Consider the following 57,671-nt stretch of genomic DNA (forward strand, 5'->3'; position numbering starts at 1 on the left):
ATACTGGCCAGCATGGGGTTGTGCCCCAAATCTCCTTGCTGACCAAGCCCCGGGAACATAAACGGATTACTGTTATTCGATTGAGTCATAGCGCCTCCGCACCAACGTTAGCAAGCAACAAAGTCATTTTACGCAGTTTGCATCAGGCGTGACCGTAAACTGTCTAAAATAACCAGCGATGCCTCCAGGGTGAACTGTTCTTCCGTAAGCAACTGCCATAGCTGTGCAGGCGTCACCGCCATAATTTCACTGACTTCGCCGTCGATATTACGCGGCGCCACAGAGTCGGCCAGCACGCACTCGCTGACCAGGACATCTTCCACCTGGTAGCCTTCCGGCAAACGACGATGCATCCGCACAATGGTACGTACCGAATCGCGCGGCGCGATATCCGTTTCAGCCAAACCCGCCTCTTCGTAACTTTCGCGCACCAATGCCGTGTCCATATCTTCGCCCACGCCGGCCAATCCACCCACCAGGGTATCCAGCATGTCGGGGTCGGTATTTTTTGTGGCGGAACGCCGCGCCACATATAAGCGCCCGTCCGGAGTCCAGGCGTTCAAGTGCACGGCGCGCGTCAGCAAACCCATAGGTCGGACCGCGGCGCGTTCAATCGCACCCAGGCGACAACCTTCACCCACGACATCCAATAGCTCATCGCGCCAGCCGCGCGCGCAACCGGCTTCTTTAAGCGCCACGGCCACATTGGCCAAAAGCGCGTTCAACGCCGCAGAAGGGTTCACAAAGCGCGCGCCCACATGCACCGCCTCGCGCTCAACCCGGACCCCTTCAAGCGCCTGCACCGCCTCGGTTGCCCGTGCAGTGATCCAGCCACACACCCGACCCGCAATCGTAAGGGGCCGGGAGCCCAGCGGAGGCAATTGTTGCAGACGCGGATGAAGCGCTTCAAGACGTGCCTGAACCTGGCTTAGCGTAAGGGATTCAATGTGTGCATTCATGCGCAAATTGTAGTGTAAGACGGCCCCTTTGCCCCACGACCGCCGCAGGTTCGTTATAATTCTGCGGTTTAGACGTAATTCAATGGGGCATAGTCCGGGTGGGTCTGTTGTCTACAGGTCGTTTGTACTCGTCCTTGCCATCTGATAATTGTGCTCGCGCCGCAGGCCGGCTTACCCAGGTCTGACGGTCAACGCCGGAAACGGCAGGGCATACTGTATTTCGAGGTCAGCATGAAGAAGTTGAGAGGGGTACTGGGCACCAGCGCATTGCTATTTGCAAGTGTGGCCGGTGCGCAGGTGAAAGATATGCCGGGGGGTCCAAGGGTCAACCAGCTGAATCTGCCGGAAGGGGTTACCCAGATTGCCAACGATATTGTTTGGTTGCACTGGATGATGCTTATCATCTGTACGGTCATCTTCATTGGCGTATTCGGGGTCATGTTTTACTCCATTGTCCGCCACCGCAAGGCCGCCGGCTTCAAGCCTTCCAAGTTCCACGAGCACGTGGGTGTGGAAGTGGCCTGGACGGTCATCCCTTTCCTTATTGTGGTGGCCATGGCGCTGCCCGCCACCAAAACCGTGGTGGCCATGAAGGACACCTCCAGTGCCGACCTCACTGTTAAAGTTACCGGCTATCAATGGAAATGGGGTTACGAATACGTCGACGGCGCGGCTGAAGGGGTCAGCTTCCTTTCCAACCTAAGCACTCCCATGGCGCAGCGCCTGGGCAAAGAGCCCCCCGGTGAGTTCTATCTTATGGAAGTCGACCAGCCGCTGGTTGTGCCGGTCGACAAAAAAGTACGTATTGTGCTAACTGCCGGCGACGTCATCCACTCCTGGATGGTGCCCGAGTTAGGTGTGAAGCAAGACGCCATTCCCGGCTTCCTGCGCGACACCTGGTTCCGTGCCGAAAAAATTGGTACCTATCGCGGTCAGTGCGCAGAACTCTGTGGTAAAGACCACGCCTACATGCCCATTGTTGTCGATGTAGTCTCACAAGACGACTTCAACGCCTGGGCCCAAGAGCAGCAGAAAGCCTTGGCCAACGCAGCCGACGACCCAACCAAAGAGTGGACCAAAGAAGAACTCATGACACGTGGCGAGCAGGTTTACGCTGCCAACTGCGTTGCATGCCACCAAGCCAACGGCAAGGGCACACCGGGCGCATTCCCTGCGCTCGACGGCTCACAAGTGGTTCTGGGCCCAATGAAAACACAGCTTGAAACCGTGTTGAATGGGGTTCAGGGCACGGCCATGGCGGCCTTCCGCGACCAGCTTAACGATGTGGAAATTGCTGCTGTCAGCACCTACATCCGCAACGCGTGGAGCAATGAAGGCAAAGGTGAAGACCCGGTTGTTCAACCCGCCGAAGTCACCGCCTTGCGCTAGGCACAACGTTGTTAACGTAGTTTATTCGCTAGTTTTTTCTACCGGGGTCGCGCTGGAACACACGGCCCCGGCAAAGTAGGAAGGAGTCCACCATGAGCAGTATCACTGCCGATCACACCCACGGGCACGACGATCACGCCCATGGCGCCCCCAAGGGGTGGCGCCGTTGGTTGTTCGCCACCAACCACAAAGACATCGGGACGATGTACCTCATCTTCTCGTTCCTTATGCTGCTGGAAGGCGGCACCCTGGCTTTGCTGTTGCGTACCGAACTATTCGAACCCGGCCTGCAGTTTTTCCAGCCTGAATTGTTCAATCAGTTCACCACCATGCACGGCATTATCATGGTGTTCGGCGCCATCATGCCGGCCTTCGTGGGCTTCGCCAACTGGATGATTCCGCTGCAAATCGGCGCCTCCGACATGGCCTTTGCCCGCATGAACAACTTCAGCTTCTGGCTGTTGCCGGTCGGTGCCATTCTGTTCACGGCATCCTTCTTCGTCCCGGGCGGTGCCATGGCGGCGGGCTGGACCATGTACGCGCCGCTTACGCTGCAAATGGGCGCCGGCATGGACCTGGCCATTTTTGGTGTGCACATTCTGGGTGCTTCATCCATTATGGGCGCCATCAACATTATCGTCACCATTCTGAACATGCGCGCACCCGGCATGACGCTCATGAAAATGCCGCTGTTCTGCTGGACATGGCTCATTACGGCGTATCTGCTTATTGCCGTAATGCCCGTACTGGCCGCCGCCGTAACCATGCTGCTCACCGACCGCCACTTCGGTACCGCGTTCTTCAACGCTGCTGCTGGTGGTGACCCTGTTCTGTATCAGCACGTATTCTGGTTCTTCGGTCACCCCGAGGTCTACATTATGATTCTGCCGGCCTTTGGCATCGTATCCGCCATCGTGCCTGCATTCTCGCGCAAGCGTTTGTTCGGCTATGCCTCCATGGTGTATGCAACGGCCGCTATTGCCATTCTCTCCTTCTTGGTATGGGCGCACCATATGTTCACCACCGGCATGCCGGTAACCGGACAGTTGTACTTCATGTACGCCACCATGCTTATTTCGGTGCCGACCGGCGTGAAGATCTTCAACTGGGTCGCCACCATGTGGCGCGGCTCCATGAGCTTTGAAACCCCCATGTTGTTCTCGATCGGCTTTATCTTCGTGTTCACCATCGGCGGCTTTACCGGCCTGATCCTGGCTGTGGCCCCCATTGATATCGCCGTGCACGATACCTACTATGTGGTGGCGCACTTCCATTACGTGTTGGTGGCCGGCTCGTTGTTCGCCCTGTTCGGCGGTGCGTACTACTGGCTGCCCAAATGGACAGGCCGCATGTACGACGAGCGCCTGGCCAAGTGGCACTTCTGGTCAACCATGATTTCCTTTAACGTCACTTTCTTCCCCATGCACTTCCTGGGTCTGGCCGGCATGCCGCGTCGCTATGCCGACTACGCAGCACAGTTCACCGATTTCCACCAGGTGGCCACAATTGGCGCGTTCTGGTTCGGTCTGTCGCAGCTGATCTTCATTTATGTTGTGCTGAAGGCTTACTCAGGTCGCGGCGAACCCGCTCCCGCCAAGCCATGGGAAGGCGCTGAAGGCCTCGAGTGGACGGTGCCCTCACCTGCACCCTTCCACACATTCGAAACGCCACCAGAAGTGAAGTAACGTTTATGACACCCGAACAACGCCGCCGCAATCGCATCACCGGCCTTATCCTGGCAGTTATCGTATTTGCCATTATGGGGTGGGTGTTCTACCGCGGCGGTATCGGCTAAAGTAGGTTTATGAGCAACGATCTGAAGGAACTGTCCAAGCGCAAGCTCAATTTCTTCCAAACAGTGAAAGCCGTTTTGTGGGGATTTTTTGGGGTACGCAAGGGCAAAGGCTACAACGAGGACATTGAACGCCTTAATCCGGTTCATTTAATCATTGCGGCCGTTATCGCCACCGTTATCTTCGTGGTAGGGCTGGTGCTAATAGCGCAATGGTTCGTTGCCCAAGCGGTTTAATGTATTTGTAAAATTTAAATAATTCGTAGGAGAACACCATGAGTGCAGGTCACTCGGCCAACGGCAATCAGGCACCTTACTACTACGTGCCCGCCGACTCCGTGCATCCGGTGCGCGCCAGTATTGCTTTGTTATTCGTTTTGCTGGGCGCAGCCCTTTGGGTTAACAGTATTGCCGCCGGCCCCTGGTTGGTTCTGGTTGGCTTGCTGTTCCTGTTTTTCGTATTATGGGGCTGGTTTGGCGATGCCATCCGGGAATCTGAAACCGGTATGAACAGTGCCCGGGTCGACGTCTCCTATCGCTGGAGTATGGCCTGGTTCATTTTCTCGGAAGTGATGTTCTTCGCCGCGTTCTTCGGTTCGCTGTGGTATGTACGTGAAATCACCACTCCATGGTTGTCCGACATCGACCACCGCAACTTGTTGTGGCCGAACTTCTCGGGCACCTGGCCAAACCTCGGGCCGGCAGGCGTAGTGGAGGCGTTCCAAACGGTTGGTCCGTTCTGGCTGCCCACCATTAATACGGCCTTGCTGCTTACTTCGGGTTTGACACTGACCATTTCGCACCACGCACTGCGTGAAAACCACCGGGGCAAAACAGCGTTCTGGTTGGCAGCCACCATTATTCTGGGTTTTGTCTTCGTAGGCGTTCAAGCCTACGAATACATGCATGCTTATTCAGATTTGAACCTACGATTTGACTCGGGCGCCTATGGTTCGCTGTTCTACATGCTTACCGGCTTCCACGGCTTCCACGTTATTCTGGGCGCCACGATGCTTACCGTGATTTTGTTCCGTTTACTTAAAGGGCACTTCACGGCAAACCACCATTTCGGCTTTGAAGGTGCCGCCTGGTACTGGCACTTCGTCGATGTCGTGTGGCTGGGCCTGTACCTGTTTGTGTACTGGTTCTAAAAGTTGCCCAAGCGCCCGGCCATGCGCCGGGCACGTTAAAGCCGGTCGATATGACCGGCTTTTTTTATGGCTGAACAGGCCGGAACGTAATACCGGTACTTTCAATCCAGCCTTGATGATGAGCCAGCAACACAAACAAGAACAACAGAATTGAAAGCCCAATTCTGACGGTTAAAGCGTTAACGGTTCGATTCGAGCCACCTTTGTCACGCATGAGGTAAATAAATGCCGACGCCAAGCTGGCCAAAATACCCAGAAACGCCAGAATCACAATTACGCGCATGATCAGCTCCCCGAGAAACTATAATTATCGCAGACATGACGCAAGCAAATCTTCCTCTTCGCACCCTATCGGCACTTATTACCCTGGCCATTGTGGCCGCCGTGTGCTTTTCTCTTGGGCAATGGCAACTCGACCGCGCCGCCGAGCGCGAGGCGATTCTGGAACGAATAAATGCGGGTCGCGCCATGGCGCCACTAACGCTGCGCGTACAAACCCCCGCGGCACAGCTTACGCCGTGGCGTCGTGTTCAGGCAACCGGCCAATGGCTTGATCAGTTCACCGTATTATTGGCCAACCGCAACCACGAAGGGCGACCAGGGTACTGGGTAGCGACGCCTTTGGAACTGGAACCGAACCAAGCCGTTATCGTTTTACGAGGCTGGATTCCTCGCCCCATCGGGGCTGGACAAACTTTGCCGGAACTAAGCGGCGCAGCAGGCACACAAACCATTGAAGGTGAGTTGCTAAGCCATATTCCACGGCTCTTTGAGCTCTGGTCTTTTGGCGCGGCCGACACCGAATCGCCTCTAGAACAAGCCAACTGGCAGGAACAGCATTCACCACCGGAATTGCAAAATTTATCGCTGCAAGACGCGCAGCGGGCAACCGGGCTAAAATTGCTTCCTGCCGTTGTGCAACAAACATCCGCCGACCGGCTTCCAAATGGAACACCGCTCGTTCAAGACTGGGCCGCCCCACAAACCGACGCCGATAAAAATCGCGGTTACGCGCTGCAATGGTTTATTTTTGCGCTTATTGCCCTGGGCGCATGGCTGGTCGTTGCATGGCGCGCATGGCAACGCAGGCGCAACGTCGCATCACCTTCCCACTTCAAGGAATAACTGTGGTCAGCAACACCTCTTCTCCGTCTCCGAATCCGCAGAAAAAACGTTCGATCCAACCTCTGATCTGGATCTTCGTACTCTGCATCGCACCGGTTGTCGCCGCGCTACTGGCCTATTACGTGCCGGCTCTGGGGCTGCGCCCCGATGAGGTCACCAACTACGGGAAGCTGGTTCAGCCCCAGCGGCCCACGCCGCCCGCCAATGAGTTGAACCTCACCACCTTAGACGGCGAGTCGTTCGACTTGCAAAGTCTGCAAGGGCAATGGGTCTTGCTCACAGCCGACCAAGGCGCCTGCCCGGAATCCTGCGTGGAAAAACTGTTTATTTTGCGAAACTCGCATGCCAGCCAGGGTAAAAATGTTGATCGTGTCGTGCGTGTTTGGCTGATTACCGACGACACACCCGTGCCAAGCAAAGTCATGGAAGCGTATGGGTCAACCATCATGCTGCGCGCCCAGCCGGAACAACTCGCCCGGTTCCTGACCACCAATACAGTCGACAATGCAGACACGCTTAGTCAGGCGCAAGCGCTAACCCAGCCCATGTGGATCATCGACCCGCTTGGCAACTTAATGCTTGAATTCCCGCCCGACAACGCGCCCCCCGAAGTGCGAGGCCCCGAAGTGCGCCAAGACCTCAGCAAGCTACTCTATAACTCCAGAATTGGTTAGGCCGATGTTGGAACGTATCAGAACACGCTATCGAAAGCTGGTTTTTTTTACCTGGTTCTTAACGCTCGACCTCATTATGTTCGGCGCCTTCGTGCGCTTAACCGATTCGGGCCTGGGCTGCCCCGACTGGCCGGGGTGCTACGGCAAAATCACCCCCATCGGCGCGGCCGATCATATCCGCCAAGCCTACGAGGCCATGCCGTATGGCCCGGTCAGCTTTCCCAAAGCCTGGATCGAGATGATCCACCGCTATGTCGGCGCTTTCCTGGGGCTGTTGATTATTTTCATCGTCATCATGGCCTGGCGGCATCGCAAAACACTGGGGCACACACCGAAACTGGCCATCGCCACCTTGATTGCAGTATGTCTGCAGGGCGCGTTCGGCGCCTGGACAGTCACCCACAAGCTCATGCCGATTATCGTCACCGCACACTTGTTGGGCGGTATGCTGCTGTTGGCAATGATGACCTGGCTGGCCGCCCGTGAAAAACAGCATGAACGCATTTCCGTTGCCGCACTACGATGGCAACCTTGGATGCTGGCCGGCTTTGTGTTGCTATTCATCCAAATTGCTCTGGGCGGCTGGGTCAGCACCAATTACGCCGCACTGGCCTGCATGGACTTCCCCACCTGCAACGGTCAATGGGTGCCCGCCATGGATCTGCAAAACGGCTTTTCATTGATCCGGGGCCTGGGCGAATTGCCCACCGGCGAAATGATTTCCCAGGAAGCCTTGGTGGGCATCCACTGGATTCACCGTAACTTCGCCTGGGTCGTATTCGCTTACATGGGGACGCTGGCCTGGCAAATGCGGGCCGAACCCGGCTTGCGCACGCCCGCCACATGGGTACTGGTTTTGCTATGCGCGCAATTGTTCACCGGCCTGACCACCATCTTCTTCGAATGGCCGCTGCTGATCGCCGTGCTGCATAACGGCGGGGCCGCAGGGCTTGTTTTAATGAGTACAACCTTACTGGTCCGCATCGCCGGTGCGCGACCGACTACAATACAGGTATGAGTACCGCATCAATTCACTCTTCGAACCTGTGGCGCCAGTATTGGGTGCTAACCAAACCGCGTGTCACCCAGTTGGCGGTGTTCTGTGCCGTGATCGGCATGTTTCTGGCCAGCCCTGGTCTGCCGCCCTGGCAACCTGTGATTGCCGGTATTGTGGGCATCTGGCTTTTGGCAGCGGCCGCTTTCGCCATTAACTGCCTCATCGAGCAGGAGGTCGACGCCAAAATGCTGCGCACCGCGCGGCGCGCCACCGCGCAAGGCACCATCACCAACACCCAGGTTTTAGTGCTGTCGGGCTTACTGGGCGGTGCCGGGATGCTGGTGCTGTACCACTGGGTTAACCCCCTGACCATGTGGCTCACCTTCGCCACATTTGTCGGGTACGCCATTATCTACACCATTATTCTTAAGCCGCTCACACCCCAGAATATTGTGATTGGGGGGCTTTCAGGTGCCATGCCTCCAGCCCTGGGTTGGGCGGCGGTCGCCAACTCGGTTCCCGCCGAAGCCTGGATTCTGGTGCTGATTATCTTTATCTGGACACCACCGCATTTCTGGGCACTGGCCTTATACCGTAATACCGATTACGCCCAATCGGGCCTGCCTATGCTGCCCGTTACCCACGGCCAGCAATTTACCCGTTTGCATATTTTTCTGTATAGCCTGGTGCTGTTCGCCTCAACGCTACTGCCCTTCATGGTGCGCATGAGCGGCCTGCTGTACCTGGCGTGTGCCTTTGTACTGAGCGGTCTTTTCGTGTGGTACGCCTGGAAACTGTATAAAAATTATTCCGACGCTCTGGCACGCAAACTGTTCCGCTTTTCCATTTTGTATCTATCGCTCTTGTTCCTGGCCCTGCTGATCGATCACTGGGTTCTGCTTATTTAACGTGAAGCATCCCGTAGCCTGAAGTCCCATTCAACTTATGTTCCTTCAACCATCAAAACGCCGCTTTCTGAAAGCCTGTGCCGCAGGAAGTATTGCATTGGCCCTGGCGGCGTGCGGCGAACAGAATACGACCACTTCATTTCACGGCTCCGACATCAGCGGCAGCGGCCTGGGCGCCGACCTGAACATGACCGACCACACCGGCCAAACCCGCACAATGGCCGACTTTAACGGCAAAGCCCTGCTGGTATTTTTCGGGTTCACCCATTGCCCCGACGTTTGTCCCACCGCTATGGCGCAACTGGCGCAAACCATGCAGGTGCTGGGCGAAGACGCGAAAAACGTTCAAGTGGCTATGATCAGCGTCGACCCCGAGCGCGACACACCCGAACGCCTTGCCCAATACGTTAAAGCGTTCCACCCCGACTTCATCGGGCTCACCGGTACACCTGAACAGCTCAAGCAAACGGCCGGCTCTTTCCGTGCCTTCTACGGCAAGGTGGAACAAGGCGACGGCAACTACAGCATGGATCACAGCGCATCGTTCTACTTATTCGACAAAGAAGGCAACGCGCGTGTGCTAATTCGCCCCGATACCGGCCCGCAACAAATAGCAGACGACATTCAGGCGCTTCTTTAAGGCAAAAAAAAGGCACCATGACTGGCGCCTTTAAAACCCGCTTCATTTAGGGAGGGGATTGAGAGAAGCAGAAGCGGAAAAGGGGTTACCTGACAAAACGAGGTAAATGTCGGAGAACACCCCATGCCTGTTTAGTACAAAGGGCAACGGATAAGTTCGACCCGTTGCCCTTTAAAGTTGTATGAAATTGTAAATAGCGCGAAACGCTTAATGTGCCAGCGCCACCTTCAGCTTTTTGAATGCCGCCGCCTCGATCTGGCGTACACGTTCTGCGGAAATACCGTACTCGTCAGCCAGTTCATGCAAGGTTGCACCGCCTTCATCGCGCAACCAGCGCGACTCAACAATATGGCGTGAACGGGCATCAAGGCCTTCCAGCGCCTCGGCCAGTGCAGGACCTTGCAAAGTGTCATGCGCCCGGCGTTCAAGCACTTGGGAAGGCTCTTGCCGGCCGTCGTCGGACAGGTACGAAACCGGCGCGTAGGCGTCTTCATCGTCGGCCGGCGCTTCCAGCGCCATTTCACGCCCTGAAAGCCGAACCTCCATTTCACTGACATCTTCCGGCCTCACATTCAGTTCCTGTGCAATGTCAGCCACCTGGGAAGGGTCAAGCGTTTGGCCGTCGGGCCGCATTCTACGCAAATTGAAAAACAACTTGCGTTGCGCCTTAGTGGTAGCCACTTTCACCATGCGCCAATTGCGCACAATGTACTCATGAATTTCAGCTTTAATCCAGTGAACGGCAAACGAAACAAGGCGAACACCACGCTCAGGGTCGAACCGTTTAACCGCTTTCATGAGCCCAATATTGCCTTCCTGAATGAGATCGGCATGGGCCAGGCCATAACCCAGATACTGGCGCGAGATGGAAACCACCAAACGCAGATGCGACAAAATAAGCTGGCGCGCCGCGTCGAGATCTTCGTGATCGCGCAGGCGTTTGCCAAGCTCGGTTTCCTGTACCTGCGTAAGCACCGGCAGGCGGTTCACCGCGGCGATATAGGCTTCTATGGTACCTAGCGCGCCGGGATTTGAAATGGCCGCCATTAACGTGTTTTGCGTAGGCGCCAAAGCTTGCGATTGTGTCGTCATGTGTCTTGCAATCCTGGTTGGGAAAGTAATAAAACCGTTATACAGCCTTAAGTTAAGCTACTTTCTACTACATATATTAGCACTCATTGAGCTAGAGTGCTAATACTCTGACCGACCCAAAAAACAAAAAGTTCCCGCGCGAAAAAAAGCGCTTACCCAGTGGAAAAACCACCAGGCAAGCGCGATCACTCTCTCGTGTGGCCATCAGGCCAGAGGCGCGATGCATTCCGACCCAGTCGTGCGGAAAACACGTTGCCCCACTTTGAATTAAGCAATTTTTATGCCAATAAGGTCGCCTCGGTTGGCATGACTCACATACCCCTAATATTTCAGGCACTTATGGCTTTAACGCCTTTTTTCTAACGCTGTCCTTGATTCCGCGCCCCCTTTTCCCGCACAGGTTTTGTGCAAAAAAGCACCGCATTTCGCACCGGATTGGCACAGAAACTGACCGAAACAATTATATTGCAAACAATGATGATAACTATTCTTATTTAATATAAAATATCGAAATTACATACTACTTACAATAACAGTCGCATTCATTTTGCATGGCCGCATCATTCCTCTCCCGCCCCCGCGCCTTCTGGCTTAAGCAACTACACCAATGGCACTGGATCAGTTCTGCTTTATGTCTGGCCGGCTTACTTTTATTCTCTATAACGGGTATCACCCTAAACAACGCGTCATGGTTCGGCGGGCAAATTGAAACGCGGCAGGAACAGCTCACCGTCCCAGCCGACATCACGCAGAGCCTGAATAACCTGGTGAGACAATCGACCGAGGCATTACCCTACGTTGCCCCGTTACCCAAGCAAGTCGAACAATGGCTCGATCAGGCCCTCCACATTCGTATCGGCTCCCGCCCGGCAGAGTTTTCGGAAACCGAAATTTATTTGTCGCTGCCCGAACCGGGCGGCGACGCCTGGCTGGCACTGGACCTCACGTCGGGCGACCTGGAGTACGAACGCACGCAACGCGGCTGGGTGGCGTACTTGAATGATCTGCACAAGGGGCGGCACACCGGCACGGCGTGGAAATGGTTTATTGATTTGTTCGCCGTTGCCAGCCTGATTTTTGCCACAACCGGTTTATTCCTGCTGAAGCTGCACGGCAAACATCGCCCCCTGACCTGGCCGATTACCGGCGTCGGTCTGCTCATCCCAATTCTTCTTATGTTGCTACTGGTGCATTGAACTCATGAAACGTCATCTGAACACCGTCACGCTGCTTGCTCTAGCCTCCGCCTTTCCCGCCGGCACGGCTTTGGCCGGCGAACTCTCGCTCGACCTGACCTTGCCACGCATTGATACAGCCGAATACCACCGGCCTTATGTAGCTGTTTGGCTGGAAAGCGACGACCGCAAAGTGGTGCGCGATCTCGCCCTTTGGTACGACACCCAAATGGCCGACGATGAAGGTCGCACATGGCTGAAAGACTTGCGCCAATGGTGGCGCTTAAGCGGGCGTTACCAAGACACGCCCGCAGACGGCGTGAGCAGTGCCACACGCCCTGTAGGCAAGCACAACATCACCATTGCCGCCGATGCCCCCGCGTTGCAAAACCTCCCCGCGGGTCATTACGAAGTAGTAGTTGAGGCCGCGCGCGAAAAAGGCGGGCGCGAACTGATTCGCCTGCCTTTGCCGTGGCCGTTGGAAAAAGCGGTGGCGGAACAACAAAACGGCAAACACGAACTGGGCGAGATATCGCTTAAGGCCTCGCCCTAAGCGAGGCTGGAACCCATGCCCTCACTCAACCTTTTCAATTTTCATTTTCGGAATCCCTCATGAAAAAAGTGCTCGCCATCTCATTACTCACCACGGCCCTATCCCTACCCACAATAAGTGCAGCACACGACTTCTGGCTACTCCCTTCATCCACCGTTCTGTCGGGAAACGATAGCTGGGTCACTTTCGACGGCGCCGTCAGCAACGACAAGTTTCATTTCAACCACCGCCCGTTGCGCTTAGCCAACCTGATTATTACGGGGCCGAACGGGGCCACGCTGAAGCCGCAAAACCCACACATCGGCAAGTTGCGTAGCAGCTTCGACCTCAAACTGCCCGAAGCGGGCACCTATCGCATCGCGGCGGTGAATGACGGTGTGATGGCTCTATGGAAAGAGAATGGTGAAGACAAGCGCTGGTTCGGTACAGCGGCCGAATTGGCCGGAAAAGTGCCTTCAAAAGCGGATGACCTGCGCATTCTGCAGCGTGGCAGCCGTGTTGAAACGTTTGTGACCCAAGGAAGGCCCACGCCCATTGAAGCGCCTGAAAGCGGCCTGGGCATTCGTCCGCTAACGCATCCAAATGATTTATTCACTAATGAAACAGCCATTTTTATCGTAACGCTCGACGGCCGGCCTTTACCCAACGTTGAGGTGGAACTGGTGCCCGGCGGACAGCGCTATCGCAATCAGATAAAAGAAATAATCACAACGACCAACGAAAATGGGGAGTTCGAAGTTACCTGGCCCAACGCAGGACAATACTGGCTTCATTTTGAACATCGCGACAATAAAACATCGGTACCCCAGGCGCAATCACGCAACCTTTCCTACACCGCCACGCTGGAGGTGTTGCCTGAATAATCGTTACTGCCTAAGTGGCCTAAGCATGGGCACCACCTGGTCGGTGCAATTTTCCGCGCCCACCTCACCCGAATTTACGGCCTTGCAAGTGCGCCTTGATTCCCGCCTGTTAGAGATCAACGCGCAAATGAGCACCTGGGATACACGCAGCCTGATCAGCAAAATCAACGCAGCCGAAAAAGGCTGGTATGCGGTGCCCGACGAGTTCTGCACCGTGCTCGACGCCGCATTGACACTGGCCGAACAAACACAAGGGGCGTTTGACCCCACACTCGGTGAGTTGATTAACTTATGGGGCTTTGGTTCAATGGGGCCCGTTGCAACGCCTCCCCATGGCCAGGCCCTGCGCACTGCCTTATTACGCAGTGGCTGGCGCAAAACCGTTTTAAATCGACAGCACCAAGCCCTTTGGCAGCCCGGCGGCGTGCATTTTGATTTTTCCTCGATTGCCAAAGGCTACGCCGTTGACGAAATGGCACGCATCATGGACGACGCCGGCATTGATCATTACCTGGTCGAGCTGGGTGGAGAAATAAAAGCACGCGGCAATGCGCACACCCTGCACGCCTGGCGCGTGGACATTATGCATCCGCATGCCGACAACCTGGAATCGAAAAACCCCAACCCGGCGCTTCCCATTTTGCTGAAAAATGCCTCATTGGCCACGTCGGGCGATTACCTGCGCAACTTCACGCACAACCGTATCCAATACAGCCACACGCTGGATGGCCGCACCGGCCAACCCATTGCAAACAAACTCGCTGCTGTCAGTGTCATCCATGAAAGCGCCATGCAGGCCGATGCGTTGGCTACCGCCATACAATGCCTGGGGCCGGAAAACGGGTGGAAATTCGCACTGGAACACGCATTGGCCGTGCTGTTTTACATTCGTCGTCACAACGATTACGAAGTGAAATTCACGCCGCAATTCGAAGCCCATGCGGGCGCCGAAGGTGCCCACCAAGAGTGCACTGAAACCATGGCGCGCCAACCCTAAAACACACCGCTTAATCGATTAACACCTGCCGTAACACGTTTGCCAGAATAACGGCATGATTCAGCTTGGGATCACGCGCCGCATAGAGCAACGTAATGCGCCGATACCCTGCCTTACCTGCCTGCGCCCCCAGATCTTTGATTGCGGCTTGCTGATCGGATGCATTCAACTCATGCAGGTAGGCATCACGAAATTCGTCCCAGCGGTCCGCCTTGTGGCCGAACCAACGCCGTAAATCTGCAGACGGCGCCAACGCCTTGCACCACACATCGTAGGGCAGGTCCTCCTTACGCACACCGCGCGGCCACAGGCGGTCGACCAGCACACGAAAGCCGTCTGTGTGCGAAGGCTCGTCGTAAACACGCTTCATGCGAATATCCGTCACGCTTTTCATTGTGCTCGTTCAGATGGATCCCAAATAATGTCGCGCAACATCTCAACCAGGCGATCGGCATGATCGGGGTCTAACTTGCTAAGTACGCGCTGCTGATGCGCCATGGCGCGATCGCACAACCCGCTAATGAGCTTTGTGCCTTTAGGTGTAATGCGCACCAGCGTATGGCGCCGGTCGGCACGCGAGGTTTCCAGCGTAACCAGTCCCTTCGACTCCAGCCCAGGCAACACCTTGCTTAAGGTGGGCTGCTTGGTCACCGCCAGCTTGGCCAGTTCGCCCACCGTTTCACCTTCGGCTTCAATCAGGCTGCCCAGAATCCGCCATTCGGTTACCGTCAGACCCGCCTTGCGAACCTCAACATGAAACTCCGCCGAAATGCGATGGCTGGCCAGCGCCAAAACGGAAGCCAGATAGCGGTGTACGAAACGCTCGCCCATTGAAGTCTTAAGCCTCTAAAATGAAAAGATCGTATGTTATGGGGTATGCTGAGTCAATATAATGGTTTGCCCGGATATTCAAGCAATTGTTTTATATAATTAAATATCCCTATTACATGAATTTTCATATTTTACCGCCAACGGAGTCTTACCATGGCAGAACGTTCGTTCAAGAAAGAAGTCCAGCAATTACGCATTGGCGCCGGTGAAGAGTTTCGCGGCGAAGGTATTCTGGCCGTTACCAAAGCCCTGCTGCAATCGGGTGTAGGCTATGTCGCCGGTTACCAGGGCGCGCCCATTTCGCACTTAATGGACGTGCTGGCCGACGCACAGGATATCCTCGAAGAACTCGACGTCCACTTCGAGGCCAGTGCCTCTGAAGCCACGGCCGCCGCCACGCTGTCTGCTTCCGTCATGTACCCCATTCGCGGGGCCGTAACGTGGAAATCCACCGTGGGTACCAACGTGGCCTCCGACGCCCTGGCCAACCTCGCCTCGGGCGGTGTAACCGGTGGCGCTTTGGTCATTGTGGGTGAAGACTACGGCGAAGGCTCATCCATTATGCAGGAACGCACGCACGCGTTCGCCATGAAGTCGCAAATCTGGTTGCTCGACCCGCGCCCCAACCTGGAAAGCATGGTTCAGGCGGTGGAAGACGGTTTCCAGTTATCGGAAGCCAGCAACACGCCGGTTATTTTGCAATTGCGCATTCGCACCTGTCATGTGCACGGCCGCTTCATCACCAAAGAAAACAAACGCCCAGCGTATACGTTGTCAGAAGCGCTGGAAAGCCCCAAGCGCGACACTGGCAGAATCGTTCTACCCCCCGCGGCCTACGAACATGAACACGAAAAAATTCGTGAGCGCTGGCCGGCTGCCGTGAACTTCATTAAAGAGAAAAAGCTGAATGAAGTTTTCGACGACGGCGACATCAAAGATCTGGGCATCATCGTGCAGGGCGGCCTGTACAACGGGGCAATCCGCGCCCTGCAGTTGCTGGGTTTGGCCGACCATTTCGGCAACAGCCGCATTCCAATCTATGTCATGAACGTCACCTATCCGGTGATCGACGACGAAATCAACAAGTTCTGCGAAGACAAAAAAGCGGTATTGCTGTACGAAGAAGGCCAGCCAAATTACATCGAACAAAACCTGAACACCATTTTGCGCCATTCGGGCAGCAACACCATTATTTCCGGCAAAGACGTCTTACCCATTGCGGGTGAGTACACCACCGCCGTCATGCGTGACGGCTTGCAGAAGTTTCTAACCAACCAGCGTCCGGAATTGTTGCCCACGCTGGAAGAAACAACACCTGCAGCAGCGTCGAACGGCGGAAATGGCCAAGCCAACGGCAATGGCCAGAGCCAGCCTGATATGGAAGTGGCCGAAGTCACCCGCCCGAAACCGGCGGTGAAAGAACAGCCTATCCATTTCCAAAGCTTTTCCAAGGAAATTTCGCAGGTCGTGCCACCCCGCCCGGCCGGGTTCTGTACCGGTTGTCCCGAACGGCCGATTTTCTCGGCATTGAAGCTCACCCAGGAAAAGCTGGGCGAACATCATATTTCCGGTGATATCGGCTGCCACCTGTTCTCGGTATTGCCACCCTTTAACCTGGGCGCCACCACCATGGGTTACGGTTTGGGCGCTGCCAGCTCAGCCGCCTTCAACGTGAAATCGTCCAAGCGCCCCATTTCCATTATGGGCGACGGTGGTTTCTGGCATAACGGCCTGGCATCGGGTATTGGCAACGCCGTATTCAACAAATACGACGGCGTAATCGTCATTATCGATAACTACTATTCGGCTGCAACAGGCGGGCAAGACATCCTTTCCTCGCGCGCCAATAACCCGAACCGTTCAACCAACAATCCCATTATTGAAGCGGTAAAAGGGGTCGGCGTGAAATGGGTCCGCGTTATCGACCGCACCTATGCCGTCTCGAAAGTACAAGCAACATTCGAAGACGCGTTAACAACCGAAGAAGGTGGCCCCAAAGTCATTATTCTCCAATCGGAATGCATGTTGAATAAACAGCGCCGCGTGAAGCCGCAGTTCAACCAGGCGGTGAAAGAAGGCAAGCGAATGGTTAAAGAACGTTTCGGTGTCGACGGCGACGTTTGCACCGGCGACCACGCCTGTATCCGTCTTTCCGGTTGCCCGTCTCTTACCGTCAAAGACAGCGACGACCCGTTGAAAGAAGACCCGGTGGCCTACATCGACAACACCTGTGTAGGTTGCGGAAACTGCGGTGAGGTATCGCACGCGGCGGTTCTGTGCCCCTCGTTCTACCGCGCCGATATCGTGCACAACCCGAACAAGTGGGACATGTTCAAGTCTCGCGTTCGCCAACGCGTCATCGGTTTCCTGCAATCGCGCCGTTCCCGTCAACTTGAACAGATCTCACTGTAAGCCACCACCATGACCAGCCAAACAACACAAAATAACGTGAATCCCATCAAAATCGCCGTTCTGGCCATGGGCGGTCAGGGCGGCGGCGTACTGGCCGACTGGATCGTCACCATGGCGGAAAACGCCGGATGGTGGGCACAAACCACTTCCGTTCCAGGCGTGGCCCAGCGCACGGGCGCCACGATTTACTATCTTGAGCTGCTGCCGGAACAGGCCGTTAAGGAAATGGGGCGCCAACCCGCGCTGGCCCTAATGCCCACACCCGGCGACGTCGACCTGGTGATTGCCGCCGAACTCATGGAAGGCGGGCGCGCGATTCAACGCGGGTTGGTCACGCCCGACCGCACCACCCTTATTTCGTCGTCGCACCGCGCTTATGCCGTGCTGGAAAAATCGGCTCCAGGCAACGGCATTGTCGATGGCAACAAAGTCATTGACATCGGCAAGCGGGCCGCCAAACGGTTTCTGTGTTTCGACCTGCAAAGTCTGGCTGAACAAGGCGGTAGCGTCATCAGCGCCAGCCTGTTCGGTGCGGTAGCCGGTAGCGGCGCCCTGCCGTTCTCGCGCGAAGACTTCGAAGCCACCATTGAAAGCGGCGGCAAAGGCGTAAAAGCCAGCTTGAAAGCCTTTGCACTGGCTTACGACGTCGCCCAAAATGCGCCCGAAACGCCCGATGCCATCGACACCGCACCCCCGCAACGTGCCGTACCCGATACCGCCAAACACCCGCGCGTCAAAGCATTGCTCGATGACATTCGCCAGAACTTTGCGCCCGCAGCCCAACCCATGCTGGTAGCGGGCCTGCAACGCACCATGGAGTTTCAGGATTTAGCCTACGGCAAGGAATACCTGGAGCACATGCGCGGCATTCATGCGCTGGACAAACAATACGGCGGCGAAGGTAAAAACTGGGCACTAACCACAGCGGCCGCCCGTTACGTCGCCGTCGCCATGGCGTACGACGACGTCATTCGCGTAGCCGATTTGAAAACCCGCGCCTCGCGCTTCGATCGTGTACGCGACGAGGTGCGTGCCAAGCCCGACCAACTGGTTTACACCACCGAGTACATGCATCCCCGGCTCGAGGAAATTTGCGGCACTATGCCGACCTTCCTGGGTGAGCGCATTGAAAACTCCGAGTCGCTCAAGCGCTGGCTGCAGCCCCTGTTCCGCAAAGGCCGCTTCCTGAACAGCACCTCGCTGACCGGTTTCCTGATGTTGTACGGCCTGGCAGGCATGCGCCGCTTCCGCCGCACCACATTGCGCCACAAAATTGAAACGCAAGGCTTTCAGGAATGGCTGAACTTAATCTTGCAAACCGCCCCGAACGATTACGACCTGGCGGTAGAGGTTGTGAACTGCCGTCGCCTGGTGAAAGGCTATAGCGACACCCACGCTCGCGGGCAAAGCAAATACCAGAAACTTATTCGCGCAGCGCGCAACCTAAGCGGCCAGAACAATGCCGCCGAGCGTCTGCGCACGTTACGCAATGCGGCATTGGCCGACGAAAAAGGAAACCAACTAGATGCCCTGCTGGAAAAAGGGGATCAAGCTTTCGCTTAATAAAACATGCAGCGCCCGCAATTGAACGTATGCGGGCGCGTATTTCTGTTATGTGGCCCTGCCTGACACAGGAGTAATGCCATGACCTATCGCAATAACCCCGATGCCATCAATGCGCTTGTGCGCCCGGCAGAGGTGCATAAAGACCTGTTTATCAGCGACGAAATCTTCGAGCTGGAAATGACTCAGCTGTTCGCCAACACCTGGGTTTATGTAGGGCACGACAGCCAAGTCCCCAAAGCCGGCGACTTCTTCACCACTACAGTAGGTAACGAATCGGTTGTGATGATTCGCGATACCGACGACAGCATTCGCGTGCTGTATAACCGTTGCCCGCACAAGGGGGTCATGCTGGTGAACGAGACCTATGGCAACGCAGGACGCTTTCTGCGCTGCCCTTACCATGCCTGGTCTTTCCGATTGAATGGCGATCTGCTGGCCTTGCCGCTGAAACGCGGCTACGACCCCGAAATTTTCGGCCAAACCGAAGCTCAGAATGGAATGGCGGCGGTTGAAAACGTGCACAACTACCGCGGCTTTATTTTCTGCCGCCTGAACCCGCAGGGCCAAAGCTTCGAAGACTTCTTCGGCGAATCACTTTCCACGATCGACAACATGATCGACCGCGCACCGGAAGGCCGGCTGGAAGTGGCTGGCGGAGTGTTGCGCTACATGCACCACTGCAACTGGAAGATGCTGGTCGACAACCAAACCGACACATGCCACCCCATGATTGCGCATGAGTCCTCGGCCGGCACGGCGGTAAAAGTCTGGGAAGAAGCGCCCGAAGGCACCCCCAAGCCCATGGCAGTGGAACAATTCGCCCCCTTTGTTTCACCTTACGAGTTCTTTGAAGGCATGGGTATTCGAGTATGGGAAAATGGCCACGGGCACACCGGGGTCAGCAACTCCATTCATGCGGCCTACTCGGAAATACCCGGCTACTTCGAAGCGATGTGCGAGGCCTATGGCGAAGAACGCGCCAAGGCCATCCTAAGCGACGTGCGTCACAACACCACCTATTTCCCCAACATTATGGTGAAAGGGCCCATTCAAACCCTGCGTATCTTCAAGCCGATTGCGGCAAACAAAACCTTGGTGGAATCCTGGACCTTCCGTCTGGTGGGCGCGCCCGACAAACTGCTTGAGCGAACGGTCATGTACAACCGGCTTATTAACGCCCCCACTTCGGTGGTGGGCCACGATGACCAGGAAGTCTATGAGCGCGCGCAACACGGGCTCATGTCGCGTGGACGCGACTGGGTGAACGTGGCTCGCTTGTACGAGCCCGGCGAGGAAAACCGCAAGAATGAAGTCACCAACGGCACCAACGAGTGGCAGATGCGCAACCAGTATCGTGCCTGGGCCCACTACATGACCACCGGCATGAAGGAGGCGTCATGAGCCAGTTTACCGATCAGGACATCATTGACTTTGTGTACGCCGAAGCACGCATGCTCGACGAGCAGCGCTTTGAAGACTGGCTGAACCTGTTCACCGACGACGGCCATTACTGGATGCCGCTGGCGCACGATCAAACCGACCCGCGCCTGCATACGTCGCTCATGGATGAAGACAAGCTGTTGCTGCGCGTTCGGGTCGAGCGCTTGAAGGGCCAGCGCACGTACTCGCAACAACCCCGCAGCCGCTGCCACCATTTGCTGGCGCGCCCGGAAATTGAAACGCAGCACACGTCGCACCAACCCGATCAAGGCCAATACGTCGTACGTACCGCATTTCACTACGTTGAAGTGCGCCAGGACACCCAAACCCTATACGCCGGTTGGGCCACCCACGAACTGCGTGTTGAAGACAATACGTTGCGCATCCGGCGCAAGCGTGTCGACCTGCTTAACTGCGAGTCGGCGTTGGGCAGTATTCAACTTTTCATGTAGGAGCCCTCGTGTCGACAAAAACGGTTTACGACGCGTTTTGCCAAACGGCCACGCAATGGCCCAACAATGCGTTTCTATGCGTCATGCCGGAAACCGCCCGGCATTACGACATTCCGGCCGGTGAAATAACTTACCAGGCGGCGTTGAATCGCATTGATGCGCTGAAGCTGGCCTACCAGAACGCCGGTTACGGCCACGGCCACCGCGTGGGTTTGCTATTGGAAAACCGGCCCGCGTTTTTTCTGCACTGGTTCGCTTTGAACGCATTGGGCGTGTCGGTCGTACCCATTAACGCCGACATGCGGGCGGCTGAGCTTACCTATTTAATCGGCCATTCGGAAATCTGCCTGGCCGTAGCGCTGCCACAGCGACACGCCGGCCTGGCTGAAGCGGCCCAACAAGCCGACCGGCCATTAGCACTAATAGGCCCCGACGATGCCATTCCTGCGGCCAACTGCGCCGCGCCCCTGCAAGGCCGGGAAATCAATTCGCAAACGGAATGCGGACTGTTGTATACCTCGGGTACCACCGGGCGCCCCAAGGGCTGCATTCTGCCCAATGAATACTATCTGCATTGCGGTCAATGGTATGCCACAGTAGGCGGCATGGCCTCGCTGCAGCCGGGTAAAGAACGCATGCTTACACCCCTGCCGCTGGTGCACATGAATGCCATGGCCTGCTCCACCTTGGCCATGGTGACCACCGGTGGCTGCCTGATCGTGCTCGACCGATTCCACCCCCGTTCCTGGTGGGACACGGTGCGCGAATCGAAGGCCACCGTCATTCACTACCTGGGCGTGATGCCGGCCATCCTCATGAAAGCGGAACCCTCGGCGCAAGACACGCAACACAGCGTGCGCTTTGGTTTCGGCGCGGGCATCGACCGCAGCTTGCATGAGCCTTTCGAAAAGCGCTTTGGCTTTCCGTTGCTGGAAGCCTGGGCCATGACCGAAACCGGTTCCGGGGCGGTAATTATTGCCAACCACGAACCGCGCCACATCGGCACAAGCTGTTTCGGCAAAGAACAGCCTGAAGTGGAAGTAAAACTGGTCAATGACGCAGGCCAGGATGCCGGCGTGGATGAACACGCCGAACTGCTGGTGCGCCATGCCGGGGCCAACCCGCGCTATGGTTTTTTTGCCGACTATCTGAAAGACGAAGCCGCCACACAGGAAGCCTGGGCCGACGGCTGGTTTCATACCGGCGACGTAGTGCGGCGCGATGCCGACGGCTACCTGCACTTTATCGACCGCAAGAAAAACGTCATTCGCCGCAGTGGTGAGAACATTGCCGCCGTGGAAGTGGAAGCGGTGCTATTGCAGCACCCGGCCGTGAAAGCGGCGGCTGTGGCCGCCGTGCCCGACGCGGTGCGGGGCGACGAAGTATTGGCCTGCATTGTGACTGCTGAAGGCATTCAGGTCGATACCGCCGACGCCCGCGAAAAAACCGCGCACGACATTGTGAAATGGGCGTTGTCGCAACTGGCTTATTACAAAGCACCGGGTTACGTGGCGTTTGTGGATGCCCTACCGCTCACCGCCACCAATAAAATCCAACGTGGTGAACTGAAAAAACTGGCGCCCACGCTGCCCGATACCCCCGAATGCGTGAATACCTGCCACATGAAAAAACGCCAGGAGCCCGCATGAGCACGCAACGCCTGGGCTACGACGGCATCGTGGTTACGGCCCCCGTCACCATCCCTTACGTGCGTTATTCCATTCATGCTGCGCACTGGTGGTTAGGGCGCGCATTGGGCGAACTGGTGAAGTCGGCGGGCGTTGGCAAAACCGATATCGACGGCCTGTGCGTGTCCAGTTTCACCTTAGCCCCCGACACGGCCGTGGGGCTGTGCCAGCATATCGGCATGAGCCCACGCTGGCTCGACCACATTCCCATGGGCGGCGCCAGCGGCGTGGTCGGCATGCGCCGCGCAGCCCGCGCCGTGCAATCGGGCGATGCCGCCATGGTGGCCTGCATTGCCGGCGATGCCAACCATGTTGACTCGTTTCGCAATACCGTCAGCCAGTTCTCGCGTTTTGCACAAGACGCCGTCTACCCCTATGGCGCAGGCGGGCCCAATGCCAGCTTTGCCTTGCTTACGCGCTACTACATGAACACCTACGGCGCCACGCGCGAAGACTTCGGCAAACTGTGTGTGGCCCAACGCGACAACGCTCTGCACAACCCCGATGCGCTCATGAAAAAGCCGCTATCGCTTGAGCAATACTTGAACGCGCGGGTTATTGCCGACCCCATTCACCTGTTCGACTGCGTCATGCCGTGCGCCGGAGCCGATGCCTTCTTGGTGATGCGCGAATCGAAAGCGCAGGAACTGGGCCTGCCCTATGCGCGCATTCTATCCACCATTGAACGGCACAATGCCTTTCCTGCCGACCCTATCCAGTACCGGGGTGGCTGGGTGATGGATATCGACGACTTATACGGCCAAGCCGGGGTGACGTCCAAAGACATCGATTTCATGCAGGCTTACGACGACTACCCCGTCATCAACTTCATGCAAATTGAGGATTTGGGCTTCTGCAAAAAAGGCGAAGCCGCGCAGTTCGTGCGCGACAACACGTTTACCATTAACGGCAGCTTTCCTTTCAACACCAACGGCGGGCAATTGTCGGCCGGGCAAGCTGGGGCAGCCGGTGGTTATCTGGGTACCGTAGAAGCCATTCGTCAGCTCACGGGCCAAGCCGCCGGAACCCAGGTTGAGAACGCCCGCGTTGGCTTGGTAAGCGGCTTTGGCATGATCAATTACGACCGCGGCCTGTGCACGGCGGCCGCCATTTTGGCTCGGAGCGACGCATGACGGAACCTTTACGCAAGCCGCCGCGCAAAAACCCGGTTGCCCGCACGCGGCAACCCACACACCCGCCCGGCGCACGCAGCCGACGCGCACTGGGCTTAACTGCCGCCGCCGCGCAGGGTGAGTTCAAACTACAGGTTTGCCAATCGTGCAACGCCGTGCAATACCCACCGCGTGAGGTGTGTCACGAATGCCTGTCGGAACAACTGCAATGGTCGCCCGTCGACCCGCGGGGCACCTTGCTGGCAAGCACCACGCTGGATCACAGCAACGACTTGTACTTCCGCGAACGCCTGCCCTGGCGTGTAGGCACAGTCATCATGAACGCCGGCCCGTCGGTAGTGGCCCATATCCATGGCGACTGCACCGACGGCGACCCCGTTCGCTTAAGCCTTAAACTCGATCGCAGCGGCCAGGCTGTTATGGTGGCCCTGCCTGCTTCGCCCACCCCCCACATGGAAGATGATCCCGTGCTGCGCGAAAACACCTGTGATCCCAAATTCCGCCGTGCCCTGGTCACCGACGGCAAAACCGCCATTGGCCAGGCCGTGGTAAAGGCCCTGCTGGACGCCGGTGCCACCACCGTATTCGTGGGCGACCCCGAAGTCTGGAAAAAAGACGCCGCATTTGATCGGCTATGCGAAGACGAACGTGTTCAGGTGCACGCCTTACACGTAACCGATATGGACTCCATCGAGCGTATATCGCGTGAAATAGGCGGCAAAGTCGAGATTCTGGTGAACACCGCCAACCATGAACGCGAGGGCGGCATTCTGTTCAACCGCGACTTCATGAAAGCCCACGACACGCTGAACACCAATTGCCTGGGCCTTATGCGCCTGGCTCAGCATTTCGGCCCCGCCATGGCCGGACGCGCGTCCGACGGCGTGAACAGTGCCGTCGCCTGGGTGAATATTTTGTCTGTGTATGCGCACATGAACCTGCCCTCGCGCGGCATGTGGTCTACCTCGCAAGCGGCGGCACTGTCTGTCAGCCAATGCCTGCGCAACGAGTTTCGGCCCGCGGGTGTGCGTGTGGTGAATGTGTTTAGCGGCCCGGTTGACCACGAATGGGAACAACGCACGCCACCGCCACGCGTACAACCTGCAGCCATTGCCAAAGCACTGGTAAAGGCATTGCAAGACGGCACGGAAGACGTTTATGTGGGCGATGTAGCCAAGGAAGTACAGGCGCTGCTGAAAGACAACCCGAAAGGGTTGGAACGCGAGCTAGGGCAATAACATACAAAGTGAAGGATGAACCATGAGCACGACCGTTTTAGCGCAATTCATGGCCGAGCTGCTCAGCGGCAAAATCAAGCTGGTGGATTTAACCGAAACGCTTGCACCCGACTTTCCCACCATTGTGCTGCCGCCGGAATTCGGCCAGGCCTGGCCGTTTCGCGTGGAAGAGATCTCGCGCTACGATGAGCGCGGGCCGGGCTGGTACTGGAATAACTTTTCTATGTCGGAACACACCGGCACCCACTTCGATGCGCCGGTGCATTGGGTAAGCGGTAAAGACCAGCCCAACAACAGCGTCGATACCATTCCCATTGACGCCTTCATCGCCGAAGCCTGCGTCATCGATTGCTCGGCTGAGTCAGCCGCCAACCCCGACTTCCTGCTCACCATTGATTTTGTAAAGCAATGGGAAGAGAAGCACGGCCGCATCAAGGAACGGTCGTGGGTGTTCATGCGTACCGACTGGTCCAAACGCGACAAACCCGGCGACTACCTGAACATGACCGAAGACGGCGCCCATTCCCCCGGCCCTGATGCCGAAGTGGTGCCCTGGCTTATTAAAGAGCGCAACGTGCACGGTTTCGGTACAGAGTCAGTCGGCACCGACGCCGGTCAGGCCCAGCACCTGGACCCACCCTTCCCCTGCCACTATTACATGCACGGCAACAACCGGTACGGTTTGCAATGCATGACCAACCTGGATCAGCTGCCCGCCACGGGTGCGGTCATTTTTTCCGCCCCGTTAAAGATTCGCAGTGGCTCAGGTAGCCCGCTGCGCGTGCTGGCGCTCACTCCGAACGTGTAAGCGGCACCACGACTCATTACATACCCATACCGATTTATCGCATACCTATAAAGCGCTTTTTGCAGGAGCAAAAACATGACCCAGAACCTTGTTGCCGTTGTCACCGGAGGCAGTGCCGGCATTGGCGCCGAAATTGCGCATCAAATGCTGGATGCGGGTTATGAAGTCATTTCCATGGCACGCCGCGACCCCGAGTTCAGCCACCCAAAACTCACCAGTGTAAAAGTGGATTTGCTGGACGCCAAAGCCACCGAGCAGGCCAGCCGGGAAATTGCCAGCCAACACGGCGTGACACATGTGGTTCACAACGCCGGCGTGATCTGGCCCAACCTGCTGCCCGATGTGAAACAGGAAGAGCTGCAGGGTCTGACGCAAATTCATTTGGGTGCCGCCATTACGTTGGTGCAGGCGTGCCTGCCGCATATGGAATCACAGAATTTCGGGCGTATTGTGCTGATGTCGTCGCGTGGGGCACTGGGCCTGCCCACCCGCACCGCCTATTCCGCCACCAAGGCAGGCATGGTGGGCATGGCCCGCACCTGGTCGCTGGAATTGGCGCCCAAAGGTATTACCGTGAACGTGGTGGCGCCCGGCCCCATTCAAACCGATATGTTCTACGATGTGGTGCCCGCCGGCAGCGAGCGTGAACAAAACATTGCCAAAGGCATTCCCGTTCAACGCCTGGGGCGCGCCGACGACGTGGCCCGCGCGGTCATGTTCTTTTCCGACCCGGCCAACAGTTTTATTACCGGGCAAACGTTGTATGTATGCGGCGGCGCCAGCGTTAGTTCCGTTACGATTTAAATGAAGACGCGAATCTGCGCCGTCGTGCAAACAACTTGCAATAATGATGCGTCTGTTGATTCGAACCTGTTGGCATGAAACCTAATTCCACCGAGCGGCGCAACGTACTGGTGCTGGCCAGCAGCCAAAGCCTGTTCACCATTACCACCATCACGGTCATGACGCTGGCCAGTGTCATTGGCCTGAAGCTTAGCCCCGACCCGGATTTAGCGACACTGCCCATTGCCGTCATGATGCTGGCCACGGTGGTTACGACGCTGCCCGCTTCCTTGCTGATGAAGCGCATCGGACGGCGCAACGGGTTCATGCTGGGTACATTCTGCGGCATTATTGGCAGCGCGCTCATGTTGCTGGGAACGGCGAAAACCTCGTTTTTCTACTTTTGTGCCGGCATGCTCATGATCGGCCTGTACCAAAGCTTCGCCATGTATTACCGATTTGCCGCAGCCGATGTGGCACGTGCCGAATTTCGCAGCCGCGCAGTGTCTTACGTGATGGCGGGCGGCGTGATCTCTGCCGTTATCGGTCCGTTGAACGCGCGATTTGCGCTGGATTGGCTGCCAAACGTCCCCATGGGGGGCCCTTTTCTGGTCACTACCGTTCTGGCCGTGGCCGCCACCGCACTGTTGCTCACCCTGCGCATTCCCGCCAACCCACCCGGCGAACCCATCAACGATGGGACCGCTACCCGCTCCCTTGCCACCATTGCCCGCGACGCCCGCTTTTTCCCCGCCATTGCGGGCAGCAGCATCTGCTTTTCTCTGATGACGCTGTACATGACGATCACGCCGTTGGGCATGCAGGAGCAAGGCTTCAACATGGCCGCCATTACTATGGTGGTACAAAGCCAGGTGCTGGCCATGTTTATTCCCGCCTTTTTCACCGGTACGCTCATCGCCCGGCACGGCCTTCAACCCATTTTATGGATTGGCCTGGGGCTATTGAGTATCGCCATGGTCATCGGCGCACTGAGCCAGTCCGTGCCCGTCTACATGGCCTCACGCATTACATTGGGCATTGGCTGGAATTTTCTGTTTGTAGGCAGTGCAGTGTTGCTGTCGCAGACTCATCAGCCCGCCGAACGAGGTAAGGTTCAAGGGGTAAACGACCTAACCCTGTTCAGCCTGGTTACTTTAGGGTCGATCAGCGCCGCGGCACTGCTGCAACGGCTGGGCTGGAACGGCATACACCTGGCATCGCTGATACCTTTGGCGCTTGTGGCCGTGTTACTGCTGCGTATGCGGTGGCGTGGCCAGCCAACTTCACACTAGGGGTGTTCGTGTTCAAGTGGTTGAATTTTAGCCAGAACATCACTTAGCGCGTCTTTTGCCCGAACCTGATCATAACTTAACTGCAGTCCGGTCCAGAACTCGTCAGAGGTGCCAAAATAACGAGACAGCCGCAAACCGGTATCAACAGTAATCGCGCGCTTCCCAGCAACAATTTCACCAATGCGCCGCTGAGGAACGCCGATCTCTTTCGCAAGCCGATACTGACTAATATGCATAGGCTTAAGAAACTCTTCCAGCAAAATTTCACCAGGAGTAGGATAAGGTACCGTACGCATGACTCATGACCTGTTTAGTGATAATCGACAATCTCGACCCGCTCAGCGTCGTGACCATTCCATATAAAACAGACACGCCACTGATTATTAATACGGATACTGTATTGACCCTTTCTGTTTCCTTTTAACTGCTCTAGGCGATTATTCGGCGGAATACGTAAGTCATCCAAGATGTTTGCCCGTTCCAACATGGCTAATTTGCGCATTGCAACGGTCTCAATATTCACAAACCGAGCAACACGAACACCATGGAACAACGCCTCGGTGTCCTGACAAACAAATGATTTAATCATCTAGTTAGTAACGCCTTTCGTTAGTATCGCACAGCAATAGTAATAACATCAACAACTATGAACGTTATTACAAAATAAATATTTTTAACGCAGCTGATACTCAAACGTGCTAACCACGCGCAGGCGCTTTACTTGCGAGGAAGGGTCGTCGTAATCAACGCCTTCACCGAAGATTTGAATGACACCCTGGTTGGCGTATTTCAAGGGGCCTAGCGAGGCCCCGGCGTCAGAGGCGAATTTTTCTGCTTGTTCGCGGGCATTATTCGTGGCTTCTTCCAGCAAAGGCGATTTGTGGTCGTTAAAGCCACGCAGCTGGTATTGCGGCCCCATGCCACCCTCAATGACCAGGCCCTCCTGAATTAACGGGTCGACCCCAAGGGCAGCGGCGGAAACCAGATCAACGCGCGGCGTTTTCACCAGAACCTGCCCGGTACCGGTATAGCGGAAGGGCTGATCTGAAGCGGCGTATTCACGCGAATAAACGTCTTGCACTTGCAAGGGGCGCACTTCCACTTCTTCGTTGGTAAAGCCCTGGTCTTTCAGAAACGCCACAACCTTTTCGCGGTCGGCCGACAAGGCGCGCTGCACAGCGCCGAAGTCGTTATCGGCGCGGCGAAAAGTTAACAGCCATGAGGCGTAATCGCTTTTTACCTGAGCTTCAGCCAGGCCTTTTACCACCACGGTTCGGTCGGCCATGCGAAAGCGCTCCAGCCCTTTGCCGACTGACCAACCACCGGCAGCGGTACCCGCCGCAACAGCAACCAGAATAACCAATGCCAAAAGTATTGTTGACGCGCGCATGCCTTTCCCCGATTTTGTAAATTAGGCAAAGGGTACTGCGCGCGCACCGGTTACGCAATAACGTAAATGCACGAAAAAGCCCGCGCTGGGCAGGCACCATCGTAGCCTTAGCACATAAAGCCAATACAACGCATTATGGCGCGCCGAACCCGCCGCCTCCCGGGGTCAGAATCTCAAAGCAATCACCCACCCCCAATTCCGCGCTGTCGGCGTGCTTCATTTCTTCGACCCGGCCGTCGGCGCGAATCACGCGGCTTTCACCTTTGGCGCCTGGTTGCGCCCCCGCCGCGCCAAACGCCGGGTGAATCCAGCCGTTGGCCAACAGGGACACCGTCATCGGCTCTAAAAAGCGCAGCGTACGAATACCGCCGTCACCGCCTTTCCAACGCCCCGCCCCACCCGAGCCCCGGCGAATTTCATAGCGCTCCAGGCGCACAGGGAAACGCAACTCCAGCACTTCGGGGTCCGTCATACGCGAATTGGTCATCTGGGTTTGCACTACCGATGTGCCGTTGAACCCTTCCGTTAATTGTCCGTTTTCATCAAACCGCGCGCCGGCACCGGCGCCGCCGGACACGGTTTCATAATATTGGTACTCGTCATTGCCGAAGGTAACGTTGTTCATGGTGGGCTGGCTACCCGCATTCACACCCATGGCACCGTACAAGGCATTGGTTACGCAGGTTGAGGTTTCCACATTGCCCGCCACCACCGCCGCCGGATAACTGGGATTCAGCATGGAATCGTCGGGCACAATCAGCGTAATGGGTTTCAGGCCACCGGCGTTAATGGGGATATCGTCATCGATCATGGTGCGGAACACATACAACACAGCGGCGGTAGTCACTGCACGCGGCGCATTGAAGTTATTCGGCAACTGCCCCGACGTGCCCGTGAAATCCACCGTGGCGCTGCGATTGGCATGATCCACCGTTAGCTTCACCTCAACCTTGGCGCCGTTGTCCAGTTGCTGGGTGAAAACCCCGTCTTTCAGGCGGGCAATCGCACGACGCACTGACTCTTCCGCATTATCCTGCACATGCTGCATGTAGGCATGAACAACGTCCAGACCAAACGCGTCAACCATTTTCAGCAACTCTTCGCGGCCTTTTTCGTTGGCAGCAATTTGCGCGCGCAAGTCGGCCATATTCTGGTCGATATTCCGCGCAGGGTAAGGCGCGTTGGCCAGCAAATCGCGGAATTCCTGCTCGCGTAAGCGCCCGCCTTCCACTAGCCGGAAGTTGGTAATGAGCACTCCTTCTTCGTCGATGTTCGTGGAGTTCGCCGGCATGGAGCCGGGCGTTAGGCCGCCGATATCGGCATGGTGCCCGCGCGAACCCACGTAAAACAGAATATCTTTGCCTTGTGCATCGAACACCGGGGTCACGACCGTAACGTCGGGCAAATGCGTGCCGCCGGCGTACGGGTTATTCAACACGTACACGTCGCCGGGGCGCAGCTGCCCTTCGTTCGACGCCATAATGGCCTGAATACTGGCACTCATGGAACCCAGATGCACCGGAATATGTGGCGCATTAGCCACCAGGTCGCCCGTGGCATCAAAGATGGCGCAGGAAAAATCCAGACGCTCTTTAATGTTGACCGAATACGACGTGTTCTGTAACCGGTAACCCATCTGTTCTGCAATCGACATGAACAGATTATTGAAGATCTCCAGCATCACCGGGTCGGCCTGCGTGCCAATGGCGTAACGCTGCGGCCTTGGTACGGCGCGGTCGAGCACAATATCACCGCGCTGGGTAATGGTGGCGCGCCAACCGGGGTCGATTAACGTGGTGGCATTGGCATCGGTAATAATGGCCGGCCCCAGCAACACGTCGTTTACACGCAAATCGGCGCTGCGGTACAGCGGACAATCGCGCAACGCGCCTTCCGTGTGAATGCGCACGGTGTCGAACGCTTCGGGCTTTTCCCCTTGCCCACGCGATGCTTTAACAAACACGCCGGCGGCCTGACCGGACTCATCGCCAATCGCTTCAGCCACCACTTTTTCAATCACCAGGCGACGATCGGGCATTAAGAATGAAAAGCGCATGGAATAGGCTTTTTCAAACGCCGAACGCATCGACGCAGTGTTATCAAGCGCCACCGGTAACGACGTATCGGTCCCCTCATAGCGCAAGTAAAAACGTCGTTCAACCCGAATATGGTCGGGCGAAATATGCTGCTCAAGCAATTCGTCACGTGCCTTGGCCGACAATTCATTTAACACCAGGCGCGCCTGTGCTTCGCCGTCTTCGTCCCACACCGCTTCAATGGAGCGCTCGCGAATCGCGGTTGACGCCGCCAAACCCATGCCATAGGCCGACAACACACCGGCCAGCGGGTGTACCAGCACACGCGGCATCCCCAATGCGTCAGCCACACGGCAGGCGTGCTGGCCGCCCGCACCCCCAAAAGTGGTCAACGTATAGCGCGTAATATCGTAGCCGCGCTGCACGGAAATCTGTTTAATGGCGTTAGCCATATTCGACACGGCAATATTCAAAAAGCCTTCAGCCAATTGCTCAGGTGTAGTGGGCTTGCCCGTTTCTTTCGACACTGTTTCAGCCAACTGGGCAAAGCGCTGCTTCACAATATCAACATCCAGCGGCTCATTGGCATTCGGGCCAAACACCGATGGAAAATGCTGCGGTTGAATGCGCCCCAGCATCACGTTGGCGTCGGTCACCGTTAACGGACCACCACGCCGATAACACGCCGGTCCAGGGTTGGCCCCGGCCGACTCAGGCCCCACACGCAAGCGCGTGCCGTCGAATTGCAGAATAGACCCCCCACCGGCGGCCACAGTATGAATGCTCATCATGGGCGCACGAATGCGCACACCGGCAACCAAGGTATCGAACGCCCGTTCATAATCGCCCGCGTAGTGCGACACATCGGTAGAAGTGCCGCCCATATCGAAACCAATCACGCGGTCGAATCCAGCGGCTTCCGACACGCCGGCCATACCCACAATCCCGCCGGCAGGGCCGGACAACACCGAATCCTTGCCCTGGAAAGTATGCGCGTCGGTGAGCCCGCCGCTGGACTGCATGAACTGCAGGCGCACGCCCGGCAGAGCCGACGCCACACGATCGACATAGCGACGCAACACCGGCGACAGATAAGCGTCCACCACGGTTGTATCGCCTCGCGCCACATAGCGAATCAGGGGGGACACTTCGTGCGATACCGACACCTGGGTGAAACCGATTTCACGCGCCAACAGGCCCAGGCGGCGTTCATGATCGGGGTTGCGATAGCCGTGCATTAAAGCAATGGCCACGGCACGCACACCGGTATTGAAGACCGCTTGCAATTGAGCGCGTGCAGCGGCTTCATCCAACGCCACCACGACTTCGCCCTGCGCATCCAGCCGCTCGTCGACTTCCACCACGGTTTCATACAACAGTTCGGGCAAGATAATTTCCCGGGCGAACAGGCGAGGCCGGTTCTGGTAGGCAATGCGCAATGCATCACGAAACCCTTTGGAAACGAACAGCGCCAACCGCTCACCCTTGCGCTCCAGCAAAGCATTCGTGGCCACAGTCGTACCCATCTTGACCACATCAATCTTTTCAGCCGGTACGGTTTCACCGGGTTGCACGCCCAACAAGCGACGAATCCCTTCCACCGCTGCGTCATCGTACTGTTCCGGGTTTTCAGAAAGCAGTTTGGCGGTCACTATTTCGCCGTCAGGTCGGCGCGCCACAATATCGGTAAAGGTACCGCCCCGATCAATCCAAAACTGCCAGCGCTCTTTGCCTACGGGTTCATTTGTTGCAGAAACGTTATTCACTGTGCTGATCTTTTTATTAAGTTTTATTCGTCGATATCCAGGCGCTCCTTCACGGGCGCAATTTCAGAGACCAGATCGCGAATCCGACTCTTGTTGTGCAAAGGCGCCACTTCGTGCTCCACGCCGGGTTTCATGCGCGCAATACAGGCATACACCACCTTGCCGTCGAACTCCATCATGCATTCTTTACACGCGTTGGCATTAATACAGGAATAGCGAACCGCCAACGAATCGTCCAGGTGTTCACGCACCCAGCGCAAACCGTCCAGCAAGGAGTCCGCCGCACCGTCGGGCAATTCATAGCGTTGTGTAACGGTTTCACCTTTACCCACACCGCGTTTCACATTCAGCACAATTGTTTTGTTGCTTGATTCAGTCATCGTTATCTCGCTCATTCGCGGGCTGTCGCCCAACATTATTCCGCCGGAACAGCCACTTCCTCAGCCTGATCTTGCGGCAAGCGCTCCACCGGGCGCTGGGTAACCGTCCACTGACCGTCCCGATAAGCCAGAACCTGATTCAACACCCAGGCATCATCCATGGCCGGGAAATCTTCACGCTGATGCGCACCGCGGCTTTCCTTGCGATTCAACGCACATTGCGTAACAGCTTCGGCCACCAGCAGCATATTGCGCAAATCCAGGGAATCAATTTGAACTGGATCTTGCGGGCCGTTACCGGCCAGCGGCAAGGCGTCTACCTCAACACGCAACGCAGCCAGTTCCTTTTGCGCCTGCCCCAGCCCTTCCTGCGTGCGGAACGGACCCACATAGTTTTGCATCGTGGCTTGCAAGCGGGCAATTAAAGCCGCCACATTCGGCCGCTTCGCCTTCGCATTGGGTGCAGCCTGCAACGCACTCAACAGGGGCTCGGCCAGAGCTTCGATATCCGCACGCGCCAATGCAGCATTCGACTGCGCATACGCCGAGGCCGCACGACCGGCCTGCAAACCAAAGGTAATGGCTTCGGTAATGGCATTGCCCGACAAACGGTTAGCGCCATTGGCACCGCCCACGGCCTCGCCGGCGGCGAACAGGCCCGGCACATCGGTACTCATATCCACATTCACACGCACGCCACCCATGTGATAGTGCGCAATCGGGGCCACCTCGATCGGGCCTTTGGTAAGGTCGATACCGTTGTCGGCCAGCTTCTTGATAATCGGCCCGAACGCCTCACGCAACTTTTCTTCCGGCACGTGCTCGAAACTTAAATACGCACCGCCCGCAGGCGAACCCCGCCCCGCTTCAACCTCTTTCATAATGGCGTAAGTAGCGGCGTCGCGCGTAACGGTATAGCCTTTATTTTCGCCCTGATGCCCGTACTTTTCCACGAACTCTTCACCCAGGCCGTTCAACAGGCGCCCACCCAGCTTATAGCGGAAGGGGTCCCACATAATGGGGTCGAAACCCACCAAACGCGGGGCCAAATGCCCAATGGGGAAAAACTGCACGAACTCCATGTCGAGCAACTCGGCCCCGGCACGCGCGGCCAGCGCGTAACCGTCGCCCCCCATATTCAGCGAAGCGCTATTGCGCTTGTAAAGGCGGGTTAAACCGCCGGTCGCCACAATAACCGAACCAGCGTTAATAACCAGAATATCGCCGGTGGTTAGATGCAGAGCCACCGCACCCACCACCCGGCCGTCTTTCACCAACAGGTCGACCACCAGAATATCGCCCAAGCGTGCGATGTCATCATGTTTGGCCACTTGCGTACGCAGGGTTTTCGCCACCGCCGGGCCGGTATTCAGGTAATCGACATAAACACAACGGGGGCGATCGTGGCCGGGCGCCTGCGTTTGAGCCATATGGCCGTCTTTACGGGCCCAACCGGTTCCCCAGCTGTCCATTAAACGAATCGATTCCACCCCGTTTTCGCACAGAAAGCGCGCCAACGATTCACTGCATAAACCCCGCCCCGCTTTCAGCGTATCGGCATAATGAAAGCGCCAATCGTCGGGCGTCTGCTCACCCAGTGCTGCCGCAACCGTCATTTGCGCCATAATCGTGGCGCCGCCGCGGCCAATCAGGCTGCGGTCAACCAACATGGTCTTGCGCCCTTCATTCGACGCGGCAATGGCCGCGCTCATGCCCGCCCCGCCCGCACCGACAATCAGCACATCGGTTTCAAGGTGTTGAATATGTCCAGAACTCATGCAGCCCCCAAATAAGCTTTTTGTACCGCTGGGTCGGCCGACAACTGTGCCGCCGTTCCCGAAATAATCACATGACCATGCTGTAATACATAAGCACGGTCGGCCAGTTCAAGCGCAATGCGCGCGTTTTGTTCAACCAGCAAAATAGTTTGCCCCGCCGCTTTCCAGCGGAATAAAACCTGATAAACCATATCGACAAACCGGGGCGACAAACCCATAGAGGGTTCGTCGATACATACCAGCTTGCCGCGTCGCAACCAGGCCCGGCCCAATGCCAGCATCTGTTGTTCACCGCCCGAAAGTGTACCCGCTGCCTGACGCCGTCGCTCGGCCAGACGCGGAAACGACGTGAAAACTTCGTGCAAATCGCGCTCAATCGCTTCTTTTTCATGGCGACGCGGATACGCGCCCATTAGCAGGTTTTCATACACCGACATTTCAGGGAAAACCCGGCGCCCCTCGGGCACGCTGGCCACCCCCAGGTCGATTACATCGGGCGACGACAAACCCTGTATTTCCCGTCCCTCCAAAATAATGCGACCTTTGGAAGGTGAAACCAACCCAAGCACAGACTTAAGCGTAGTCGATTTTCCTGAGGCATTGCCACCCAGTACCGACACCACCTCGCCTTTTTGCATGGTTAAGTTCACGTCGAACAAAGCCTGCACAGCGCCATAATGAACGTCGATGTTTTCAAGTTGCAGAAAAGGCGTTTGTGAAGAAGTCATTGAAAGAGTCACGATTTAAAGAAGCAACAATCTGTCAGCCAAGATGCGCGGTAGAGGCGTTGTCCCGCCGCTGGCGGCCCAGGTAGGCCTCGACGACCTCGGGATGATCGAGCGCGTGGTCGGGGCCGCCCTGTGCCAGAATTTCACCCTGGTTCAAAACAATCACGCGGTCGGCCACTTTACGTACCAGCGACAGTTTGTGCTCGACCACCAAAATACCCAAATTGGGCCGCATTTGCCGAAGTGCGATCAGCAGGTCGGTCAGTTCCCCCGTTTCCGTGGGGTTCATACCGGCCGCCGGCTCGTCGAGCAATAGAAAATCGGGTTGCGCCACCAGCACCCGCGCAATCTCCAGGCGTCGCCGGTTTGCGTACGACAAACTGAACGCCGGCTGGTGCCGTCGCGGCCACAGCCGCTCGCCGAACAACTTAAGGGTTTCCTCGGCCAGGGCTTCCTGCGCCTGCACCCGTGCACGCCAGCCCGCCGTGCCAAACAACGTGGCGAACAGTTCGTGCAAGGGGTTCACCAGCAACCCCGAGCCCGTGCGCAACAACGGCGCCTGTGTCCCCACCATGACACTATCCCACACCGATAGTGCAGGAAAAACGCGCGACGTTTGGAAGCTGCGACCCACGCCCAGGCGCGCCACCCGTTCGGGCGGCAAATGGTCGATACGCCGTCCGTTCAGCGTAATAAAACCCGACGTCAGGCGTTCCACCCCACTCATCATCTGCAGCAAAGTTGACTTACCCGCGCCGTTCGGCCCCACCAACGCCAATGTTTCACCCGCCGCCAGAGTAAAGGTCACGTCGTTCACCGCCTTCACGCCACTAAAATGACGCGAAACGTGATCGACATGAAAGCCGGCTGCCGGGGCACCATGCAGCGTTTTCGACGACCTGTTCAAAAACCCCGCCATTACCGTGCTCCCAACAAGCCATGTGGCCGCCAACGCAAAGCCATCAACAAAATCACGCCATAAACAATCATGCGCCACTCCGAGAACTCACGCAGCACTTCCGGAATAATCGTTAAAACAAAACCGGCCACGGCCGCGCCGGTTAAATTACCCAGGCCGCCCAAAACCGCCATCGTCAGCATGAGCAACGAGGCCTGCACATTGAAACTATCGGGTGTAATGACATTCTGCACATAAGCGAACAAGCCCCCGGCGGCACCGGCCATTGCACCCGATACGGCAAAACCCATCATCAAATAACGACGCACCGGCACGCCGGCCGCATGGGCGGCCAACCGGTCTTCACGAATACTGCGCCAGGTGCGACCCATTTCAGAGTTCAGTAAACGTTGCGCCAGGAACAGACACAGCGCCACCACCAACGCCACCAGCCAGAACTTATGGCCGATATCCGATAATCGCAAACCACCCAATAGCTCAAACGTGGGTGCAGGAATATTCAGAAAGCCCATGGGGCCACGCGTAACGGGCATCCAGGTCATAAACACCAGAAAGCCAATTTGGCCGATCGCCAATGTACCCAACGCCGCCGTGTGGCCGCTTAACTTATACAAGGGTAACGATGCCACCGCCCCCACAACGGCGCCCAACGCAATTGCCGCCGGCAGTGCCAGCTCAGTCGGTAAACCATAGGTGTAGCTCATGACCGCCACCGTATAGGCCCCCACTCCGTAAAACGCGGCATGGCCGATGGCCAGAATACCCAGGGAGCCTGAAACCAGGGTGACACTGCCCGCCAGCAAGGCAAATACCATGGCATACACAACCGCCTGCAAAATATAGCTGCTGCTCACAACAAAGGGCAGTAGCGCCAGCACGGCACCAACAACCAGGAACCCCCAGGGGGGCAAATCGAACACCCGGTGCGCACTTCGCTGACTGGACGCCGACGCCAACAAGCTGGTACTGGGCATCGCACCCGACGCCCCCCCGGCGCCGCCCAGGGCATCAAGGCGGCGATCGCCCAACATGCCTTGCGGACGAAAAAGCAGAAACACCAACAACAGCGAAAATGCCGCGAGGTCGCGGAAACCCTCACCCAGATAAGCGCTGGAAAGTGTTTCCACTACGCCCAGCGTTAGCCCGCCCAATACCGCACCGGGAATACTGGTAAGCCCGCCCAGCAAGGCGGCGGCAAAACCTTTCAAGCCAAAGGGCAGGCCCATGGCCGGGAACACGCTTTTGAAATACAACGCCACCAGAATACCGCTAAGCGCGCCCAGCGCACCGGCCAGCCCGAAAGCCAACTGGCGCACATTACTGGTACGCACGCCCAATTGCGCGGCCGCGTCACGGTCTTGCGCTGTGGCACGCAGCGTGCGCCCCATCCAGGATGCCTTTAAAAACCAGGTCAGCGCAGCCGCCGCCAGCAAACCGAATACAAAAATCAAGATATCGGTTGTAGTGATGTAAGCACGCCCGAAATAAAACGTGTATTCAGGGAAGGGAACGGGAAACGACTGCCCTTCCGGCGACCAGATAATTTCCGCCAGTTGGTCGATCACAATGCTGATGGCCAGCGTTGACAACACCGGCGCAATAAACGGCCCATTGGCCAACGGCCGCAGGGCCAACCGTTCCAGCAACACCCCCAGGCCCGACACCAGAAGCACCGACACCACGGCAGCAACCGGCAACGGCCAGCCTAGCCAGACGACCCCGGTAAAGGCAAAAAACGCGCCCAGCATGAACAGCGCGCCCTGGGCAAAGTTAATTAAATTCGATACGCCGAACACCAGGCTGAAACCCAGGGCAATAAGCGCATAAACCTGGCCGATTGCCAGGCCGTTCAGTATCTGACTAAAAAATAATTCGATCATGGAATATGAGATGACAAAAGCAGGCCCCTGGGCAGGGGCCTGCTTTTATACACGGTGCCCGGTTAATCAGAATAAAACGAACTTGCCGTCCTGAATCTGAATGAAAATGGGATCTTTCTTAACGTTGCCGAACTCATCATACTTGGTCACGCCAGTAACGCCTTCATAGGCCGGGCCGTTTTCCAGTTCGTCGCGTACGTTTTCACCCGTCAGCTCCTTGCCGGACTTAATCACACGGCGTACCGCCTCCAGACCCACACCGATGGCGTCGTACGCCAGCGCGGCGAACTGGTCGGGGTTACGGCCGTATTTGGCTTTATAAGCCTCCACAAATTCTTTCTGGCTCGGATCGCCGGCAAAAAAGATCGTGTGCAAAACCGTACCTTCAGCCGCTTCACCCGCCAGCTCAATAAACTTGGGCGAAGTTAAAGGAATGCCGCCGCCGACCGGGATATCAATACCCGCCTGACGCAACTGTTGAATGAAGATAGAGGCTTCCTGATACGGCAAGGCCAAGAATACGCCTTCCGGATTCAACGCCTTCACTTTACTGATAAACGGGCGGAAATCACGCGAGCCCGGTTGCACGGCTTCCAGCAACAACACCTCGCCACCGGCATCTTCAATGGCTTTGGCCGTAGCTTTGCCGGTAAACACACCCCAATCGTCCTGGGAATAAGGAATCACAACCTTGTTCGCACCGAGCTTCTCCTGAATGGTGTCGGCGTTATACAAAGCCAGGACGTCGTCGGTATTGTTCTGACGGAACTGGTACGGACTTTGTTTGCTGAAGTCGGGATGTGAAGAGGTGGGGCTGATTTGCGGAATTTTCGCTTCGGTAAAAATAGGCGCGGCAGCCAAAGAAGACGTGGTTGACCACGAACCGATTGCCAGTACAACATTCGGCTCATTCACAATTTTGCGCGCCACGGTGGCCGCTTCCTGCGGAGAATTGCGGTCGTCTTCCACAATAAGGTTAACCGGATGGCCTTCAATACCGCCCTGCGCTTTCACCTGATCAAGATACAGCTCAATGGCGTTTTTGAAACTTGCGCCGTATTCAGCAAAAGGACCAGAAAGGTGGGAAAAGAAGCCGACGTTAATGGGTGCGGGATCGGCCGCACGGGCGGTGCCAGTAAGCAAGGCCGGAATCAGCGCTGCCAGCGCCAGAGATCGGGTGAAACGCATAATGAAGCCCTCAGTGAATTAATCTGATATACATCATAACGCCAATAAGCCATTTTCTTTAATACGTAAAGTTATAAGTAAATATAACCAAAAAGGGTCGTGACACATCACGACCCTTTCAACGTTCAAACTGCACGGCATCCTGGCGCGGCCACCTTGGTTACTGATAAGCCCGCCACCACATTGTGCAAATATCAGGAAACATCACAACCGCTCGGCGTGGAACGCCATATGGTCTTCCATGAAAGTGGAAATGAAGTAATAGCCATGGTCGTAACCCTCGTGGCGGCGCAGGGTAAGCGGTTGGCCCGCTTTTTCACACGCGGCCTCGAAAGCTTCAGGGTACAACTGCTCCGCCAGAAAATTATCGGCCAGACCCTGGTCGACCAAAATGCCTTTGGGAAAAGGCTTGGACGACTTTTCCATGAGCAAAGAAGCATCGTACTGTGCCCAGGCCGTTTGATCGCTACCCAGGTAGCCGCCGAAAGCCTTGTGCCCCCATGGGCATTTCGTGGGCGAGGCAATGGGCGCAAACGCCGATACCGACTTGAACTTCGGGTGATACCGCTGCGCCAATACCAAGGCGCCGTGGCCGCCCATGGAATGGCCGAAAATACCCGCGCGGTCGGCATCGCCCGGCAACTGGGTAGTGGCAATATTGAACAACTCATCGACCACATAGCTTTCCATGCGGTAATGCTTGCTCCAGGGTTCCTGGGTGGCGTTCAGGTAGAAGCCGGCGCCCGTGCCGAAATCCCAACCGTCGTCTTCGCCGGCCACACCGGCGCCGCGCGGGCTGGTATCACAGGCCACCAGCATTATTCCGTGCTCAGCAGCCAGGCGCTGTGCACCACCTTTAATCATGAAAGTCTCTTCAGTGCAGGTCAGCCCGGCCAAATAAAACAAGACCGGCACCTTGCACGATTCGGCCTGCGGTGGAATGTAAACCGAGAAGCGCATCGGCAAGCCAATGGCACTGGACTCATGCTTATAAAACCGCTGCACGCCACCGAAGCAGCGATGCTCGCTGACCTTTTCAAGTTCAACAGACATTCTTTACCTTTTTTGCTTGCCGGGCCCGCAGGCCCGACGTGAACAATCAACTTCTTCCTTAGTACACAACCACCGAACGAATCGACTCGCCTTTTTTCATCAGGTCGAAGCCGTCGTTGATCTGGTCGAGACTCAGTTTATGGGTGATGAGGTCGTCGATGTTGATCTTGCCGTCCATATACCAGTCGACAATTTTCGGTACGTCGGTACGACCGCGTGCGCCACCGAACGCCGAACCTTTCCATTCGCGGCCGGTGACCAGCTGGAACGGGCGGGTGGAAATTTCGGCACCGGCTTCGGCCACACCGATAATGATCGACTGACCCCAACCGCGATGGCAGCATTCCAACGCCTGGCGCATCACTTTGGTGTTGCCGATACATTCAAAGGAATAGTCGGCGCCGCCGTCGGTCAGTTGAATAAGATGATCGACCACGTTCTCGACGTCGTTCGGATTCACAAAGTGCGTCATGCCGAACTGACGTGCCATTTCTTCACGGGCCGGGTTAATGTCGACACCAATGATTTTGTCGGCACCCACCATTTTGGCGCCCTGAATCACGTTCAGGCCGATACCGCCCAAACCGAACACCACCACGTTGGCGCCCGCTTCCACTTTAGCGGTAAACAGCACGGCACCTACACCAGTGGTCACCCCACAACCAATGTAGCAAACCTTGTCGAACGGGGCGTCGTCGCGAATTTTCGCCAGCGCGATTTCAGGCGCCACAATGTGGTTGGCGAAGGTGGATGTACCCATGTAGTGATGAATGGGCTTGCCGTCGAGGCTGAAACGCGAGGTGCCGTCGGGCATCAAGCCTTTGCCCTGCGTTGCGCGAATGGCGGTACATAAATTCGTTTTGCGCGACAGGCATGATTTGCACTGACGGCATTCAGGGGTATACAAAGGCACAACGTGGTCGCCCTTTTTCAGCGATTTCACACCCGGGCCAACGTCAACCACCACACCGGCGCCTTCATGGCCCAGAATGGAGGGGAAAATGCCTTCAGGGTCGGCACCCGACAAGGTGTAGTAATCGGTATGGCAAATACCTGTTGCCTTGATCTCAACCAGTACTTCACCCTCTTTCGGGCCGTCAAGGTCAACCGTTTCAATCGTTAACGGCGCACCGGCTTTCCAGGCCACGGCTGCTCTTGTTTTCATGCTCACTCCTAGTAGTAAAAAACGAATAGTTGGTTTTTCAGAGCCTCAATAATAACAACGTGGCACACAAACCTGTAAGCCAAAAGCGCTTCGATTTGTTGCCACGTTTGCAAAAGGTCATCATACACAAAGTAGGGGGTTGCCCTACAAGGGGTTATTCAACCAGTGAAATTTCTCCATCCTGAATTCTAACCAGGAACGTATTGGGATAGCTCTGGCCGCTCTCGCGCCCCTCAGGCCCCGACTCACGGAACTCAATCGGCCCGTTCAAGCCGGTCAGTTCCACGTCCCAAAGCGCCTCGCGAATTTTGTCGGAATCAACCACGCCTGCCTCTTCAATAGCGGCGGCAACGGTACGTACCGCATCAAAACCACGGAAACTTTCGGTTAAACCGGCTTTATCCAGCCCGCGCTCATTCCATTCCTGAACGAAGAACTTCGCTAACTCCGGGTCGGCCGATGCTTCGGGGAACCAGGGCGCAAACATCACGTTATGCATCGTGCCTTCAACTGCGCTACCGGCATGGGCAATCAACTGGTCAGGGCTCTGCGAACCGCCAAGCGTAATGATGTTCTCTTTCTTCAACCCGAGGCCCTCGGCCTGCTTCAGCACCAACGTCAGTTGCTCCACCGCAGTGACGATGAAAAGCGTATCGGCGTCGGACCCGCGAATCTCGGATAACTGCGATGACATATCCTGGGCGCTATGATCCATGGTGAGTTCCTTGCCAACCGCCAGACCTTTCTCTTTCAGAATCCGCTTTATTGAAGAAGCAGAACCCAGGCCCCAGTCATTATTCACCACCAGAATATCGGCTTTCTTGATGCCCAACGGTTCGATATGGCGCGCAAAACTGGTTGCTTCCATATCATTGGTGGGGCAGATGCGAAATACATAAGGATTGCCCGACGTTGTGATTTTGTCGGCCCCCGCGGTTTCAACCACCATCGGGATCTTGTACTCCATTAACTTGGGCAATGTAGCAAGCGTAAAAGTCGACCCCCATGACCCAATCAGAACGGGAACCTTGTCACGCACAATCAGCTTTTCTGCGGCATTGGCCGATTCCGTTGGATTACTTTTGTTGTCAGCCACCGCCAGCTCAAGCTTTTTACCAAGAACGCCGCCATTATTGTTGATGTAATCAACCGCAATCTTCGCGCCGTTAAGCACGAAGTTACCCGACGCCGCCACAGACCCTGTGAGCGGTTGAATAATACCAATTTTAATTGTGTCTTGTGCATACGCAAAAGACGCCACACCCAGGCCTAAACAGCTCGCCAAAAGCGTATTCCGAATGAACTTCTTATACATCTATGTCTCCTTTCTAGGCGGGGCGCGGCATAAGCCGGCCCCATTTCTCGTGGTAAGCCCTGGGGCTTAAGATGTTGCTGTCATTCCTACACACACTGCTGCTACACACACTGTTGCTGTCACACTTTTACATACACATCACTACCCACAACCTTCACCGGGTACACCTGAATCGGCTCGGTTGCCGGCCTGCACATTGCCTGGCCCGTTCGAACGTCGAAACGCGCCTGATGTAATGGGCATTCAATTTCGCACCCCTCCAGAAAGCCTTCCGCAAGGTGCGCAAACTCATGACTACAAATCCCGTGCGTGGCGAAGAACGCGCCCTCAACCTTGTAAAGCGCCACCGTCGTTTCGCCGACCTGAACGCCGAGGGCCTCCTCGTCTTCCAGGTCATCGGTTTGCGCCACGCACGCCCACTCAGGGCCCAAAGTCTCGATATCGCCACTCATACACAGCCTCACAAGGGATAAACAATTGAATTGGGGACAAGATCGCCGTCGAAAACACAGACACGCTCTTTAATCTTCAACGTTTCACCGGCCTTTACCAGCACATCCAGATAACGCCCGGTATTGAAGACCTCGGAAAACGTATCGTCTCGCGAGCGCACCACCACATAATTCGCTTCGGCATGAATCATATTGTTTTCAACGCGGTGAATACGGGGCGGACTCACAATATGCCGCTGGTAATAAGGCACGTGCATGATGGTGTCGTTCATGCCGTGCACACGATCTATCATCATTGCCTGGCCTTCCAGCTTGAGTGTCGACATCGGGTTTTGTGCGTCGAAGTTTTCACGCGAGACAATGCGATACACGCAATCGTCAGTAAAGAAACCACGCCATTTTTCAAACTTGGTGTTGTCTACGCAAAACACATAATCGCTGTACAAATTCTGTACTTCCAGTTGCAGCTTGACGTCGTCCATCCTCAGATCTCCATCACTTTACGGTAGTAGTGGTACATGCCCCGAATCAGGGTTTCAGAAACGTGGGTATCGGTATCTTCAACACCACGTCCGCCTAACTGCACCAGGTGCAAGCCGTCTTTATCGGTATGCATGTTGTCTTGCACCATGCCCATCACTTCGCTGTCATCACCCGATACAAAACCGGCCGGGCCAAACAAGTTGGCCTGATACAGCCGGCGCTGGGTCATGTCGGGCGTATCTTCTTCAAACCCGATATGTGTCCAGATGTAGTCAAAATTGCGCGGCCCGCGCGGAATGACCTGGCGCATGGCAACCGAATTGATCTGTTGCTGAATAATCAAACTGGGGAAAATGCTGTGAATGACAGCACTTGGGCCGTTCCACCAAGCCTCGTCTTCCACATCGAGAAAGCGGCCGTCATTCAATTTCAGGTCTTCACGGAAACTGGCCACGCCCGCCGTTGCCTCGCCTTTGCCGCCCTGATTGCGTACCGTCACCATCGCCGAATGGCGACGCTGTTCGTCCATGACGTTTTCGCATTCGTTATCAGCGCGCCACAAGCCGAAGTTCACAAACCAGGTGTGCAGCAGCCCGGGGTGGTAACAGTCTTTCAGGTTTTCATGAATCAACTTCCAGTTACCCGGCACGCGCTGACGGTTGTAGCCAAGCACAGTCAGTTTGCGCCCGTTAAACACCCGGTCGAAATACTTCAACATCGTAGGACCCAGAAATGTTTCGAAATCTTCAACATCCGGATCGAAGCTGGCGAACACCACCCCGTTTCGCTCGGTAACCTGCAACTTGCGCAGGCCGTGTTCGTCGCGTTTGAAGTCGCTTGGCATACCCCCTTTACCTTTAATACCACGCATATAAGGTACGCCCAGCAAATTACCCTTCAAGTCATAATTCCACTGGTGATAAGGACAGACGAACTCCTTGCGATTGCCCGTGGCTTCGCGGCAAAACTGAACACCGCGATGCGCACACCGGTTTTCAATCACATTCACGCTGCCGTTTTCGTCACGTACCATCAGAACATTGCGCTCGCCAATCCAGGTACGCTTGAAATCGCCTGGATTCGGGATCTCACACGACAGCCCCAGATAGCTCCAATGGGGGCCATAGAACAAACGCTCTAACTCGCGTTGGTAAATGTCCTCATCGGTGTATAACCAAAACGGCACACGAGATGTCCCCTCCGTTTTCCAAACTTTGGGCTCCGACATCTGCGGCAATGGACGTGGATCGTTCATGTCTGCTCTCCTTTGATCTTAACGTTGATACCAGCCCCACTAACTCGTATGATTCGGAGGTATGCACTGCGGCGCGAATCGCAAAGCTGGTAAAGCGTCTTTATGTGTCCAATGTATTAGCCCCCTACCGGGGTGTCCATGTCGTATCGGTTATGTCGTGTATATGAAAAAATGAATATTACGGACCTGAACATCAAGCTTTTGCTTACGTTCGAAGCAATGGTCATTCATCGCAATGTCACCGCGGCGGCCGAATCAATCGGGCTAACCCAACCCGCCATGAGCGTATGCCTGAAAAAACTGCGGGATATGTTCAGCGACCCATTGTTTGTGCGTACGTCGCATGGCATGGAACCCACCGCGTTTGCCCAAGAGCTCAAAGAACCCATTCTTGAAGCACTCGGTTTACTGCGCAAATCGCTGAACCATGACCACCATTTCGACCCAGCCACCTCAACGCGTACGTTTCACATCATCATGACGGACATCGGCGCCCGCGTTTTTCTACCCGCCATGCTCATGGAACTGAGCCGGGTGGCGCCCAACGTGAACCTGAATACCGCGCAATTGCCGGTCAGAGATATCCGCGAAGCACTGGAAACCGGAAAAGCCGATCTGGCGCTGGGCTTTATTCACGGCCTGTTTGCCGACAGCTACCAACAACAGCTTTTTCGCCGGTCGTACGTCTGCATTGTTCGACGCGACCATCCGAAAATTAAAGACACCATTACCCTGGATGACTACCTGAACATGCCCCATGCGGTCGTGTCGGCGCCAGGTTCAGGACACGATATTATCGAGAGCACGCTGGTGAAAAAGGGCTATCAGCGCCGGGTGGCGTTGCGCCTTTCCCATTTCCTGGCGATTCCACTAATTGTGGCCAGCACCGATTTAATCGTCACCATTCCAACCATGCTGGCCGAGTCTTACTCCATCGTTAACAACATCAAGGTTATCGAACCACCTATTGAATTTCCCGAATACACTATTTCACAGTACTGGCACGCGCGGGTTCACAACGACCCCGGGCATCGTTGGCTGCGCGAACTGGTTTACCGCATGTTTCACGATAAAGACCCGACGCTTGAACACACACGCTTCGAGTTCGGTCTGTAACCCCTTTTAAAATCCGGCATCCTTCCTATGGCACGCCTGGCACGACTCTACGCTCCTAACACGCCACAATTAGTGCAGGCTTATTTCGTTGAGGCATTAGCCGGTGCAGACGAGCCCACACCCGTTGAACCCCTGGATATGCTGTCCGACTGGCTGCGTAATTGTGCCCATGAACACCATGTTGTGGTTCATGGCTGGGCCTTATTAACCGACCGCCTTGTTTTTCTGGCCACCCCCACCCAACGGCCCGGCATCGCCCGTTTAATGCAGGCTATCGGCCGACGCTACGCCACCCGCTTGAAAACAGGCAGGGTATTTGAAGGGCGTTATCGCAGCGCCCTGGTGCAGCCGGGCAATTGGGTATTGCCGGTACTGGTGTGGCTTGACACCCAACCCGTCCAACGCGGCCTTGTTGATCATGCCGAGAACTGGCCATGGTCATCCGCCGCCTACCATACCGGCCTGAACCTAAAGCCCCACACCTGGGCCACTGACCATCCCGATTACTGGGAGTTAGGCAATACCCCCTTCGAACGGCAGGCCACATTCAGAAATCAGTTGAACAAAGGCCTAAGCGCTTCTCAACGACAACACATCGAAAAAGCCTTATTCGGCCAATGGGCGTTGGGCGACGACACCTTTCTAAACAACCTGGCGCCTATTGTCAGCCGCCGCATCACGCCCGCGAAACGGGGCCGCCCCCGCAAAAACACTACCGCCGCGTCATAAGTGCACCACCGCCTACCTAAAATCCATTACTTAAAGACTGTCCCCAATTATATGGCGAGCTCATCGAATTGGATTTAATTAGGGACGCACCCTAATTAAAAACACTTGCCAAGTTCCTGATATCGCGTTAATTTCTAGGCCTTCACCGCGAAACCCATGCGGAAAAACAGGAGTTTTTCTATGTCCAACCATCCTGCAAAGCCTGTCGCTCAAGAAGTGGCCATCGATGCTTCCCGCATCGGCCTGCCCCGTGCACAAGGCCTGTACAACCCCGTTTATGAACACGACGCCTGTGGTGTGGGCTTTGTCGCCCACATTAAAGGCAAGGCCACGCACGCCATTATTCAGCAAGGCCTGAAAATCCTGGAAAACCTCGACCACCGCGGCGCCGTGGGCGCCGACGAGCTCATGGGCGACGGTGCAGGTATTCTTATTCAAATCCCCGACGCCCTGTACCGCGAAGAGCTGGCCACACAAGGCATTGATCTGCCCCCGCCCGGGGAATACGGTGTAGCCATGGTGTTCCTGCCCAAGGAAACCGCTTCGCGCCTGGCCTGTGAACGTGAACTGGAACGCGCGGTGCGCGACGAAGGCCAGGTTGTTTTGGGTTGGCGCGATGTACCCATTGATTCGGAAATGCCCATGTCGCCTACGGTAAAAGCCGTAGAGCCGGTCATTCGCCAGCTGTTCATTGGGCGCGGCACCGACATCATGGTGCCCGACGCGCTGGAACGCAAACTGTACGTTATTCGTAAAGCCGCCAGCCACGCCATTAATCGCATGAAGCTGGCGCACGGCCAGGAATACTTCGTCCCGTCCATATCGGTGCGTACGGTGGTCTACAAAGGTTTGTTGCTGGCCAACCAGGTTGGCCTGTATTACCGCGACCTGGCCGACACGCGCGCCGTTTCCGCCCTGTCGCTGGTACACCAGCGTTTTTCCACCAATACCTTCCCCGCCTGGCCGCTGGCTCACCCCTACCGCATGATCGCCCACAACGGCGAAATCAATACGGTGAAAGGCAACTTCAACTGGCTGCGTGCCCGCGAAGGGGTCATGCAATCGGCTGTGCTGGGCGACGACCTGAAAAAGCTCTATCCCATTGTGTACGAAGGCCAGTCCGACACGGCCACCTTCGACAACTGTCTGGAATTGCTGGTCATGTCGGGCTATTCACTGGCCCATGCCATGATGATGATGATTCCCGAGGCTTGGGAACAGCATACCGACATGGACGAAAGCCGCCGCGCCTTCTACGAATACCATGCCGCCATGATGGAACCCTGGGACGGCCCCGCTGCCGTGGCCTTTACCGACGGGCGCCAAATCGGCGCGCTGCTCGACCGCAACGGCCTGCGCCCCGCCCGCTACCTTATTACCGACGACGACCTGGTCGTCATGGCGTCGGAAGCCGGTACGCTGTCTATTCCCGAACACCGCATTGTTAAGAAATGGCGTTTACAGCCGGGCAAAATGTTCCTGATCGATCTGGAACAAGGCCGCATTATCGACGACGACGAAATCAAATCGCGCCTGTCGAACTCGCGCCCCTATCGCCAGTGGATCGAACGTCTGCGTATCAAACTCGATACCTTACCCACACCCAAATACGACGAACAGCCGCAATCCAACGTGTCGCTGCTCGACCGCCAGCAAGCGTTCGGCTGGTCGCAGGAAGACGTCAAATTCGTGCTGGAGCCCATGGCCGCCAAAGGCGAAGAAAGCACCGGATCCATGGGTAACGACACGCCGCTGGCCGTGTTGTCGAACCGGCCCAAGCCGCTTTACAACTACTTCCGCCAGCGTTTTGCGCAGGTTACCAACCCGCCGATCGACCCCATTCGTGAACAGTTGGTCATGTCGTTGGTGTCATTTATTGGGCCTAAACCCAATCTACTCGACATCAACAACGTGAACCCGCCGCTGCGCCTGGAAATTCATCAGCCCGTGCTCGATTTCGCCGCCATGGCGCAAATCCGCAACATTGAAACCATCACCTCGGGCAAATTCCGCAGCTACGAGCTTGATATCACCTACCCGATTGAGTGGGGCTCCGAAGGCATCGAAGCCTACCTCGCCTCACTGTGCGCCAACGCGGCCGACGCCGTACGCAGCGGTTACAACATTCTGGTTGTCACCGACCGCAAGGTCGACGCCGAACGCGTCGCCATCCCCGCCCTGCTGGCCACCTCGGCCGTGCATCAGCACCTCATTCGCGAAGGCTTGCGCACCAATACCGGCCTCGTCGTGGAAAGCGGTTCGGTACGCGAAGTGCACCATGTGGCCTGTTTGGCCGGTTACGGCGCCGAAGCCGTTCACCCCTACCTGGCGCTGGAAACCCTGGCCACCCTGGACGACGGCGACACCGCCATCAAGAACTACATCAAAGCCGTGGGCAAAGGCCTGAACAAGGTCATGTCCAAAATGGGCATCTCCACCTACATGTCGTACTGTGGCGCGCAAATATTTGAAGCCATCGGTCTTAGCACGGCATTGGTCAACAAATACTTCCTGGGCACGCCCAGCAACGTTGAAGGCATCGGCATTTTTGAAGTGGCCGAAGAAGCGCTGCGCATTCACAAAGCCGCCTTCAGCGACGACCCTGTCCTGGCGCACGACCTGGAAGCCGGCGGCGAATATGCCTTCCGCATTCGCGGTGAAGAGCATATGTGGAACCCCGAGTCCATTGCCAAGCTGCAACACTCCACCCGCGCCAACAACTACAACACCTACAAAGAGTACGCCCAGCTCATCAACGACCAGTCGCGTCGTCACATGACCCTGCGCGGCCTGTTTGAATTCAAGGTCGATCCCGCCAAAGCCATCCCGCTGTCGGAAGTGGAACCGGCCAAAGAAATTGTTAAACGTTTTGCCACCGGCGCCATGTCGCTGGGCTCCATTTCCACTGAAGCACACTCGGTACTGGCCATTGCCATGAACCGTATCGGCGGCAAATCGAACACCGGTGAAGGCGGTGAAGACCAACGCCGTTACCGCACCGAAATGGATTCCGGCAAAAGCCCTATCAAGAAAGGCGACACGCTCGGCTCCTTCCTGGGCAAAGACCTCATCGAAGCCGACATCCCCCTGCAGGCGGGCGACTCTTTACGTTCGCGCATCAAACAGGTGGCCTCGGGGCGTTTTGGTGTGTCGGCCGAATACCTCACCAGCGCCGATCAAATTCAAATCAAAATGGCGCAAGGTGCCAAGCCCGGCGAGGGCGGCCAATTGCCCGGCCACAAAGTGTCGGAATACATTGCCAAGCTGCGCTTCTCGGTACCCGGTGTGGGCCTTATTTCGCCTCCGCCGCACCACGACATCTATTCTATTGAAGACTTGGCCCAGCTCATTCACGACCTGAAGAACGTGAACCCGAAAGCCGCCATTTCCGTAAAGCTGGTGGCTGAAGTGGGCGTGGGCACCATTGCCACCGGCGTGGCCAAAGCCAAGGCCGATCACGTGGTGATTGCCGGCCACGACGGCGGCACGGGTGCATCACCCTTGTCTTCCATCAAGCACGCCGGTTCCCCATGGGAGCTTGGCTTGGCTGAAACCCAACAAACGCTGGTACTGAACGCCCTGCGCAGCCGTATCCGTGTACAGGCCGACGGCCAGATGAAAACCGGTCGCGACGTCGTCATCGGCGCCCTGCTGGGTGCCGATGAGTTCGGTTTCGCCACCGCGCCGCTGGTGGTGGAAGGCTGCATCATGATGCGTAAATGCCACCTGAACACCTGCCCCGTCGGCGTGGCCACGCAAGATCCCGTCCTGCGCAAGAAGTTTTCCGGCAAACCCGAATACGTGGTGAACTATTTCTTCTTCGTCGCCGAGGAAGTGCGCGAAATCATGGCGCAACTGGGCATTCGCACGTTCGATGAACTCATCGGCCGCGCCGACCTGCTCAACACGGCTCCTGCTATTGAGCACTGGAAAGCCAAGGGGCTCGATTTCTCGCGCGTATTCGAAACCATCCCCAGCAACGAGCCGCTGTATCAAACTGAAGATCAAGACCACGGTCTGGATAAGGCGCTGGATCACTTGCTCATCGAACGCAGCAAGCCGGCCATCGAAAAAGGCGAAAAGGTGTCGTTCATTACCCCCGTGCGCAACCGCAACCGCACCGTGGGCACTATGCTCTCGGGTGTGGTGGCCGCCAAGTACGGTCACGACGGCCTGCCCGACGACACCATTCATATTCAGTGCAATGGTACGGCCGGGCAAAGCTTCGGTGCCTTCCTGGCACACGGCATCACGCTCGACCTGGTGGGTGAAGGCAACGACTACGTCGGCAAGGGCCTATCGGGTGGTCGCATTATCGTGCGCTCACCGAACGACTTCCGCGGCCCGGGCCCCGAGCACATTATTGCGGGTAACACCGTGTTGTATGGTGCGCTGGGTGGCGAAGCCTATTTTAACGGTGTGGCCGGCGAGCGTTTCGCGGTGCGTAACTCCGGCGCCGCAACCGTTGTGGAAGGCACCGGCGACCACGGTTGTGAATACATGACCGGCGGCACGGTGGTAGTACTGGGTGAAACCGGCCGCAACTTCGGTGCCGGCATGTCGGGCGGCGTAGCGTACGTTTACGACCCCGACGGCGTCTTCGAAAAACGCTGCAACCCGGCCATGGTTGATCTGGAAACTGTCTTGCCGCATGCCGAGCAATCAGAAACGGTGCACATGGAAAGCTGGCACAGCGCCACCCGCGATGGCGAGCGTGAAACCGACGAAACCATTTTGCGTCGTTTAATTGAAAACCACTACCGCTACACCGGCAGCCTGCTGTCGCGCGACATCATCAGCGATTGGTCGCGCGCCCGCAAGGCCTTCGTGAAAGTCATGCCGAAAGAGTATCGCCGCGCCCTGAAAGAGTTGTGGGAAGCTGCGAACGCCGATCAAATTGCTGCCTAAGGAATAGAACAATGGGCAAAATTACTGGATTTCTTGAATTCGAGCGCCTCTCCGAGGCGCAACAAGCACCGAAAGAGCGCGTAAAGCACTGGAAAGAGTTTGTGATTACGCTTTCCGACGAAGACGCCAAAGTACAAGGGGCGCGCTGCATGGATTGCGGCATTCCCTTCTGTACCAGCGGCTGCCCGGTGAATAACATTATTCCCGACTTCAACGACCTGGTGTACCAGCAAGACTGGGCCCGCGCGCTGGAAGTGCTGCATTCCACCAACAACTTTCCCGAGTTCACCGGCCGCATCTGCCCCGCTCCCTGCGAAGCGGCCTGCACCCTGAACATCAATGACGACGCCGTGGGCATCAAGTCGATTGAGCACGCCATTATCGACAAAGGCTGGCAAGAAGGTTGGGTCGCCCCCGAGCCCCCTAACCGCAAAACCGGGAAAAAAGTGGCGGTCGTCGGCTCCGGCCCCGCCGGGCTGGCCTGTGCCCAGCAGCTGGCGCGCGCCGGCCATTCCGTGACGGTGTTCGAAAAGAACAACCGCATCGGCGGCCTGCTGCGTTACGGTATCCCCGACTTCAAACTGGAAAAGTCGCACATCGACCGCCGTCTGGCACAAATGGAAGCGGAAGGCGTGGAGTTTCAATCGTCAACCTATGTCGGCAATGAAGCCGACGCAGGCGAAGGCCTAACCGTGCGTACTCCGGAATCGCTTAAAGAAGAATTCGACGCCGTGGTCCTTACCGGTGGTGCGGAAAGCCCGCGCGACCTGCCTATTACCGGGCGCGATCTGAACGGCATCCACTTCGCCATGGAGTTCCTGACCCAACAAAATAAAGCCAACGCCGGCGACCGCGTGGCCAAGCAAATCTCGGCTAAAGGCAAGCACGTTATTGTGATCGGCGGCGGCGACACCGGCTCCGACTGCGTAGGCACCAGCCATCGTCATGGCGCAGCCTCGGTAACCCAGTTCGAACTCATGCCCCGCCCGCCCGAGTCGGAAGACAAAGACCTTACCTGGCCCTACTGGCCGCTAAAACTTCGTACCTCTTCTTCCCAGGAAGAAGGCGGCGAGCGCGACTGGGCCGTTTCCACCAAAGCTTTTGAAGGCAAAGGCGGCAAAGTGGAAAAACTCACCGCCGTGCGCGTGGAATGGTTTAAAGACAAAGCCACCGGCCAAATGAAAATGCGTGAAGTGGAAGGTTCGGAGTTTGAACTGAAAGCCGACCTGGTTCTGTTGGCCATGGGGTTCGTTTCTCCCATGAAAAACGTCCTGGATTCGTTCGGCATTGAGCTGGACAACCGCGGTAACGCCAAAGCCAATACCGAAGACTACCGCACCAGCGACAGCAAAGTGTTCGCCGCCGGCGACATGCGCCGTGGTCAGTCTTTGGTCGTGTGGGCTATTCGCGAAGGCCGTCAGGCCGCACGTGCAGTTGATGAGTTCCTGATGGGGGCTTCCACGCTACCGCGTTAACCCTTACGTTAAAGCATTCTTTTTCAGGCTGCTTTATTGCCTTTGGGCCATGCACTGCAACATGCGGTGTGTGGCCCAAATACGTAAGGCTAAAGCTCTTCCAGATTCTGATGAATCTGAATTAATGCCTGCTTCAGCCATTTGATTTCCTCGGCAGTAAACGTTTTGGTGCCGACCGTTTCAAAATGCGCGGCCAGCGGCATAAGTTGGTCTACCAGTTTTTCACCTTTTTCGGTTAGCGTAATGCTCACCGTTCGCCCGTTATGTTCGGGCCTGACCCGCAGCACCAACCCCTTACGCTGCATCGAACTGATCAGCCTGGAAAGAGTTGACACCTCCACCGTCACCATCTCGCTCAGGTCACCCAAATTTTGGGCGCCCTCCTGCCGCAATACCGCCATCACCCGATACATCGGCAACGTCAATTCATACTCGAGAAGACGCTTCGAGAAAAGCTCGCCCATTCTCACACCCACCCGGTTGAGCAAATAGGGAAAAGAGGTCGTAAAACGATATTTCATGGCAGTGTTTTTCTATTGGATTAATTGATTGGCACGACGGCCGGCAAGACAAACAACAGAGGCGCCAGACAACATTCTATCGGAGCCTTTCCGAACGGCATTATTTTCCCATAAATTGAAAATACAAATGTTTTTATATCAACATTTGTATTGACAAATGTTGTAAATAATAAGAAAGTATCGTCAGGTTTTAAAACTAACGGGACAAAAATATGCCCCGAAATATACGGAGGAGACTCATGCTGAAATGGCATAAAAAACTATTGGCTGCGGCTTTAACTGTTGGACTAAGCGTTGCAAGTGTGGGTGCGCAGGCATTCACATTAAAAGTTTCATCGCCCACGAACAACGATGTCATTCTTAAATGGATGCAAACCTTCAAGGAAGGCGTTGAGAAAAAATCCGATGGCAAGATCGAAGTGGAGATCTACCCAGCGAACCAGCTCGGGCAAATCCCCGCAACGGTTGAAGGTGTCGTATTCGGAACCATCGAAGTCACCGCACCGGCCTCAGGCTTTTTTGTAAAGCTTGATCCGCGCTTTGAGGTTTTCGATGTCCCCGGCTTGTTCAGCAGTTTTGAGTCCGCCCAGCGCGTGTTGTCTGACCCGGCCATACTCGACCGAATCAGCCAATACGGCAACGATAAAGGCGTCACCACCATTGCCGCCTTTCCACATGGACCCCTCGGCTTGCTAACCGTCGATGGTGTACGTACGGCAGCCGACCTTCAAGGTAAGAAAATACGCGTGGCCGGGCCGTCACCGCTGTATGTGGCGCCCTATGAAAAACTGGGTGCGGCCCCCGTTTCAATGCCACTGGGCGAAGTGCTTCCCGCCATGCAAATGCGCACCGTCGATGGGTTGCTTGCAGGCGTTCCGGTCTACACCACCGGGAAGTTTTACGACGTGGCCAAACCCTTAACGGTTTTGCCCGAAAGCTATCTTATTGTGACGGCCGTGGCCAGCAACCTGTTCCTTGACAAAATCGGGCCGGAATTAGCTGCGATTGTTCGTGAAGAAGCCAGGAATGCATTGCCTGTTGCGAACAAATGGAATACCACGGCGGTGAACAAAGCCATCGAGATATGGAAGGAAAACGGCGGCGAAGTCATTACGCTTTCCGACCAGGAACAAAAAGCCTATTTAGGGGCGGTGGAAGCCGTTATGCCGGAGGTATTCAAGGCCAACCCGGCGCTAAAAGCTGAAATAGCGGCGTTCGAAGCAGCTCAACAAAAAATCAACAGCAAGTAAGCGCTATGCGGGGAGCGTTTAATCGCTCCCCGGCCCATCTCCACCAAAGTCATCTATGTCTTCCATGATTGCCCGAACCTGCGGCGTCATTAAAGTGGCACTTGCTTTGCTATTAATCGCGGCTGTGTTGCTTAACTGCGCCAACATTTTTTCCCGTTATTTTTTCAACGAAGCCTACCTGGGCAGCGACGAACTGCAGGTATTCGCCATGGTCATCATCGCCTTCCTGGGCACCTTGTGCGTTAGCAACGAACAACAGCATTTGCGCATGGACGTACTGGCGCATTATCTGCGGCCTGCACAAAAACGCTACCTGTCGATTGCTGAATCGTTATTAACCATTATTGTGTGCGGCATTATGGCCTGGGCCTCTTTCGGCTTCGTGCAACGCCTTTACAACATGAACCAACACAGCGGCATGGCCGATATCCCCATGTGGATACCGCACGGAACCATCACACTTGCATTCGTTGCCATCACCCTTATGGCCTTTCTTCGCCTGATTGAACTTAGCCGGAACAAAGGGACGTCGTCATGACCTGGACGCTGGGATTTCTACCTGTTTTTCTGCTGTTATTGGGTTTTCCCATATTCCTGGTGCTGCTTACTGCCGCAACGGCAACACTTGTGCTGTTCATGAACGTCCCTTTAATGGTGCTGCAGCAAACCCTGTTTGCATCGGTGAACGTTTATGCCTTGCTGGCGCTGCCGTTTTTTATCTTTGCCGGTGAAATTATGGATCGCGGCAGCATTGCCGAACGGCTCGTGGGTCTGGTCAGTGCCTCCATCGGCAAGGTTCCCGGGAAAATTCCCGTTACCGCAGTGGGTGCGGGTGCCATTTTCGGCGCCATCAGCGGCGTGGGAGCGGCTTCTGTGGCAACGGTCGGCAAAGTCATGTATCCATCGATGAAGAATGCAGGATACAACGATGGCTTTTCATCCGGCCTGTTGGTTTCCGTTGGTGCGGCAGGCGTCATTCTGCCGCCATCCATTCCCATGATTGTTTACGCCGCAGCGGCCGATCAATCGATCCCCCGGCTTTACGCCGCCGGCATCGGGCCCGGCTTACTGGTTATCGCACTGCTTACGCTGTATTGCTTTTGGGTCGGGCGCCGGAACCGGAACGACAACGCCCAAAGCTTCGGGCTTAAACAATTCATCCGTTCTTTTCAACGAGGCGTGTGGGCGCTTGGGGTGCCGGTTGTGATTATCGGCGGCATATACGGCGGCGTGTTTTCACCCACTGAAGCCGCAGCCGTGGCCTGTTTATATGCCGCCCTGGTTACTGTTGTCGCCCTGCGCGACCTCACCTTAAAAGGGTTGCTTGACGCGGCCGTCAGCACGGTTCGCTTCAGTGCCCAAATACTCATTATCGTGGCCTGCGCCGGTGTTTTCTCGTGGATGATTACGGTTAATCAAATCCCCACCCAGCTCGTGCAATGGATTACCGAAGCCGATTTGGCAAGCTGGCAATTACTCATGGTCATTAACCTGTTGCTATTGCTGATCGGTTGCGTGCTCGACCCGCTCTCGGCCATTTTGCTGCTCAGCCCATTGCTGGTGCCCATCACCGCCGCTGCAGGCATCGACCCCATCCATTTCGGCATGATCCTAACGCTTAACCTGGCCATCGGATTATTCACGCCGCCGTTCGGCATCAACATATTTGTTATGCAATCATTGTTTCATACGCCGCTTACCACCATCTATCGCGGCATTACCCCCTTCCTGATCTTGTATTTCATTGCCTTGCTTGCGGTTACCTATCTTCCCGGCATATCGCAATTCGGCGTGGATCTACTGATGTAATAATTGCATTTGCAATAGTTGCTTATGCAATTATAATGTTCACACATAAGAACACAGGAGACAACATGGATACCGTCGCTAATCCCCAAGATGCCGTCCGCGATAACTTTCGCGCCA

At 56.2% G+C, this 57,671-nt stretch carries 55 protein-coding genes (2 of these 55 cut by a window edge); 32 read left to right on the forward strand and 23 right to left on the reverse strand.

Annotated elements, in window-relative coordinates; all coding sequences use genetic code 11:
• Positions 1-89, reverse strand: the start of a protein-coding gene (locus G9Q38_RS01580; protein ID WP_166127140.1) for a PhaM family polyhydroxyalkanoate granule multifunctional regulatory protein. 670 nt of this gene lie to the left of the window's left edge; the window shows 89 of its 759 coding nt (coding positions 1-89); its start codon is at positions 87-89; its stop codon lies off the left edge, out of view.
• Positions 90-128: 39 nt separating this feature from the next.
• Positions 129-959 carry an NUDIX hydrolase gene (locus tag G9Q38_RS01585; protein ID WP_166127142.1) on the reverse strand — a complete coding sequence of 277 codons (831 nt, stop codon included), beginning with the start codon at positions 957-959 and terminating at the stop codon, positions 129-131.
• A gap of 231 nt (positions 960-1,190) precedes the next feature.
• Between G9Q38_RS01585 and coxB the strand changes: the two genes are divergently transcribed.
• The 5 genes from coxB to G9Q38_RS01605 all read left to right on the forward strand — a co-directional run bounded on the left by coxB (position 1,191) and on the right by G9Q38_RS01605 (position 5,291).
• The gene (gene coxB / locus G9Q38_RS01590) at positions 1,191-2,348 is read left to right on the forward strand and encodes a cytochrome c oxidase subunit II (RefSeq protein WP_166127144.1); all 1,158 of its coding nucleotides are present in this window, start codon (positions 1,191-1,193) and stop codon (positions 2,346-2,348) included.
• Positions 2,349-2,440: 92 nt separating this feature from the next.
• A complete protein-coding gene (gene ctaD / locus G9Q38_RS01595) occupies positions 2,441-4,033 on the forward strand; it encodes a cytochrome c oxidase subunit I (protein ID WP_114419327.1) in 1,593 nt (530 codons plus the stop codon).
• A gap of 5 nt (positions 4,034-4,038) precedes the next feature.
• A complete protein-coding gene (locus G9Q38_RS15410) occupies positions 4,039-4,143 on the forward strand; it encodes a hypothetical protein (RefSeq protein WP_119441669.1) in 105 nt (34 codons plus the stop codon).
• Between the two features lie 9 nt (positions 4,144-4,152).
• Positions 4,153-4,377 carry a DUF2970 domain-containing protein gene (locus G9Q38_RS01600; RefSeq protein ID WP_114419325.1) on the forward strand — a complete coding sequence of 75 codons (225 nt, stop codon included), beginning with the start codon at positions 4,153-4,155 and terminating at the stop codon, positions 4,375-4,377.
• Between the two features lie 38 nt (positions 4,378-4,415).
• Entirely contained in the window at positions 4,416-5,291 is an 876-nt protein-coding gene (locus G9Q38_RS01605; RefSeq protein ID WP_166127147.1) for a cytochrome c oxidase subunit 3, read from the forward strand.
• Between the two features lie 64 nt (positions 5,292-5,355).
• Here G9Q38_RS01605 and G9Q38_RS01610 read toward each other — a convergent pair whose 3' ends face one another.
• Entirely contained in the window at positions 5,356-5,574 is a 219-nt protein-coding gene (locus G9Q38_RS01610; protein WP_166127149.1) for a twin transmembrane helix small protein, read from the reverse strand.
• Positions 5,575-5,609: 35 nt separating this feature from the next.
• Between G9Q38_RS01610 and G9Q38_RS01615 the strand changes: the two genes are divergently transcribed.
• The 5 genes from G9Q38_RS01615 to G9Q38_RS01635 are packed head-to-tail and all read left to right on the forward strand — an operon-like array spanning position 5,610 to position 9,635.
• Entirely contained in the window at positions 5,610-6,416 is an 807-nt protein-coding gene (locus G9Q38_RS01615; protein ID WP_166127151.1) for an SURF1 family protein, read from the forward strand.
• A 2-nt stretch (positions 6,417-6,418) separates the two neighbouring features.
• Positions 6,419-7,090 carry an SCO family protein gene (locus G9Q38_RS01620; RefSeq protein WP_205962325.1) on the forward strand — a complete coding sequence of 224 codons (672 nt, stop codon included), beginning with the start codon at positions 6,419-6,421 and terminating at the stop codon, positions 7,088-7,090.
• Positions 7,091-7,097: 7 nt separating this feature from the next.
• The gene (locus G9Q38_RS01625; protein ID WP_166132277.1) at positions 7,098-8,108 is read left to right on the forward strand and encodes a COX15/CtaA family protein; all 1,011 of its coding nucleotides are present in this window, start codon (positions 7,098-7,100) and stop codon (positions 8,106-8,108) included.
• Positions 8,105-8,995 carry a heme o synthase gene (cyoE, locus tag G9Q38_RS01630; RefSeq protein ID WP_166127153.1) on the forward strand — a complete coding sequence of 297 codons (891 nt, stop codon included), beginning with the start codon at positions 8,105-8,107 and terminating at the stop codon, positions 8,993-8,995. Before G9Q38_RS01625 ends, cyoE begins: the two co-directional genes overlap by 4 nt.
• Before the next feature lie 37 nt (positions 8,996-9,032).
• Entirely contained in the window at positions 9,033-9,635 is a 603-nt protein-coding gene (locus G9Q38_RS01635) for an SCO family protein (protein ID WP_166127155.1), read from the forward strand.
• Between the two features lie 207 nt (positions 9,636-9,842).
• On the opposite strand, the gene rpoH is transcribed toward G9Q38_RS01635, so the two are convergent.
• On the reverse strand, positions 9,843-10,727 hold the full coding sequence (gene rpoH, locus G9Q38_RS01640; RefSeq protein WP_166127157.1) for an RNA polymerase sigma factor RpoH: 885 nt from the start codon (positions 10,725-10,727) through the stop codon (positions 9,843-9,845).
• Positions 10,728-11,278: 551 nt separating this feature from the next.
• On the opposite strand from rpoH, the gene G9Q38_RS01645 reads away from it, so the two are divergent.
• From G9Q38_RS01645 to G9Q38_RS01660, 4 genes are read left to right on the forward strand one after another with little or no spacing between them, the layout of a single operon-like run.
• The gene (locus tag G9Q38_RS01645) at positions 11,279-11,923 is read left to right on the forward strand and encodes a PepSY-associated TM helix domain-containing protein (RefSeq protein WP_166127159.1); all 645 of its coding nucleotides are present in this window, start codon (positions 11,279-11,281) and stop codon (positions 11,921-11,923) included.
• 16 nt (positions 11,924-11,939) lie between these two features.
• Positions 11,940-12,455 (forward strand): DUF2271 domain-containing protein, encoded by a 516-nt coding sequence (locus G9Q38_RS01650; protein WP_370523899.1) that lies wholly within the window; start codon positions 11,940-11,942, stop codon positions 12,453-12,455.
• Positions 12,456-12,514: 59 nt separating this feature from the next.
• Positions 12,515-13,318, forward strand: a complete 804-nt coding sequence (locus G9Q38_RS01655) for a DUF4198 domain-containing protein (RefSeq protein ID WP_166127163.1) — start codon at positions 12,515-12,517, stop codon at positions 13,316-13,318.
• A gap of 25 nt (positions 13,319-13,343) precedes the next feature.
• Entirely contained in the window at positions 13,344-14,315 is a 972-nt protein-coding gene (locus tag G9Q38_RS01660; RefSeq protein WP_166127165.1) for an FAD:protein FMN transferase, read from the forward strand.
• A 10-nt stretch (positions 14,316-14,325) separates the two neighbouring features.
• Here the strand turns inward: G9Q38_RS01660 and G9Q38_RS01665 are convergent, their stop codons facing one another.
• Both G9Q38_RS01665 and G9Q38_RS01670 read right to left on the reverse strand, forming a co-directional pair.
• A complete protein-coding gene (locus G9Q38_RS01665) occupies positions 14,326-14,685 on the reverse strand; it encodes a DUF488 domain-containing protein (protein ID WP_370523873.1) in 360 nt (119 codons plus the stop codon).
• A 20-nt stretch (positions 14,686-14,705) separates the two neighbouring features.
• Positions 14,706-15,146, reverse strand: coding sequence for a MarR family winged helix-turn-helix transcriptional regulator (locus G9Q38_RS01670; RefSeq protein ID WP_166127167.1), 441 nt, complete (start codon positions 15,144-15,146; stop codon positions 14,706-14,708).
• Positions 15,147-15,299: 153 nt separating this feature from the next.
• Between G9Q38_RS01670 and G9Q38_RS01675 the strand changes: the two genes are divergently transcribed.
• The 10 genes from G9Q38_RS01675 to G9Q38_RS01720 all read left to right on the forward strand — a co-directional run bounded on the left by G9Q38_RS01675 (position 15,300) and on the right by G9Q38_RS01720 (position 27,958).
• Positions 15,300-17,558: a ferredoxin family protein gene (locus G9Q38_RS01675; protein ID WP_166127170.1), complete on the forward strand. Its 2,259-nt coding sequence runs from the start codon at positions 15,300-15,302 to the stop codon at positions 17,556-17,558.
• A gap of 9 nt (positions 17,559-17,567) precedes the next feature.
• Positions 17,568-19,121 (forward strand): indolepyruvate oxidoreductase subunit beta family protein, encoded by a 1,554-nt coding sequence (locus G9Q38_RS01680; RefSeq protein ID WP_166127172.1) that lies wholly within the window; start codon positions 17,568-17,570, stop codon positions 19,119-19,121.
• An 81-nt stretch (positions 19,122-19,202) separates the two neighbouring features.
• On the forward strand, positions 19,203-20,525 hold the full coding sequence (locus G9Q38_RS01685; protein WP_166127175.1) for an aromatic ring-hydroxylating dioxygenase subunit alpha: 1,323 nt from the start codon (positions 19,203-19,205) through the stop codon (positions 20,523-20,525).
• Positions 20,522-21,016: an aromatic-ring-hydroxylating dioxygenase subunit beta gene (locus G9Q38_RS01690; RefSeq protein ID WP_166127177.1), complete on the forward strand. Its 495-nt coding sequence runs from the start codon at positions 20,522-20,524 to the stop codon at positions 21,014-21,016. The genes G9Q38_RS01685 and G9Q38_RS01690 overlap by 4 nt, the downstream gene beginning before the upstream one ends.
• 8 nt (positions 21,017-21,024) lie before the next feature.
• Complete coding sequence (locus tag G9Q38_RS01695) at positions 21,025-22,665, forward strand: AMP-binding protein (protein WP_228276171.1); 1,641 nt, start codon at positions 21,025-21,027, stop codon at positions 22,663-22,665.
• Positions 22,662-23,837, forward strand: a complete 1,176-nt coding sequence (locus tag G9Q38_RS01700) for a thiolase family protein (RefSeq protein WP_166127180.1) — start codon at positions 22,662-22,664, stop codon at positions 23,835-23,837. Before G9Q38_RS01695 ends, G9Q38_RS01700 begins: the two co-directional genes overlap by 4 nt.
• Positions 23,834-25,075 (forward strand): SDR family NAD(P)-dependent oxidoreductase, encoded by a 1,242-nt coding sequence (locus tag G9Q38_RS01705; RefSeq protein WP_166127182.1) that lies wholly within the window; start codon positions 23,834-23,836, stop codon positions 25,073-25,075. The genes G9Q38_RS01700 and G9Q38_RS01705 overlap by 4 nt, the downstream gene beginning before the upstream one ends.
• Positions 25,076-25,097: 22 nt before the next feature.
• A complete protein-coding gene (locus G9Q38_RS01710; RefSeq protein ID WP_166127184.1) occupies positions 25,098-25,883 on the forward strand; it encodes a cyclase family protein in 786 nt (261 codons plus the stop codon).
• A gap of 75 nt (positions 25,884-25,958) precedes the next feature.
• Entirely contained in the window at positions 25,959-26,687 is a 729-nt protein-coding gene (locus tag G9Q38_RS01715) for an SDR family NAD(P)-dependent oxidoreductase (RefSeq protein WP_166127186.1), read from the forward strand.
• A gap of 74 nt (positions 26,688-26,761) precedes the next feature.
• Positions 26,762-27,958, forward strand: a complete 1,197-nt coding sequence (locus G9Q38_RS01720) for an MFS transporter (RefSeq protein ID WP_166127188.1) — start codon at positions 26,762-26,764, stop codon at positions 27,956-27,958.
• On the opposite strand, the gene G9Q38_RS01725 is transcribed toward G9Q38_RS01720, so the two are convergent.
• From G9Q38_RS01725 to G9Q38_RS01800, 16 genes are all read right to left on the reverse strand, one after another.
• A complete protein-coding gene (locus G9Q38_RS01725; protein ID WP_166127190.1) occupies positions 27,955-28,254 on the reverse strand; it encodes a HigA family addiction module antitoxin in 300 nt (99 codons plus the stop codon). The genes G9Q38_RS01720 and G9Q38_RS01725 overlap by 4 nt on opposite strands.
• 14 nt (positions 28,255-28,268) lie before the next feature.
• Positions 28,269-28,547: a type II toxin-antitoxin system RelE/ParE family toxin gene (locus tag G9Q38_RS01730; RefSeq protein ID WP_166127192.1), complete on the reverse strand. Its 279-nt coding sequence runs from the start codon at positions 28,545-28,547 to the stop codon at positions 28,269-28,271.
• Between the two features lie 84 nt (positions 28,548-28,631).
• Entirely contained in the window at positions 28,632-29,348 is a 717-nt protein-coding gene (locus tag G9Q38_RS01735; protein ID WP_166127194.1) for an SIMPL domain-containing protein, read from the reverse strand.
• Positions 29,349-29,481: 133 nt separating this feature from the next.
• Positions 29,482-33,150: a hydantoinase B/oxoprolinase family protein gene (locus tag G9Q38_RS01740; RefSeq protein WP_166127196.1), complete on the reverse strand. Its 3,669-nt coding sequence runs from the start codon at positions 33,148-33,150 to the stop codon at positions 29,482-29,484.
• Between the two features lie 23 nt (positions 33,151-33,173).
• Entirely contained in the window at positions 33,174-33,530 is a 357-nt protein-coding gene (locus G9Q38_RS01745; protein ID WP_114419554.1) for a 2Fe-2S iron-sulfur cluster-binding protein, read from the reverse strand.
• A 35-nt stretch (positions 33,531-33,565) separates the two neighbouring features.
• Positions 33,566-35,308 (reverse strand): FAD-binding protein, encoded by a 1,743-nt coding sequence (locus G9Q38_RS01750; protein WP_166127198.1) that lies wholly within the window; start codon positions 35,306-35,308, stop codon positions 33,566-33,568.
• Positions 35,305-36,036, reverse strand: coding sequence for an ABC transporter ATP-binding protein (locus G9Q38_RS01755; protein ID WP_114419303.1), 732 nt, complete (start codon positions 36,034-36,036; stop codon positions 35,305-35,307). The genes G9Q38_RS01750 and G9Q38_RS01755 overlap by 4 nt, the downstream gene beginning before the upstream one ends.
• Positions 36,037-36,070: 34 nt before the next feature.
• Entirely contained in the window at positions 36,071-36,955 is an 885-nt protein-coding gene (locus G9Q38_RS01760; protein WP_166127200.1) for an ABC transporter ATP-binding protein, read from the reverse strand.
• Positions 36,955-38,835, reverse strand: a complete 1,881-nt coding sequence (locus G9Q38_RS01765) for an ABC transporter permease (RefSeq protein ID WP_166127203.1) — start codon at positions 38,833-38,835, stop codon at positions 36,955-36,957. Before G9Q38_RS01765 ends, G9Q38_RS01760 begins: the two co-directional genes overlap by 1 nt.
• A 66-nt stretch (positions 38,836-38,901) precedes the next feature.
• Positions 38,902-40,023: an ABC transporter substrate-binding protein gene (locus G9Q38_RS01770; RefSeq protein WP_166127207.1), complete on the reverse strand. Its 1,122-nt coding sequence runs from the start codon at positions 40,021-40,023 to the stop codon at positions 38,902-38,904.
• A gap of 204 nt (positions 40,024-40,227) precedes the next feature.
• The gene (gene fghA / locus G9Q38_RS01775; protein ID WP_166127210.1) at positions 40,228-41,076 is read right to left on the reverse strand and encodes an S-formylglutathione hydrolase; all 849 of its coding nucleotides are present in this window, start codon (positions 41,074-41,076) and stop codon (positions 40,228-40,230) included.
• Between the two features lie 58 nt (positions 41,077-41,134).
• Entirely contained in the window at positions 41,135-42,241 is a 1,107-nt protein-coding gene (locus tag G9Q38_RS01780; RefSeq protein ID WP_114419298.1) for an S-(hydroxymethyl)glutathione dehydrogenase/class III alcohol dehydrogenase, read from the reverse strand.
• 154 nt (positions 42,242-42,395) lie between these two features.
• A complete protein-coding gene (locus G9Q38_RS01785; protein ID WP_114419297.1) occupies positions 42,396-43,556 on the reverse strand; it encodes an ABC transporter substrate-binding protein in 1,161 nt (386 codons plus the stop codon).
• A gap of 119 nt (positions 43,557-43,675) precedes the next feature.
• Positions 43,676-44,008 (reverse strand): non-heme iron oxygenase ferredoxin subunit, encoded by a 333-nt coding sequence (locus G9Q38_RS01790; RefSeq protein ID WP_166127213.1) that lies wholly within the window; start codon positions 44,006-44,008, stop codon positions 43,676-43,678.
• An 8-nt stretch (positions 44,009-44,016) separates the two neighbouring features.
• Positions 44,017-44,490 carry an aromatic-ring-hydroxylating dioxygenase subunit beta gene (locus tag G9Q38_RS01795; protein WP_166127215.1) on the reverse strand — a complete coding sequence of 158 codons (474 nt, stop codon included), beginning with the start codon at positions 44,488-44,490 and terminating at the stop codon, positions 44,017-44,019.
• A gap of 2 nt (positions 44,491-44,492) precedes the next feature.
• A complete protein-coding gene (locus G9Q38_RS01800) occupies positions 44,493-45,746 on the reverse strand; it encodes an aromatic ring-hydroxylating oxygenase subunit alpha (protein WP_114419294.1) in 1,254 nt (417 codons plus the stop codon).
• Positions 45,747-45,884: 138 nt separating this feature from the next.
• Here G9Q38_RS01800 and G9Q38_RS01805 point away from each other — a divergent pair, with 138 nt between their 5' ends.
• The 4 genes from G9Q38_RS01805 (at position 45,885) to G9Q38_RS01820 (ending at position 53,974) form a co-directional block, all read left to right on the forward strand.
• On the forward strand, positions 45,885-46,862 hold the full coding sequence (locus G9Q38_RS01805; protein WP_166127218.1) for a LysR family transcriptional regulator: 978 nt from the start codon (positions 45,885-45,887) through the stop codon (positions 46,860-46,862).
• Positions 46,863-46,889: 27 nt separating this feature from the next.
• Complete coding sequence (locus tag G9Q38_RS01810; RefSeq protein ID WP_166127220.1) at positions 46,890-47,591, forward strand: hypothetical protein; 702 nt, start codon at positions 46,890-46,892, stop codon at positions 47,589-47,591.
• Positions 47,592-47,771: 180 nt separating this feature from the next.
• The gene (locus tag G9Q38_RS01815) at positions 47,772-52,499 is read left to right on the forward strand and encodes a glutamate synthase-related protein (RefSeq protein WP_166127223.1); all 4,728 of its coding nucleotides are present in this window, start codon (positions 47,772-47,774) and stop codon (positions 52,497-52,499) included.
• Positions 52,500-52,510: 11 nt separating this feature from the next.
• Positions 52,511-53,974: a glutamate synthase subunit beta gene (locus G9Q38_RS01820; RefSeq protein ID WP_166127225.1), complete on the forward strand. Its 1,464-nt coding sequence runs from the start codon at positions 52,511-52,513 to the stop codon at positions 53,972-53,974.
• A gap of 89 nt (positions 53,975-54,063) precedes the next feature.
• Here G9Q38_RS01820 and G9Q38_RS01825 read toward each other — a convergent pair whose 3' ends face one another.
• Positions 54,064-54,495, reverse strand: a complete 432-nt coding sequence (locus G9Q38_RS01825) for a MarR family winged helix-turn-helix transcriptional regulator (RefSeq protein WP_166127228.1) — start codon at positions 54,493-54,495, stop codon at positions 54,064-54,066.
• Between the two features lie 239 nt (positions 54,496-54,734).
• Between G9Q38_RS01825 and G9Q38_RS01830 the strand changes: the two genes are divergently transcribed.
• From G9Q38_RS01830 to G9Q38_RS01845, 4 genes are all read left to right on the forward strand, one after another.
• On the forward strand, positions 54,735-55,745 hold the full coding sequence (locus G9Q38_RS01830; protein ID WP_166127231.1) for a TRAP transporter substrate-binding protein: 1,011 nt from the start codon (positions 54,735-54,737) through the stop codon (positions 55,743-55,745).
• Between the two features lie 55 nt (positions 55,746-55,800).
• Complete coding sequence (locus G9Q38_RS01835) at positions 55,801-56,283, forward strand: TRAP transporter small permease (protein ID WP_166127234.1); 483 nt, start codon at positions 55,801-55,803, stop codon at positions 56,281-56,283.
• Positions 56,280-57,554, forward strand: coding sequence for a TRAP transporter large permease (locus G9Q38_RS01840; protein WP_166127237.1), 1,275 nt, complete (start codon positions 56,280-56,282; stop codon positions 57,552-57,554). The genes G9Q38_RS01835 and G9Q38_RS01840 overlap by 4 nt, the downstream gene beginning before the upstream one ends.
• A 65-nt stretch (positions 57,555-57,619) precedes the next feature.
• Positions 57,620-57,671, forward strand: the beginning of a protein-coding gene (locus G9Q38_RS01845) for a flavin reductase family protein (RefSeq protein WP_166127239.1). It continues 458 nt past the right edge of the window; only the first 52 of its 510 coding nucleotides appear in the window; its start codon is at positions 57,620-57,622; the stop codon falls past the right edge of the window.

The sequence above is a fragment of the Pusillimonas sp. DMV24BSW_D genome (assembly GCF_011388195.1).
Taxonomy (GTDB): Bacteria; Pseudomonadota; Gammaproteobacteria; order Burkholderiales; family Burkholderiaceae_B; genus Neopusillimonas; species Neopusillimonas aestuarii.

Excerpts from the sequence above, each read along its gene's own strand:
- G9Q38_RS01800 (WP_114419294.1), bottom strand. The coding sequence starts at position 45,746 with ATGAACGATCCACGTCCATTGCCGCAGATGTCGGAGCCCAAAGTTTGG.
- G9Q38_RS15410 (WP_119441669.1), top strand. The coding sequence starts at position 4,039 with ATGACACCCGAACAACGCCGCCGCAATCGCATCACCGGCCTTATCCTG.
- G9Q38_RS01585 (WP_166127142.1), bottom strand. The coding sequence starts at position 959 with ATGAATGCACACATTGAATCCCTTACGCTAAGCCAGGTTCAGGCACGT.
- G9Q38_RS01725 (WP_166127190.1), bottom strand. The coding sequence starts at position 28,254 with ATGCGTACGGTACCTTATCCTACTCCTGGTGAAATTTTGCTGGAAGAG.
- G9Q38_RS01600 (WP_114419325.1), top strand. The coding sequence starts at position 4,153 with ATGAGCAACGATCTGAAGGAACTGTCCAAGCGCAAGCTCAATTTCTTC.
- G9Q38_RS01720 (WP_166127188.1), top strand. The coding sequence starts at position 26,762 with ATGAAACCTAATTCCACCGAGCGGCGCAACGTACTGGTGCTGGCCAGC.
- G9Q38_RS01805 (WP_166127218.1), top strand. The coding sequence starts at position 45,885 with ATGTCGTATCGGTTATGTCGTGTATATGAAAAAATGAATATTACGGAC.
- G9Q38_RS01700 (WP_166127180.1), top strand. The coding sequence starts at position 22,662 with ATGAGCACGCAACGCCTGGGCTACGACGGCATCGTGGTTACGGCCCCC.
- G9Q38_RS01840 (WP_166127237.1), top strand. The coding sequence starts at position 56,280 with ATGACCTGGACGCTGGGATTTCTACCTGTTTTTCTGCTGTTATTGGGT.
- G9Q38_RS01710 (WP_166127184.1), top strand. The coding sequence starts at position 25,098 with ATGAGCACGACCGTTTTAGCGCAATTCATGGCCGAGCTGCTCAGCGGC.
- G9Q38_RS01810 (WP_166127220.1), top strand. The coding sequence starts at position 46,890 with ATGGCACGCCTGGCACGACTCTACGCTCCTAACACGCCACAATTAGTG.
- G9Q38_RS01795 (WP_166127215.1), bottom strand. The coding sequence starts at position 44,490 with ATGGACGACGTCAAGCTGCAACTGGAAGTACAGAATTTGTACAGCGAT.
- G9Q38_RS01765 (WP_166127203.1), bottom strand. The coding sequence starts at position 38,835 with ATGATCGAATTATTTTTTAGTCAGATACTGAACGGCCTGGCAATCGGC.
- G9Q38_RS01665 (WP_370523873.1), bottom strand. The coding sequence starts at position 14,685 with ATGAAGCGTGTTTACGACGAGCCTTCGCACACAGACGGCTTTCGTGTG.
- G9Q38_RS01755 (WP_114419303.1), bottom strand. The coding sequence starts at position 36,036 with ATGACTTCTTCACAAACGCCTTTTCTGCAACTTGAAAACATCGACGTT.
- G9Q38_RS01790 (WP_166127213.1), bottom strand. The coding sequence starts at position 44,008 with ATGAGTGGCGATATCGAGACTTTGGGCCCTGAGTGGGCGTGCGTGGCG.
- G9Q38_RS01645 (WP_166127159.1), top strand. The coding sequence starts at position 11,279 with ATGGCCGCATCATTCCTCTCCCGCCCCCGCGCCTTCTGGCTTAAGCAA.
- G9Q38_RS01655 (WP_166127163.1), top strand. The coding sequence starts at position 12,515 with ATGAAAAAAGTGCTCGCCATCTCATTACTCACCACGGCCCTATCCCTA.
- fghA (WP_166127210.1), bottom strand. The coding sequence starts at position 41,076 with ATGTCTGTTGAACTTGAAAAGGTCAGCGAGCATCGCTGCTTCGGTGGC.
- G9Q38_RS01670 (WP_166127167.1), bottom strand. The coding sequence starts at position 15,146 with ATGGGCGAGCGTTTCGTACACCGCTATCTGGCTTCCGTTTTGGCGCTG.
- G9Q38_RS01680 (WP_166127172.1), top strand. The coding sequence starts at position 17,568 with ATGACCAGCCAAACAACACAAAATAACGTGAATCCCATCAAAATCGCC.
- G9Q38_RS01760 (WP_166127200.1), bottom strand. The coding sequence starts at position 36,955 with ATGGCGGGGTTTTTGAACAGGTCGTCGAAAACGCTGCATGGTGCCCCG.
- G9Q38_RS01830 (WP_166127231.1), top strand. The coding sequence starts at position 54,735 with ATGCTGAAATGGCATAAAAAACTATTGGCTGCGGCTTTAACTGTTGGA.
- G9Q38_RS01785 (WP_114419297.1), bottom strand. The coding sequence starts at position 43,556 with ATGTATAAGAAGTTCATTCGGAATACGCTTTTGGCGAGCTGTTTAGGC.
- G9Q38_RS01750 (WP_166127198.1), bottom strand. The coding sequence starts at position 35,308 with ATGAGTTCTGGACATATTCAACACCTTGAAACCGATGTGCTGATTGTC.
- G9Q38_RS01770 (WP_166127207.1), bottom strand. The coding sequence starts at position 40,023 with ATGCGTTTCACCCGATCTCTGGCGCTGGCAGCGCTGATTCCGGCCTTG.
- G9Q38_RS01675 (WP_166127170.1), top strand. The coding sequence starts at position 15,300 with ATGGCAGAACGTTCGTTCAAGAAAGAAGTCCAGCAATTACGCATTGGC.
- G9Q38_RS01835 (WP_166127234.1), top strand. The coding sequence starts at position 55,801 with ATGTCTTCCATGATTGCCCGAACCTGCGGCGTCATTAAAGTGGCACTT.
- G9Q38_RS01735 (WP_166127194.1), bottom strand. The coding sequence starts at position 29,348 with ATGCGCGCGTCAACAATACTTTTGGCATTGGTTATTCTGGTTGCTGTT.
- G9Q38_RS01685 (WP_166127175.1), top strand. The coding sequence starts at position 19,203 with ATGACCTATCGCAATAACCCCGATGCCATCAATGCGCTTGTGCGCCCG.
- ctaD (WP_114419327.1), top strand. The coding sequence starts at position 2,441 with ATGAGCAGTATCACTGCCGATCACACCCACGGGCACGACGATCACGCC.
- G9Q38_RS01745 (WP_114419554.1), bottom strand. The coding sequence starts at position 33,530 with ATGACTGAATCAAGCAACAAAACAATTGTGCTGAATGTGAAACGCGGT.
- coxB (WP_166127144.1), top strand. The coding sequence starts at position 1,191 with ATGAAGAAGTTGAGAGGGGTACTGGGCACCAGCGCATTGCTATTTGCA.
- G9Q38_RS01780 (WP_114419298.1), bottom strand. The coding sequence starts at position 42,241 with ATGAAAACAAGAGCAGCCGTGGCCTGGAAAGCCGGTGCGCCGTTAACG.
- G9Q38_RS01690 (WP_166127177.1), top strand. The coding sequence starts at position 20,522 with ATGAGCCAGTTTACCGATCAGGACATCATTGACTTTGTGTACGCCGAA.
- G9Q38_RS01605 (WP_166127147.1), top strand. The coding sequence starts at position 4,416 with ATGAGTGCAGGTCACTCGGCCAACGGCAATCAGGCACCTTACTACTAC.
- G9Q38_RS01825 (WP_166127228.1), bottom strand. The coding sequence starts at position 54,495 with ATGAAATATCGTTTTACGACCTCTTTTCCCTATTTGCTCAACCGGGTG.
- G9Q38_RS01660 (WP_166127165.1), top strand. The coding sequence starts at position 13,344 with ATGGGCACCACCTGGTCGGTGCAATTTTCCGCGCCCACCTCACCCGAA.
- G9Q38_RS01820 (WP_166127225.1), top strand. The coding sequence starts at position 52,511 with ATGGGCAAAATTACTGGATTTCTTGAATTCGAGCGCCTCTCCGAGGCG.
- G9Q38_RS01715 (WP_166127186.1), top strand. The coding sequence starts at position 25,959 with ATGACCCAGAACCTTGTTGCCGTTGTCACCGGAGGCAGTGCCGGCATT.
- G9Q38_RS01730 (WP_166127192.1), bottom strand. The coding sequence starts at position 28,547 with ATGATTAAATCATTTGTTTGTCAGGACACCGAGGCGTTGTTCCATGGT.
- rpoH (WP_166127157.1), bottom strand. The coding sequence starts at position 10,727 with ATGACGACACAATCGCAAGCTTTGGCGCCTACGCAAAACACGTTAATG.
- G9Q38_RS01815 (WP_166127223.1), top strand. The coding sequence starts at position 47,772 with ATGTCCAACCATCCTGCAAAGCCTGTCGCTCAAGAAGTGGCCATCGAT.
- cyoE (WP_166127153.1), top strand. The coding sequence starts at position 8,105 with ATGAGTACCGCATCAATTCACTCTTCGAACCTGTGGCGCCAGTATTGG.
- G9Q38_RS01635 (WP_166127155.1), top strand. The coding sequence starts at position 9,033 with ATGTTCCTTCAACCATCAAAACGCCGCTTTCTGAAAGCCTGTGCCGCA.
- G9Q38_RS01615 (WP_166127151.1), top strand. The coding sequence starts at position 5,610 with ATGACGCAAGCAAATCTTCCTCTTCGCACCCTATCGGCACTTATTACC.
- G9Q38_RS01610 (WP_166127149.1), bottom strand. The coding sequence starts at position 5,574 with ATGCGCGTAATTGTGATTCTGGCGTTTCTGGGTATTTTGGCCAGCTTG.
- G9Q38_RS01705 (WP_166127182.1), top strand. The coding sequence starts at position 23,834 with ATGACGGAACCTTTACGCAAGCCGCCGCGCAAAAACCCGGTTGCCCGC.